Source organism: Micromonospora inositola (assembly GCF_900090285.1).
Taxonomy (GTDB): Bacteria; Actinomycetota; Actinomycetes; order Mycobacteriales; family Micromonosporaceae; genus Micromonospora; species Micromonospora inositola.
The window spans coordinates 4883503-4938811 of the sequence record NZ_LT607754.1 but is presented as its reverse complement, the minus strand read 5'-3'; the positions used below and the strand labels follow the sequence as shown (position 1 = coordinate 4938811).

The window sequence follows — 55309 nt, the reverse complement described above, 5'->3', positions numbered from 1 at the left end:
GCCGTAGCGGAACGCCTCCTCGTAGGCGAAGAGCATCGGCAGCATCGTCTTGCCGCCCGGCCCGCCCGCGGTCAGCACGTAGACCAGGCCGAACGAGTTGAAGTTCCAGATGAAGTCCAGCGAGGTGATCGCGACGATCACCGGCGCGAGGGCGGGCAGCGTGACGTTGCGGAACCGGTGCCAGGTGCCGGCGCCGTCCACCGCGGCCGCCTCGTGCAGCTCGCGCGGCACGCCCTGCAACCCCGCCAGCAGTACGACGGTGGTCTGCGGCATGCCGGCCCAGACGCCCACGATGATCACGGCCGGCAGGGCGGTGCTGAAGTCGCCGAGCCAGTTGGTGCGCATTCCGTCCGCGCCGACCCGGTGGAAGAACTCGTTGAGCAGGCCGGCGTCCGGGTGGTAGACCAGCTTCCACAGGATGCCGACCACCACCGGGGGCATGGCCCAGGGCACCACGGCGAGCACCCGGGCCGCGCCCCGGAAGCGCAGCTGCTGGTTGAGCAGCAGGGCCAGCCCGAGGGCGAGCAGGAACTGCAGCACCGTCACGCCGACCGCCCAGAGCAGGCCGATCTTGAACGAGTTCCAGAACAGCTCGTCGCCGAGCAGCTCCCGGTAGTTGGCCAGCCCGGTGAAGCTCACCTCGACGTGGCGGCCGGCGCGGGCGTCGGTGAAGCCGAGGTAGATGCCGCGCAGCAGCGGAAACACCGACAGCACCACGATCGGCAGCAGCGACGGGAGCAGCAGCAGGTAGATGCCCATCCGGTCGGATCGGGACCGGGCCGGGCGCGGGCCGCTGCCGGTGCGGTCGACGTCCGGCCGTTCGGCCACGGTCGTCATGCGGTCACCTCCGGGGTACGCGGCGCGGGCAGGTTCGGGTCGGTCATGTCATCCGCGGCGCTGGAAGCGCGGACGGCGAGGCTCGGCGGGACCTGCTCGCGGCGCGGCGGCAGGCTCGGGTCGGCGATGCGTTGCAGCAGCAGCTCGGCGGCGCGGTGACCGCGCTCGGCGGAGCCGAGGGAGACGCTGGACAACTGCGGGAACATCATCCGGGCCAGCTCGGTGTCGTCCATGCCGACCACCGCCACGTCCCCGGGGACCCGGTGGCCGGCGGCGAGCAGGGCGTGCAGCGCCCCGACGGCGATCAGGTCGTTGGCGCAGACCAGCGCGTCGGGTCGGGCCCGGGCGAGCAGGCGCTCGGTGGCGGCACGGCCGGCGGCGTACCGGAAGTCGCCGACCTCGACCAGGCGCTCGTCGAGGTCGATGCGGTGCCCGGCGAGGGCGACCCGGAAGCCGGCGTCGCGGGCGGCGCCGGGAACGGTGTCGAGCGGGCCGTTGACGAAGCCGATCCGCCGGCGTCCGGCGGCGACCAGGTGGTCGACCGCCAACCCCACCCCGGCGCGCGAGTCGGTGCGGACGTTGTCGACCGGCGCGTCGGCGCCCAGCTGGCCGACCACCACCACCGGCACCGGGCTGTCGACCAGGGCCGCGAGGTGGTCGTCGGTGACCCGGATCGGCGAGACGATCATCCCGTCGACGTAGCGGTGGGCGAGCCGGCGCAACAGCGCGGTCTCGTTGGCGATCTGACCGCCGGTGGCGTGCACCAGCAGCTGCCGGCCGGAGGCGGCGACCACCGACTCGATGGCGCGCATCATCTCGACGTACACCGGGTTGCCGATGTCCTCGACGGCGAGCGCGATCAGGCCGGTGCGCTGCGACTGGAGCGAGCGGGCGATGGCGTTGGGCACGTACCCGACCTCGGCCGCGGCCGCCCGGACCTTGCGGATGGTCTCCGGGCTGCCGCCGACCCCGTTGAGCACCCGCGAGGCGGAGGCGATGGAGACGCCGGCGCGGGCGGCGACGGTGTGCACGGTGGGCCGGCCGTCGGCCGACTCCTGTAAACGTTTACGACCCACGCCCCGACACCTCCCGCTGATTGCTGTAAACGTTTCCGGGAGTCTGCGCCTGAGCCGACGGTCAGGTCAAGGGCTCGTTACGAAAACGTTTCCAACCACGCTCAACCGGCTTCGACGGCGAGTCGGCCCAGGCGCTGCGGCTCGGCGATCACCTCGATCGCCGTGATCTTGTCGTGGCTGATCTCGAAGGTCATCACCGTGACGAGACGTCCATGGGGTTTCACCAGGAGCGCCGGGGCGCCGTCGACGAGCCCGACCTGGGCATGCTCGGCCCGGTGCGAGAACAACAACGCCTGTCGGGCGACGGCACCGGCACCGCGCAGGCGTATCGGGCTCCCCGAGGGCGCCGCGAAGCCGTCTGCGCTGACGCTGACCTCAGGGTGGAGCAGGTTGAGCAGCGCCGCGAAGTCGCCGTCGCGCGAGGCGACGAGGAACGCATCGACGGCCTTCCGCTGCCGGGCTGGATCGCTGTCGGGTATCTCGGCGGCCCGCACCCGGTGACGTGCGCGACTGGCGAGCATCTTCGTCGCGTCGGTCGAGCGTCCGACGATCGGTGCGATCTCGCGGTAGGGCACGGCGAAAATGTCGTGCAGGACGAACGCCAAGCGTTCCGCGGGCGTCAACGTGTCCAGCACGACCAGCAGGGCGAGCCCGACCGAGTCGGCCAGCACCGCCTCCTGCTCCGGGTCCGGGCCGTCGACGGGGCACGGTGCGGCGTGGGAAACCTCCCGACGTGCCGTACGCGACCGCAGCATGTCCAGGCACACGCGCGCCACCACGGTGGTGAGCCAGGCGCCGGCATTCTGGACTTCGCTGGTGTCCGCCCGGGCCGTCCGCACCCACGCCTCCTGGACCGCGTCGTCGGCTTCGCTTCGCGAGCCGAGCATGCGGTAGGCCACCGCCTGCAGGTGACCTCGGTGCGCCTCGAATTCGTCCACCGTTACCCTTCCGCCGCGCTCTTCGTCCTACCACTGACGGTTGCGAGCAGGAACAGGTAACAGGGAGGGGCGCCATGGCACCGCTGGTTTCCACGATCGAGATCGCACGTCCGCCGGAGGAGGTCTTCGCCTACGCCACCGATCCGTCGCGTTTCGCCGAGTGGCAGCACGATGTGGTGCGGGTGCACCTTCTCGACGGCTCACGGTTCACCACCACCCGGAGGATCAGGGGTGCCGAGCGCACGATGAGCCAGCAGATCAACCGGAACGATCCGCCGCACAGCTGGGCCGCCCGGGGCATCGACGGGCCCATCCGTCCGCACGCCACTGTCACTGTGGAGCCGATCGAGGACGGCACCCGGTCCCGAGTGACGTTCACGCTCGACTTCGAGGGCCACGGGATCGGTGTGCCGCTGGTGCCGCTGGTGCGCCGGCAGGCGCGGCAGGAGGCACCGACCAGCTACCAGAACCTCAAGAGACTCCTCGAGAACAGCCGCTAGCCCGGGTTCACCGGGTCGCTGGCTGCCACTGGTAGGACCAGGGCGGCCCGGAGCCGGTGACCGCCAAGCGCACGTACAGGCCGTCGCCCACGGCGTCGATGTCGCCCGGAGGCAACTCGGCCGGCGGTTCGCCGTGCTCGTCCAGTTCGACGGTGGCGGTCCGTCCGTCGGCCGGTCCGCCCACGATCGGCACATCAGCTACGTCTCGCATACGTGCAGCATCGCGGTCCGGCAACGGCCTGCACCCGGAACACCGAAGTTCGGTCCCTTCGGCTCGCGACGGGCGGACAGGGATTGATTCCTGCCACTCACCCCCTAGCGCCTTGCGTATCGATGGCAATATCCTCCGTCTCACACGCGGCATCTGAAGTTCCTTTTCATGCTGATCCTCGCCCGGCCGCGAAGGAGACGACAGTGCACTTCAACCATCCCGAGCTGGACCGCCGTACGCTGCTGCGAGCCGGACTCGGCGCCGCCGCGGTCGCGGTCGTCGGAAGCGAACTCGCCTTCCCGGCCGCGGCGCATGCCGCACCGGGGGCGGACCTCGACTGGATCATCAGCTGCGACGAGTGGGGGGCCCGCCCGCCGGCGGACCCGCTGTCGATCAGCGCGATCGCCACCAACAAGATCATCGTGCACCACATGGCGTTCCCGAACAGCACCGACTACTCGGAGGAACACGCCAAGCAGCTCGCCCGCGACTGCCAGGACCTGCACCTGGACGTCAACCACTGGTCGGACACCGGGCAGCACTTCACGGTCAGCCGCGGCGGTCACGTTCTCGAGGGCCGGCACGGCAGCCTGGAGCGGCTGCAGGCCGGCGACCGGCAGATGATCTCGGCGCACTGCCCGGGCGAGAACGGCCGGGCCATCGGCATCGAGAACGAGGGCACCTACGTCACCGAGACCCCGCCGCAGGAGCTGCTCGATTCGCTGGTCAAGCTCTGCACCACCGTCTGCGAGCAGTACGGCCTGCACGCCCACGACATCTTCGGCCACTGGGACTTCCGGGCCACCCAGTGCCCGGGCGCCATGTTCTACCGCGAGTTCCCCACCCTGCGCCGGCGTGTCTTCGCCAAGCTCGGCACCGACCTGGCCGACGTGCCGGCCCGCCGCTGGCCGGACATCTGGCGCTTCGTCGGCGGCCCGGTCGTCCGCGTCGCGCAGTACCTGCTCGCCTTCCGCGGCTACCCCGTCCCGGTCAACGGCGTCTTCGACGCTGCCACCGTGGTGGCCGTGCAGGACTGGCAGTACCAGAACAACATCCCGGTCGACGTCGACGCCACGCTCACCGCGCCGACCTGGGAGACCCTCGCGCCGGAGCTGGACAAGGACGCCACCGGCATCCCGGTCAGCGCGGTGCAGTTCATGCTCAACTCCAAGGGCTACGCCGACGTCGCGATCACCGGCGAGTTCGACCACGTGACCAAGAAGGCCCTCAAGGACCTCCAGGAGCTGCACGGCCTGGACGCGAACGGCAAGGTCAGCACCACCACCTGGTGTGCCCTGGTGGGTGGTGTGGTGCGTCAGTCGTTCCAGCAGAACTGACGACGCGCCGCGGAGAAGCGGTGGGGGTGGCAACGGCGCCACCCCCACCGCGCGCTCGTACGGCGCGCGACTCACCCGTCGCGCGTCGTTGTCCATGTCGTACGTGGCTGCGACGATGGCCCTCGTCAAAGACGACGAAGGAGGGCCTCATGGCGTCTCGACTCAACCCGTACCTCAGCTTCCGCGACAACGCGCGGCAGGCGATGGAGTTCTACCAGAACGTGTTCGGCGGCAACCTGACGCTGAACACGTTCGGCGAGTTCGGCAACCCGGATCCGACCGTGGCCGACAAGGTCATGCACGCCATGTTGGAGACCGACCGCGGCTTCACGCTGATGGCCTCCGACACCCCGCCGGAGATGGAATACCAGCCGGGCAACAACATCGCGATCAGCCTCAGCGGGGACGACGCCGACGAGCTGCGTGGGTACTGGAAGCAGCTCTCGGAGAGTGGCACCGTCTCAATGCCGCTCGAGAAGCAGATGTGGGGCGACGAGTTCGGCATGTGCGCGGACCGGTTCGGCATCGACTGGATGGTCAACATCGCCGGGACCCAGGCCTGACCCGCCCCGCCCAGGGGAGGGCACCCGAACGGCGGTGTCCACGATGGTCCTGCCGGCGTTAGCGTACGCAGCATTCGCACCGACGCGGACACCCGGCCGGAGAGGACCAGATTCATGGACGGCAGCATCCCCTCGCACCGTCGACGCCTGACCCGGCTGGTCGCCGCGGCCGCCATCGTGGCGGCCAGCCTGGGGCTGGTCGCCCCGCCGGCGTACGCGGAGGCCGGGCCCAAGGTCGCTGTGATGACCCGCAACCTCTACCTGGGCGGGGACCTCACGCCGTCGATCGCCGCACCGACCCTGCCGGCGTTCCTGGCTGCCAACGCGGCCCTGCTGGGCCATGTGGACCTGGTCGACTTCCCCGCCCGGGCGGCGCTGATCGCCGAGGAGATCCGCGAGCGCAAGCCCGATCTGGTCGGTCTGCAGGAGGTGGCGCTCTGGCGTACCGGGCCGCTCGGCGACCCGGCCCCGGCCACCACGGTCCGGTATGACTACCTGGCGCTGCTGGTGACCGAGCTGAACGCGTCCGGTCACCGGTACGACGTGGCCGTGGTGCGCGACGAGGCGGATCTGGAGGCCCCGGCCGGCACGCCGTACCAGCTCGACGTCCGGCTCACCATGCGGGACGTGGTGCTGGTACGGCACGGCGGCCGGGTGAAGGTGGCCGCCACCTCGTCGGGCAACTACGTCAACAACCTGGTCTTTCCGCTCGCCGCGACCGGTGGCACCGCCACCAGCACGCGCGGCTGGACGGCGGTGGACGCGGTAGTGGGCGGCCGGGCGTTCCGGTTCGTCAACACCCACCTGGAGGCGTTCCACCCCGGCGTACGGCTGCTGCAGGCACAGGAACTGCTGCGCGGGCCGCTACAGGTGCCCGGGCGGCTGATCCTGGTCGGTGATCTCAACAGCGGGCCCGAGCTGCCCGACCCGAACAACCGGCTCGCCTACTTCGCACTGGTGGCCGGTGGGATGGTCGACACCTGGCCGATCCTGCACCCCGGCGACCCGGGCTACACCGCGGGGCTGGGCGACGACCTGACCGAGCCGGCCGACGACGTCGAGCACCGGATCGACATGGTCATGGTCCGCGGCACGGTGGTGCCGGTGGCCAGCGAGGTGTTCGGGACGCAGCGGCGGACCCCCGGCGGCCGGTGGGCGTCGGACCATCTGGGTCACCAGGCGGTGCTGGCGCTTCCGTGACCGGCCCGAAACCTCGACATCCGCACGTGGTGAACGACTGCTGTTCCGGGCGGCCGGACCCGGCGGTCATCGCCGAGAGGGATCGGGCGCGCCGGGGGGTGGCACGCATACGATCATCAGGTGGCCGGCGCCGATGACATCATCCGCGACGAGCGGTCGCGCCCGGCGGGGCGATGAGCGGCGGCACGGTGCCGATCGGACCGGCGCTGGTCGCCGCCCTGCTCGGGCTCACCCTCGCCGGTGCCGCGGTGCTCCGGCTGAGCGGCCTGGGCCGGGCCCGCGCGATTCTGGGGGCGGCCGCCCGGGCCACCGTCCAGCTCGGCGTCGTCTCGCTGGTCATCGTCGCCGTGCTGCGCCAGTGGTGGAGCACGGGCGCGTTCATCCTCCTCATGTACGCGGTCGCCAGCGTCACCGCGCGCCGGCGGATCGGGGCCGGCTGCCCGGCTTGGATCGCCCCGCTGGCCATCGCGGCCGGGGTGCTGCCGAGTCTCGGCGTACTGCTGGCCAGCCGGGCGCTGCCCGCGACGCCGCTTGTGCTGCTGCCGACCGCGGGCATCCTGATCGGCGGGGCGATGACCGCGACGAGCCTGGCCGCCCGGCGCGCCCTCGACGAGCTGCGCACCCGGCACGGCGAGTACGAGGCGGGACTGGCCCTGGGGCTGCTCCCCCGCGACGCCGCGCTGGAGATCTGCCGGCCGGCCGCCGGGCAGGCGCTGATCCCGGCGCTGGACCAGACCCGCACGGTCGGGCTGGTGACGTTGCCGGGGGCGTTCGTCGGGGTGCTGCTCGGCGGGGCGGGACCGGTCCAGGCCGGGGCGACCCAGCTGCTGATCCTGCTGACCCTGCTGGCGGTGGAGGCCGTGGCGATCGCGCTCGCCGTCGAGCTGCTCGTCCGCGCCCGGGCCCGCGCCGAGCCCTGACGGACGCCGCCCACGACCCGGGCGGCCGGGTGTACCGGCGCGGCAAAGGGGTACCGGCGCGGGGTGACCGGGCAAGGGCCGCGTGCGCGATGACCAGGGTCCGTAACCTGCGGGTACGGCCCGACCTGCTGTACGTGGCGAGCGGGTGGAGCACCCTGGTCACCGACGTGCGGGGCCGGATCACCGGCACCGACCCGCAGGGCTTCTTCGCCCGCAACACCCGGGTGCTCAGCGTCGAGCGGATCACCGTCGACGGCCGCGAGCCGGTCGCGTTCAGCACGGCGAACGTGCAGGGACACGCCCAGCTCTCGTACGCCGAGCTGGGTGACGGTGAGGCGCTGCCGTCGCGGGCGGCGTACCTGCTGACGGAACGGTTCGTGGGCGACGGGCTGCGCACCCGGATCACCGTGGTCAGTTACGCCGGGCAGCCGCTGCGGCTGGCGGTGGAGCTCCACCTCGGCGCCGACTTCGCGGACACCGGCGAGGCGGAGCAGGGCCGCCGGGTGCAGGTCGGCGGCGTCGGCGCGAGCTGGGACGCCGCGGCCGGGGAGCTGCGGCTGAGCTACCTGCGCGACGACATCGACCGCGCGGTCGCCGTCCGGGTACGCGCCGACGGCGTCCCCGTCCGGTACGCCGACGGCGCTTTCGCCCTCGAGGTGGCGGTTCCGCCGCGCGGCAGCGTACGGGTGGATGTGGTCGTGGAGCCGGTCTTCGACGGTGAGCGGCTGGTCGCGCCGCCGGCGACGTTCACCGAGCCCGACGACGCCGCCGGGTCGGCGCGCGCCCGGCTGGCCGGCGAGCTGACCCGGCTGAGCAGCAGCAACTTCGACGTCACGGCCGCCTGGCGGTGTGCGGTCGACGACCTGTCGGTGCTGCCGCTCGGGGAGCCGGCCGGCCCGACGGCGCCGATCGCGGGGCTGCCGATCTACCAGGAGATCTTCGGGCGGGACACGATGACCGCCTCCTGGCAGGCGCTGCTGGCCGGGCCGACGATGCTGGCAGACAGCCTCCGGCTCAACGCCCGCCACCTCGGGCGGCGGATCGACGAATGGCGTGACGAGGAGCCCGGCAAGCCGCTGCACGAGGCCCGCCGGGGACCGGTCTCCGTGCTGGGGCTGGACCCGTTCACCGGCTACTACGGCGACTGGTCGACGGCACCGGACTTCCTGGTCTTCCTCGGGCAGTACCTCGCCTGGACCGGCGACCTGGACACGGTACGGGAGCTGCTGCCGACGGCGCGGCGCGCCCTGGGCTGGATCGAGCGGTACGGCGACATCGACGGCGACGGCTTCCTCGAGTACCACTGCCGCTCCCGGGCGGGGCTGAAGAACCAGGGATGGAAGGACTCGGACACCGCCGTCGTGGACGAGCGCGGACGGGTGGTGCCCAACCCGATCGCGACCAGCGAGCTGCAGGCCTACTGGTACGCCGCGCTGCGGCACGCCGCCGTGGTGTTCAGCGCGGCCGGCCACCCGGCTCAAGGGGCCGCCCTGCTGGCCCGGGCCCACCGGCTGCGCCGCCGCTTCCACCGCGCGTACTGGCTGCCCGAGTGGGGCTGCTACGCGATGGCGCTGGGGCCGGACAAGCGGCCGGTACGCTCGGTCAACTCCAACGACGGGCACCTGCTCACCACCGGCATCGTGCCGGCGCGGGTCGCCCTGCTGGTCGCCGGTCGGCTGTTCGCGCCGGACATGTTCAGCGGCTGGGGCGTGCGGACGATGTCTGCCGCGCACCCGGCGTACAACCCGTTCAGCTACCACCGGGGCAGCGTCTGGCCGGTGGAGGCGGGCACGATCGGCCTCGGGCTGGCCCGGTACGGCTGCTGGTCGCACCTGCACCGGCTGGCCGAGGGGATGTTCGCCGCGGCGGCGCTGTTCGAGGAGCACCGCCTACCCGAGGTGCTCAGCGGCCTGCCCCGCGACGCCGCCCACCCGCACCCCGGCGTGTACCCGAACTCGTGTTCCCCGCAGGCCTGGTCGGCCAGTTCGATCATCGCGCTGGTGCAGGCGCTGCTGGCGCTGCGCCCGGCCGCGCCGCTGCGGACGATCTTCGTGGATCCGCACCTGCCCGAGTGGCTGCCCGACCTCAGGTTGGAGGGCGTGCAGGTCGGTGGGGCCACCGTCGACCTGACGGTGCGGCGCCGCCGCGGCGGGCGGACGTCGATCAGCGCGCGCGGGGATCGGCTGGCGGTGGTCCGCCGCCCCACGCTGCAGGCGGTCTCCACCCGCCGCCGGCGGTGACCGGCCCGGCGTCATCACCCGGAGGTGTAGTGCAGCCGGGACGGGGAATCCCGCGGCGCCTGGGGGGAGACGGGAGTGCTGCCATGGAAAGTCGCGCGAAGGCCATGGGCCACGGGATCCATCCCATCCTGATCGTGTTTCCGCTGGGCCTGCTCGCCACCTCGGTGATCTTCGACATCCTCTACCTGATCACCGATCGGACGGGTTTCCAGATCTCGGCCGCGTACACGATCGGCGCCGGCATCATCGGCGGCCTGGTCGCCGCGGTGTTCGGCCTGATCGACTGGCGGGCCATTCCCGCCGGTACGCGCGCCAAGCGGGTCGGCGCGGCGCACGGTCTCGGCAACGTCGTGGTCCTGGTGCTGTTCGCGGTGAGCTGGCTGCTGCGGCGGTCCGAGGAGAACTGGGACCCTAACGCTCTCGCGCTGATCTGCAGCTTCGCGGGCATCGTCCTGGCCGGAGTCACCGGCTGGCTCGGCGGTGAACTGGTCGAGCGGCTCGGGGTCAGCGTGAGCGACGAGGCGGGCGTCAACGCGCCGAGTTCGCTGTCGCGCCGGTCCGCGGGCCGGCCCCGCGCCCGCGGGGTCTGATCGGGTCACGCGGGTTGGCCGCTACGCCGGGATGCGGGCGCGCAGGGCCGGGATGAACCAGTCGAGCGCAGGCGCCAGGCTGTCCGGGGCAGTCCAGCCGTTGATGATTGAGAGCAGCTGAAGGTACCGCTCCCGGCGCGGGTCGTTCGCGGTCTCCAGCAGCATCAACAGCCGGCGGCGCAGGTCGACGTCGTCGGGACGACCGGAGATGTGCGCGTATCGCGCCGTGATCGCCCCGACGACCGGATCGGCCTCCGGCGAGGCCGGGTCGATGCCGGCCGCCAGGGCTGGGCCGACCCGATCACGGACCACCGCCGCGGCGTCGGGGCGCACGACCGTGTCGGCACGCCGGGCACGGTCGGCCGCGTGCTGCTCAGCCATGCGTCGCATGCTCGCGCGAAAATTCGGGTCCTGGGACAGTTCGGCCAGCTCCACCCACGCCTCGACCTGCTCGGCCTCGGGATTGTCGGGCAGCTCGGGAGTCATCGAGCGCATGATCCCCACGAATCCCGCATCGCCGTCCAGGCCGCCGAAGACGGCATCGAGGAAATCGCCGATCAGGCGTCGGCGTTCATCCTCGGAGAGCTTGGCCAGCTTGTGCATGAGTTCCATCTCCTCGGGGGTCGACCCGCGCCTGGCCACCGCCGTCAGCACCGCGCGCCGGAGCCGCAGCGTGCGGATCTGCACCGCCAGTGCCTCGGCATGCGCTGCGGCGACGTCGGGGAGCGAGCTCTCCCGGTCCAGGACCTTCCGGATGGTGGTCAGGTCGAGTCCCAGGTCACGCAGTGTCCGCACGAGGTCCAAGCGGGCGACGGCTTCGATGCCGTAGCGGCGGTAGCCGGCCGGGCTGCGGCCGGTCGGCGGCACGATCCCACGGTCGGAGTAGAACCGGATGGCCTTGACCGTCAGCCCGGTCCGCCGGGCCAGCTCACCGATCGAGTAGAGCGCGTCGCCGTCCATGCCCCTACCCTCGCGCCTCCCCCTACTGGAGACTCAAGCCGGTCGGGTCGGCGTGACCGCGTGGCCCTGAACCCCGCGGTGTGGGACCGCCCGTCGGAGCTTGATCAGCCCAGCCCGATCTGCTTCATGAAGGTGGTCAGGTCGTAGAAGAGGTTCTCCTCGAGGATCTTTCCGTCGACCCAGCGGGCGACCGTGCAGAAGTCCACGTCGAAGGGCTTGCCGGTGGGCCGGGCCAGCGGACCACCACGTCGTCGTGGTGGCGGCTGTTGAACGTCTCGATGTCCTTGGCGATCCAGGCATCGTCGAGCGTCTGCATGAGTTCCGCTTTCGCGTCTTGTGGTGGTGTTTACTGCCGGCGGCCCTTCCTCCCGCACACCGACCGGTACGGCCCGAACGGCGGTATCCACGATAGTCATCGTGGCGTTACCGTACGCAGGCTTGCCATCGACGCGGAGGATCCGAGGGAGAGGACGGGGCGCATGGACGGCAGAGCACGCTCCTACCGGCTGACCCGACTGGTCGCTGCCGCCGCCCTCGTGGCGGCCAGCCTGGGACTTCTCGCACCGCCGGCGCACGCCGAGGCCGGTCCCAAGGTCACGGTCATGACCCGCAACCTCTACCTGGGCGGCGACCTCACCCCGTCGATGACCGCGACGACGCTGCCGGCGTTCCTGGCCGCGAACGCGGCCCTGCTCAGCCACGTCGACCTGGTGAACTTCCCCGCCCGGGCGAAGCTGATCGCCGACGAGATCCGGGATCGCAAGCCCGACCTGGTCGGCCTGCAGGAGGTGGCGCTCTGGCGCACCGGGCCGATCGGCGATCCGGCACCGGCCACCACGGTCCGCTACGACTACCTGGCGCTGCTGATGTCCGAACTGGCCGTCTCCGGCCACCCGTACGACGTGGCGGTGGTGCAGAACGAGGCGGACCTGGAGGCCCCGGCGGGCGCGCCGCACGACGTGGACGCCCGGCTCACCATGCGCGACGTGATCCTGGTGCGGCACGGCGGCCGGGTGGAGGTGACCGACACGTCGTCGGGGAACTTCATGCACAACCTGGTCACCCCGCTCCCGGCGGTCGGTGGCAGCGCCACCAGCACCCGTGGCTGGACGGCGGTGGACGTGGTGCAGGGCAGCCGGACCTACCGGTTCGTGAACACCCACCTGGAGGCGTTCCACTCCGGTATCCGGGTGCTGCAGGCGCAGGAGCTGCTGCAGGGCCCGCTGCACGTGACCGGCCGGGTGATCCTGGTCGGGGATCTCAACACCGGGCCGGAACTGCCCGATCCGAACAACCGGCTCGCGTACTTCACGCTGGTCAGCGGCGGCATGGCCGACAGTTGGCCGATCCTGCACCCGGGCGACCCCGGGTACACCTCCGGGCTGGGCGACGACCTGAACGAGCCGGCCGGCGACGTCGAGCACCGCATCGACATGGTCATGTTCAAGGGCGCGGTGGTCCCGGTGAGCAGCGAGGTCTTCGGCAACGAGCGGCAGACCCCCGACGGCCGGTGGGCGTCGGACCACCTGGGGCACGCCGCCGTGCTCGCGCTGCCGTGACCGGTCACCGATGCCACTGGCGTCGGGATATCGGCAGGTCACAGCGCTGACGTCGGAAGCTCATGCGAACATGTGTTCGTGTCGGGCGACGCCACCATCCTGCACGCCGACCTGGACGCGTTCTACGCGTCGGTCGAGCAGCGGGACGACCCTCGGCTGCGCGGCCGGCCGGTGATCGTCGGCGGTGGCGTGGTGCTGGCGGCCAGCTACGAGGCGAAGGCGCGGGGCGTACGCAGCGCGATGGGTGGGCGGCAGGCGCTGCGGCTCTGCCCGGAGGCGATCGTGGTGCCGCCGCGGATGGCCGCGTACACGGCGGCGAGCCGGGCGGTGTTCGAGATCTTCCGAGGGACCACTCCCCTGGTCGAGGGGCTCTCCATCGACGAGGCGTTCCTCGACGTGGGCGGGCTGCGCCGGCTGGTCGGCCCGCCGGCCGACATCGCCGCACGGCTGCGCCGCGACGTGCGCGAGGGGGTCGGCCTGCCGATCACCGTCGGGGTGGCCCGGACAAAGTTCCTGGCGAAGGTGGCCAGCGGAGTGGCGAAGCCGGACGGCCTGCTGGTCGTCGCGCCGGACCGGGAGTTGGAGTTCCTGCACCCGCTGCCCGTGGAGCGGCTCTGGGGCGTCGGTCCGGTCACCGCCGGCAAGCTGCGCGAGCGGCGCATCCTGACCGTCGGCCAGGTGGCCCGCCTCGGTGAGGCGACCCTGGTGTCGCTGCTCGGCGCGGGCGCCGGCCGGCACCTGCACGCCCTGGCCCACAACCGCGACCCCCGCCCGGTGCAGGTCGGTCGACGCCGGTCCTCGATGGGCGCCCAGCACGCGCTGAGCCGGGAGCCGCACTCCCCCGACGAACTCGACGCCGTCCTGGCCGGGCTGGTCGACCGGGTGACCCGACGGATGCGTTCCGCCGAGCGGACCGGCCGCACGGTCATGCTGCGGCTGCGGTTCGCCGACTACACCCGGGCGACCCGCTCGCACACCCTGGGCAAGGCGACCGCGCAGACCGGGCCGCTGCTGGCGGCGGCCCGGGCGCTGCTGCGTACGGCGCTGCCGGAGCTCGAGGCCCGGGGCGTCACGCTGATCGGGGTGTCCGTCGGCAACCTCGACGAAGGGCACGAGCAGCCGCCGCTGCCGTTCGACCGTGATCCGGGCGCCGACCTGGACGCCGCGGTGGACGCGGTCCGGGACCGGTTCGGCTCGGCGGCCCTCACCCGGGCGGTGCTGCTAGGCCGGGATCCCGGCCTGGAGATGCCCCGTCTGCCGGACTGACCGCCCCGACCGGGCGTTGTAGGGTCCACGCGTGTCGATGTTCCGCAGCCCCCAGGTCATCCTGTTCAGCGAGGACGTCACCCGGGCGGCGGCCTTCTACGCGAAGCTCGGGTTCACCGAGACCTTCCGGGTGCCCGCCGAGGGCGAGCCGATCCACGTCGACCTCACCCTCGAGGGCTACCGGATCGGCATCGCCTCCGTCGCCTCGACCCGCGACGACCACGGCCTGGACCCCGTCCCGTCCGGTCAGCGCGCGGCGGTCATCCTCTGGACCGACGACACCGCCGCCGCGTACGCGAAGGTGACCGCCGACGGCGCGCCCGCCCTCGCGGCGCCGCACATCTGGCTCGACCGGTTGCTGATCGCCTGGACCGCCGACCCGGACGGCAACCCGATCCAGCTCGTCCAACACCTCCCGGCCGGATAACCGGTCGTGGCACCGCCCGACGACGGCGCACAATCGCCCATCATGAGTACGCGGCTGCGGGCGATCGCCCGCGACACCCTGGACGTCCTCGACGCCGGCCGCTACGCGAACAGCCGCGGTGAGACAGTCGACCTCGCGGACCGGGTACGCGCCGCCGTCGCCGGCACCCGCCTGCACCTGCCCGACGACCGGCTGCCCACCCCGCCGGCCAGCGGTCACCCGCCCGCCGTCGAGGTGACCCGGGAGAGCACCCTGGTCGCCGCCCGGCGGCTCGCCGAGGACGGCGAGGTCGCCGCGCTGGTCTTCGCCTCGGCGAAGAACCCGGGCGGTGGTTTCCGCACCGGGGCGCAGGCCCAGGAGGAGAGCCTGGCCCGCGCCTCCGCGTTGTTCCCGTGCCTCACCGCCGTCGGCGAGTTCTACGAGTTCCACCGCGAACAGCGGGACCTGCTCTACAGCGACCGGGTCATCCACTCGCCCCGGGTGCCGGTCTTCCGCGACGACAGGGGACGGCTCCTCGATGCCGCCCATGAGGTGTCGTTCCTGACCGCCGCCGCCCCCAACGCGGGGGCGGTGCTGCGCAACCAGGCCGCCGACGTCGAGCGGGTGGCGCCGGTGCTGCGTACCCGGGCGCGCCGGGTCCTCGCGGTCGCCGCCGCGCACGGCCACCGGCGGCTGGTGCTCGGCGCGTGGGGTTGCGGGGTGTTCCGCAACGACCCGGACACCGTGGCGGAGGCGTTCGCGCTCGCCCTCGCCGACGCGGCCGCCTGGTTCGACCAGGTGACCTTCGCGGTGCTCGACCGGGCCGACGGCCCGATCCATGCCGCCTTCGCCGCCCGCTTCGGCGCCGCGCCGACCGAGCTCAGGGACCGGTGACCTCGTTGTGCGGCCGCGGCCGGCCCGGTTCGCTCGGCATCCGGGTGATCGGCGGCAGAATCAGGGCGACGAGGGCGACGACCGCGATGACCGTGAACGGCACGGTGTAGTGCTTGCCGCTGGCCTCGTAGAGCAGGGCCGTGACCAGCGGGCCTGTCACTCCCCCGATGCTCCAGGCCACGATCATCGCGCCGTACACGGCACCTGCGTTCGGTGTGCCGAAATAGTCGGCGGCGGTTGCCGGCATCGTCCCGAAGCCTCCGCCGTACGCGAGGTAGATCAGCGCGGCGAGTACCGCGAAGAGCGCGATCGCCGTGGCGTGCGGCAGGATGAAGAAGCAGATCGCCTGCAACACGAGCATCCCGATGAACGCTTGCATCCGGCCGGTGCGGTCGGACAGCCACGCCCAGACCACCCGGCCGGCGCCGTTGAACAGTCCGAGGATGCCGACCAGCGTGGCGGCGGTCGCCGCGCTCGCTCCGGTGATGGCCTGGGCAGCGTCGGACGCCTGGGAGATCAGCGCGATCCCGCAGGCGACGTTGAGGGCGAGGATCCCGGTGAGCAGATACCACTGCGGCGTACGCAGCGCCTCGCCGAGGGTGTAGACGCGGGTACCCGCAACGGCGCGGCCGCCGACCGTCGGGGTGAATCCGGGCACCTGGTAGCCGGATGGCGGGTTCCGGAAGAAGGACGCCCCGAGCAGGATCGCGATCAGGTAGGCGATGCCCAGGGGCAGGAACACGCTCGGCTTGTGGCTGGTGCCGTTGAGCAGGGATTTCGCCACCGGCGCGACGATCACCGCGCCGAACCCGAACCCGGCGACGGCGATGCCGGTGATCAGGCCACGCCGGTCCGGAAACCATTTGGCGAGCATCGCGATCGGGGTGATGTAGGCGGCCCCCAACCCGATCCCGCCCATCACGCCGTAGGTGAGCACCAGCAGCCAGAGCTGGTCGGACGACGACGTGAGCGACGCCAGCATGTTGCCGACCGCGTAGAGCACCCCGCCGCCCAGGGCGACCGGTCGTGGCCCGCGACGGTCCTGGATCCGGCCGCCGATCAGGCTGCCGATGAAGATCGTCCCGATCGCCACCTCGAACGGCAGCACCGCCTCTGCCTTGCTCCACCCGAACTCCTGCTGAAGCGGCTTGTTGAACACGCTCCACGCGTACACCGCGCCGAGCGCGAGTTGGACGAGCACTGCGGCGACGACGAGGCCCCATCGGCCCCGCGTCGGTGTGGATCTTCCCGGATCACTCGCTGTGTGGGCCATGAGCTGAATCCCCCGTTTATCGGCTCACGGGCTGGCGCCGGTGCCTGAGTTACTCCCGTTTCCCGGCCGGCGACCGGCCCCCGTTGTCACGCCGCTCTCGTTGCGGCACGACCGTGTATTTCGGATCACGCGCCGACGCCATGCCCGCTTCGAAGACGCCGAACCGGGTAGCGACGGACGACGCCAGCAGGGCAGCGCCGGAGATTGCCGACGCGACCCGGCTGCGTCGGCCGAGCAGCGCCCCGACGACGCCGGCGGCGAGCAGCGCCCGTCCCGCCCGTACCAGTCGGCCGCTGCGACCGACTCGATAGGGCTCGCTGGTCAGTCCCATCCGCTCCAATCGGTGGCCGCCGACCAGTTCGACGGCGGCGGCGGCCAGGGCGAGCCGCCGGACCGGGGCGGTTTCCGCGGCCGGCGCCGCGATCAGCCCGACCCCGGACGCGGCGGCGAGCGCGCTGCCGGCGAAGACGACCGGCAGCTGCGGGTAGGCGTCGTGCCAGGACGGTACGGCGGTGTCGGCGAGCAGCACCCCGGTGTAGGTGGCCAGCGCCGGCGCGGCAGCCGCGGCGACCAGGTTGGCGACGTTGCCGACCGGCGGCGCCACCCGGCGGGCGAGCCCGAGCACGCCGCGACGCGGTAACAGCGGCGCGAGTTCGGCCGCCGCGGCCACGCCGGCGGCCGGCCCGAACGCGGCGAGGATCCAGGTGCCCACCGACATCGGCGAGGTCAGCTTGGCCACCCGCAGCATGTGATGGAACCGGGTCGGCCGCCCGAGGTCGTGGACCAGGAAGTACGTGCTGGCACCGATTCCTCCGAGGGCCGTCCAGCGCCCCACCCGGCGCAGCCCGGGCCGCCCGGTCAGCTGGGCGCCCGCGGCGACCAACGCGCTGCCGGCGGCGAGGCCACCGGTGAAGAGGTAGGCCGCGATGTCGTGCTTCCACACCGGCGCCTTGAGGATCGGCCGGCCGTAGTAGGAGGTGAAACCGACGGGCGGCACGGTGAGTTGTTCGCCGCCCCCGCGCCGGCCGCTCGCCGGACCCGGGCCGGGCTGGCGAGGAGGGTGTCCATCGTCGGGCTGGTCGAGGCCGGCCTGGAACTTTCGGAACCGGGCGCCGACCGGCTCGCCCGGCCCGTCGGGGGTGGCGTCGGTCATGGCCGCCCGCCGATGAACGCGACCGCCACCGCGCCGGCCATCGTCAACGCCGCCAGGCCGGCCCGCCGCCACATGGCCGGCAGGTCGCGGGTGGTCACGATCGGGTCCGGCGGCAGGCCGTAGACCTCGGGCTCGTCGAGGAGCAGGAAGAACGCCCCGTCGCCGCCGACGCCGTCGTTGGGGTCCTCGCCGTAGAGCCGCGCCTCCGGCACGCCCTCGGCGTGCAGCCGCTCGACCCGCGCCTGGGCGCGTTCGCGCAACTCGTCGAGCGGCCCGTACTGGATCGACTCGGTCGGGCACGCCTGGGCGCAGGCCGGGGTCTTCCCCGCGCCGATCCGGTCGTAGCACAGCGTGCACTTCCAGGCCCGACCGTCGCTCTTGCGCTGGTCGATCACCCCGTACGGGCAGGCGGAGATGCAGTAGCCGCAGCCGTTGCAGATGTCCTCCTGCACCACCACGGTGCCGAACTCGGTGCGAAACAGCGACCCCGTCGGGCAGACGTCCAGGCAGGCGGCGTGGGTGCAGTGCTTGCAGACGTCGGACATCATCAGCCAGCGGAAGTCGGTGCGTTCCTCGACGCCGCTGGACCGGCCAGGCGGCTCGGAGCCGGGCATGCCGAGGAGTTCCGGTCCGCCGGCCATCCGGGCTGCGGCGGCGGGGGCGGGTGATGGCTCCAGACCGGGCCTGGTTCCGGTGTCGGTGGCGGTGTCAGCGGCGATCGCCGCCGTGGCCGGGCTGACCGGCGGCCCGGCCGGGGTGCCTTCGAACGCCGGGGTCGCCCAGCCGACCGAACGCGGCTGCTCGATGAAGGCGACGTGCCGCCACGAGTTGGCGGTGAGCGCCCCGGTGTTGTCGTACGACATGCCCAGCAGGTCGAACCCGCTCTCGGGGACCAGGTTCCATTCCTTGCAGGCCACCTCGCAGGCCTTGCACCCGATGCAGACGCTGGTGTCGGTGAAGAACCCCATCCGCGGTGGGGCGTCTTCGTACCCGGCGTCGGGCGCCGGGTCCACCGGGCCGTACAGGCTGTTGGCGTGGACCATCGATCAGGCCTCCTGGTCGCCGCCGCCGGCGACGGTCTTGGTCGTGACGATCGGCGGGTAGTGCGGGGCAAGCTCCCCCGACCGCCGCCGGTAGTCGGCGACGAGGTCCAGCAACTCCCGGCCCCGCGGCCGCCGACCGGGCCGGATGTCGCAGGTGCCGACCTTGCTCTCCTGGATCAGCACATTGGGGTCGAGCGTGATCCCGAACAGGTCGTTGGCCGAGTCGCCCCGGCTGAGGCCCTCATATCCCCAGTGGTACGGCAGCCAGATCTGATGGATGATCCGGTCGTCGACCCGCAGCGGGGTGAGCCGGTCGGTCACCGTGACGCGCGCCTCGATGGCCGCGCGCGTGCTGACGACATGGGCCCAGCCCAGGTGAGTCAGCCCCCGTTCGACCGCCAGCTCCGGCGACACCTCGACGAACATCTCCGGCTGCAGTTCGGCGAGGTGTTTCACGGTTCGGCTCATGCCGCCCGCCGTGTGGTGCTCGGTGAGCCGGCTGACCGTGAAGACGTACGGGAAGACCTCGCTGTGCGGCTCCGGCGGGCTCGGGTTGAGCACATTGATCGGGTGCGTGTAGACCTTGCGGGTCGGGTTGGCCTGCTGGCTGTAGAGCGGGTTGCGCACCGGCGACTCGGCCGGCTCGTAGTGGGTGGGCATCGGCCCGTCGAGCACCCCGGTCGGCGCGTACAGCCAGCCTTTGCCGTCGCCCTGCATGATGAACGCGTCGTCGCCGGCGATCCCCTCGATGCCCGCGGCGCCCTCCGGCGGCCGATAGGACGGCGGCTTCTTCCTTTCGAAGTCCGGCACGTCGTAGCCTGTCCACTCGCCCTTCTCCGGGTCCCACCAGACGTACTTCTTCCGCTCGCTCCACGGTCTGCCGCCCGGGTCGGCCGAGGCGCGGTTGTAGAGGATCCGGCGGTTGGCCGGCCAGGCCCAGCCCCACTCCGGGGCCACCCAGGTCTGCTCGGAGCCGGGCTTGCGGCGGGCGGCCTGGTTGACCCCGTCGGCGAACACCCCGCAGTAGATCCAGCACCCGCCGACCGTGGAGCCGTCGTCTTTCAGCTCGGTGAACATCGACAACGGCCGGCCGGTGGCCACCTCGTAGCCGTTGATCTCCTTCAACACCGCCTCGGCGCTCGGCTCCGCCTTGTCGCCGTGCGTCGGGTAGTCCCAGGCGAGGTCGAGCAGCGCCCGATCGCGCGGCCGGGTCGAGTCCGCCAGCCGTTCCCGGATCATGCGTCCGAGGTGGTAGAAGAACCACAGCTCGGAGCGCGCGTCGCCCGGCGGGTCGAGGGCCTTCTCCCGCCACTGCAGCAGCCGCTGGGTCTGGGTGAAGGTGCCCTCCTTCTCCACATGCGACGCGGCGGGCAGGAAGAAGACCTCGGTGCGGCACTGGTCGGTCACGATCTCGCCGGTCTCGATCTCCGGGGCGTTCTTCCAGAACGTCGCGCTCTCGATCAGGAACAGGTCGCGGACCACCAACCAGTCCAGGTTGGCCATGCCCAGCCGCTGGGCCCTGCCGTGCGCCGAGCCGACCGCCGGGTTCTGACCGAGCAGGAAGTAGCCCTTGACCTTGCCGTCGATCATGTTCAGCACCTGCTGGTACGTCCCGTGGTCGCCGGTCATCCGGGGCAGGTAGCCGTAGCAGAAGTCGTTCTCCGGCGTCGCCGCGTCACCCCAGTACGCCTTGAGCAGGCTGGCCGCGAAGGCCCGCGAGTTGCCCCAGAAGCCCTTCTGCCCGGGGTGCCGGATGCTGTCCACCCACTCGTCGAACGTCGGGTGGTCGGCGTGGTGCGGCATCGGCAGATAGCCGGGCAGCAGGTTGAACAACGTCGGGATGTCCGTCGAGCCCTGGATGCTGGCGTGCCCACGCAGCGCCAGGATGCCCCCACCCGGTCGGCCCACGTTGCCCAGCAGCAGTTGGATGATCGCCCCCGTGCGGATGTACTGCACGCCCACGGTGTGCTGCGTCCAGCCCACCGAATAGACGAGCATGCTGGTCCGGTCCCGGCCGGAGTTCTCCGTCCAGGCGCGCGCCAGCTCCAGGAACTTCTCCTGCGGGATGCCGCACACCCGCTCCACCATCTCCGGCGTGTACCGGGCGTAGTGGCGCTTGAGGATCTGGTAGACGCATCGCGGATGCCGCAGCGTCTCGTCCCGCTCGACCTTCCCGCCGAGCGGTGCACCGTGCGACTCGTGCTCCAACCCGGCCGCGGTTTCCCGCTGGGTCTCGGTGTCGCGCACCGCGCCGTTGCGCTCGTGCCCTTCGTACTGCCAGCTCGTCTGGTCGTAACTGGCGTTGTCTCGCTTGAAGCCGGAGAAGATCCCGTCCAGATCCTCGGTGTCCCGGTAGTCCTCGGTGAGGATCGTCGCCGCGTTGGTGTAGGCGACCACGTAGTCACGGAAGTCGAGCTCGTTCTCCAGGATGTACCGGACCACCCCGCCGAGCAGGGCGATGTCCGTGCCGGCCCGGATCGGCACATACGTGTCGGCCAGCGCGCTGGTCCGGGTGAACCGCGGGTCGACGTGGAAGACCTTGGCGCCGCGCTTCTTCGCCTCCATCACCCACTGGAACCCGACCGGGTGGGCCTCGGCCATGTTGGAGCCCTGGATGATGACGCAGTCCGAGTTGATCAGGTCCTGCTGGAAGTCGGTGGCGCCGCCGCGACCGAAGCTGGTCCCCAGACCGGGGACGGTGGCGGAGTGTCAAATCCGGGCCTGGTTCTCGATCTGGAGTGCCCCCATCGCGGTGAACAGCTTCTTGATGAGGTAGTTCTCCTCGTTGTCCAGCGTCGCCCCGCCCAGGCTGGAGATGCCCAGCGTCCGGTTCAGCGGGCGGCCCTGGTCGTCGACGTCCTCCCAGGTCTCGTCGCGGGCCGCCAGCACCCGATCGGCGATCATGTTCATCGCCGTGTCGAGGTCCAGCTCCTCCCAATCGGTGCCGTACGGGCGGCGGTAGAGCACCTTCTGCTGGCGCAGCTCGCTGGTCACGTAGTTCTTGCTCGCCGAGCCCTTCGGGCACAGCCGGCCCCGGGAGATGGGGCTGTCCGGGTCGCCCTCGATCTGGGTGACCTGCCCGTCCTTGACGTACACCCGCTGTCCGCAGCCCACGGCGCAGTAGGGGCAGACCGAGCGGGCCACCGAATCAGCGGTCTCCGTGCGGGCGGTCAGCGACATGGAGCGCGCGGACTTGGCCGCGACACCGCGGCCGAGCGGGTCGGTGCCGGTGAGCTGGCGGTAGACCGGCCAGCCCTCGATCCACGTGCGCAGCCCCATATCCGCACCTTCCCGGCGAAACGGATAAAAACGCGAACGGTTCGACAATAAGCGAGTTGCCGGCCGGGCGCAGCGCGATGGGCGGCCGGCCGCCCGGTAGTTTCGCTCGCCGCCGGGACGGGGAGAGAGGCGGGCATGAACTGGGCCCGTCGCGCCGTACCCGTCGTCTCCGCCGCCGTCGCGGCCCTCGCCGCGCGCGACCTGCTGCAACGCGACCACGCGTTGCTGCGCAACTTCCCGGTCATCGGGCGGGCCCGCTACCTGCTGGAGGCCATCGGTCCGGAGCTGCGGCAGTACATCGTGGCCGGCAACAACGAGGAGCGGCCGTTCACCCGGGACCAGCGACGGTGGATCTACGCCTCGGCGAAGAAGGAGAACAACTACTTCGGCTTCGGCACGGACAACGACATCGAGTACACGCCCGGGTATCCGATCATCAAGCACCGGACATTCGGCCGGGCGGTGCCGCCGTCGACGCCGACCGCCGGGCACGAGGTGGAGCTGCCCTGCGCCAAGGTGCTCGGCGGGCCGCGGGGCCGGGCGAAGGCGTTCCGGCCGGCATCGGTGGTCAACATCTCCGGGATGAGCTTCGGTTCGCTGTCCGGGCGGGCGGTGGAGGCGCTCAACAAGGGCGCCGCGCTGGCGGGCTGCCTGCAGAACACCGGCGAGGGCGGGCTGTCGCCGTACCACCGCAACGGCGGTGACCTGGTGTTCCAGCTCGGCACCGCGTACTTCGGGTGCCGGGACGAGCGGGGGCGGTTCAGCCTGGACCGGCTCAAGGACCTGGTGGCCGGCGCGCCCGTGCGGGCGTTGGAGATCAAGCTGAGCCAGGGGGCGAAGCCGAGCCTCGGCGGGCTGCTGCCCGGGGCGAAGGTGTCGGCGGAGATCGCCGCGACCCGGGGCATCCCGCAGGGTCAGGACTGCGTCAGCCCGTCCCGGCACGCCGAGTTCTCCGACTGCGACAGCCTGCTCGACTGGGTGGAACTGCTCGCGGCCGAGACCGGCCTGCCGGTCGGCATCAAGTCCGCCGTCGGCGACCTGAGCTTCTGGGACGAGCTGACCGCGCTCATGCGGGACACCGGCCGGGGCGTGGACTTCGTGAACGTCGACGGCGGCGAGGGCGGCACCGGCGCCGCGCCGCTGATCTTCACCGACTCGGTGTCGCTGCCGTTCCAGCAGGGCTTCTCCCGGGTCTACCGGACGTTCGCCGAGAAGGATCTGCACGAGCGGACCGTGTTCGTGGGCGGCGGCAAGCTGGGGCTGCCGGACAACGCGATCGTCGCGTTCGCGCTCGGCTGCGACATGGTCAACGTCGGCCGGGAGGCGATGCTGGCGATCGGCTGCATCCAGGCGCAGAAGTGCCACACCGACACCTGCCCGACCGGCGTCGCCACCCAGAACCCCTGGCTGGCCCGGGGCCTCGACCCGACGCTGAAATCCGTGCGCGCGGCCAACTACCTCCGTACCTTGCGCCGGGACCTGGTCAAGGTCGCGGAGGCCTGCGGGGTCGAGCACCCGGGCCTGATCGACACCGACGCGGTGGAGATCCTCGACGGCCGGACCGCCTCCACGCCGCTGCGCGAGGTGTACGGCTACCGGCCCGGGTGGGGGCTGCCGTCGGCGGCCGACCGCGCGGAGATCGTCCGGCTGATGACCGCCGAGGCGCCCCGCGGCGGCAGCGCCCCGCCGTCTCCGACCGCGGTCGGCTGACCCTTCACTCCTCGATCGCCCCGCCGACCGCGCGCAGATGCGCGCGGAAGGTCAGGGCCGGATCCTCGGCCCGCCCGGCCAGGTAGGCGGCGAAGCGCACCTGGTCGCGCAGCGGGACGCCGGCGCGGATGCGCTCGGCCTGCCGCCGCTCGGCGTCCCGGATCGACTCGGCGAGGGTGAGCAGCTCGCCGACGCTCCGCGCGGGCACGAAGAGCACGCCGTCGTCGTCGCCCAGGGCGACGTCCGCCGCGTCCACCGTCCACTCCCCCACCACCGCCGAGGTCAACGCCTGCGGCGGACGGTCGTCGAGGCGCTGCGGACCGGTGGGGACCGCGCCGAGGCTGAACACCGGCAGCCCGGCCGCGCGGATGTCGGCGGTGTCCCGGTGCAGGCCCCAGATCACCACGCCGGCCAGGCCGGCGGCCTGCGCCTCCAGCACCACCAGGTCGCCGACGCAGCTCTCGTCGGTGCGGCCGGCGTTGTCGACGACCAGCACGTCGCCGGGGGCCGCCCGGTCGATCGCCTCCAGGAAGATGTCGACGCTGCCGACGTGCCGGGTCGGCGCGACCCGGCCGGCCAGTCGCACACCGGGCAGGACGGGCCGTACGGCGGCGGGCGCGCAGCGGACCGGAACCGCCGCCCGCAGGCAGGCGTCGGCCACGTGCGCGGTGGTCAACGACGCGAACCGCCGGCGCAGGTCTTGCGGGTCGAGGCTCATCGCCCGACCGTAGCCAGCCCGACCCGACCCGGTGGCGGGCCACTTTCACACTCGTGGACTGCGGGGGCCCTGCCATCGCCCGTGGGCCCGACGGATCGACCGCCGGTGCCGCCGGGCCCAGGGCGCCCGGGTGTGCCGGCGCGGGCGTGTCAGGTGTCCCCGCGCGGGCGGTCGCACCTCCGCCTCGCCCGCGCCGGCCGCCCGCCGCACCATCCGGTTGGCGTCGTCCGGTTCGTACCCGGTCGCCCGGAGCAGTTCACTGTCCGCCGTCCGCAGGTCGGTGATCAGCGCATCGCCGAAGGACTTCACCCCCTCGGCCCAGGCCCGGCCGGCGAGCTCGGCGCTCTCCCGGACGAGCTGGCGGGTGCGCTCCGGATCCACGTCCGCCTGGTGGTCCCGGCGCATCTGCCGTAGCGCGTCGCTGAGCCGGGCGACGGCCACCGGCAGCGACGGCGGGATCGGCTCGTCGTACTGCAGCGCGGTGGCGGACCGGCGGGCCACGGACCGGGCGTACAGGATCAGCCGTTCCAGGTGTTCCGCGCCGCGGGCGTACCGGTGGTACTGCGCCCGGCGGTGCCAGCGGGCCGGCGCGAGGGTGACCACCTCACCGGCGCCGCTGAGCGCCTCGTTGAGCCGCCCGACGTCGGCGTCCACCCCGCGGAGCTGGTCCAGGGCGCGGATCGCCGCGTCGGCGTCCCGGGTGGTCAGGGCCCGCGCCACCGCGTCCAACTGGTCGGTGACGGCGGCGAAGATCGGCGCTGCCGCCCGGTCCAGCACCCGCAGCGGGTTGATCGGCAGCAGCAGGGCCACCACCAGGATGCCGACCACGCCGCCGACCAGGGCGTCGAAGATCCGGGGCACCTCCAGGCCGGGCTGCATCGGGGCGAGGGTGGAGATCAGGACGGCCGTACCGCCGGCCTGGCCGACCAGGGCGCCGCCCCGGCCGGCGACCAGCAGCGCGGTGGCGATCGCCAGGGCGACGACCAGGCCGGTCTGCCAGGGCCCGGAGCCGAGCAGGAAGCGCAGCAGGTCCCCGACGACGATGCCGAGTCCCACGCCGCCGAGCAGCTCGAACGTCCGGCGGGCCCGCTGGCCGATGGCGGTGGCGATCGTGCCGACCGCCGCCGCCGGGGCGAAGACGTGCGCGCCGGGGCCCAGCACATTCTGGGCGATCAGCGCCGCCAGCGCGGCGGCCACCCCCGCCTGCACGGCGACCACGATGGTGACCTCCAGCTGACGCAGCCGGATCCGACCGCCCTGCTCGCCCTGCCGCAGGGCCCGGGCCGCCACGCGGCCGCCCCGCTCGACGGCCTCGTCGAGCGGCGACCGGACGGAGTCGGCGGAGCGGTCGGCCATAGCGGCGGTTACCCGGCCGGAGGCGGGTGAATCGCCCCCGCCCGGGCGATCCGTGCCTCAGCCCGTCAACCCGACACCTACTGCGCCGGCCGGGCTCGGGTCAGCGGCGGAACGTGCGGTCGAGCAGGTCGAACATGGCGGTCCAGTGCCGCTCCGTCGCCTGCTCGTGGTACGCGGCCGTGTCCGCCATCGTGAAGCCGTGCTGGGCGCCCGCGTACAGCTCGGAGCGGTAGGTGACCCCGGCCGCCTCGAGGGCCTTCTCCAGCGTGGCGATCTGCTCGGCCGTCATCGACTGGTCCTGGTCGGCATGGGCGAAGTACACCTCGCCGGTGACCGACCCGACGCCGAGGTGCGGGCTGTCCGGGGAGTCGGTGACGACCCGGCCGGCGTGGAAGCTGGCCAGCGCCGCGATCCGGTCCGGGTACGCCGCCATGACGCGCAACGCGTTCGTGCCGCCCATGCAGTACCCGGTGATGGCGACCGGCCCCGGCGCGACGTCGTCGCGGGCGGCGAGGAAGTCCAGGTAGGCGCCGGCGTCCCGGGTGATCACCTCGGGGGTCAGCGCCGCGATCTGCGGCATCAGCTGCCCGAAGAGCGCAGCCCGCCGCTCGGGGTCGCCGAGGCCGGAGAGGTCGAACAGCGGGGCCCGGCCGGCCCGGTAGAACAGGTTGGGCACCAGCACGAGGTAGCCCTGGGAGGCGATCCGCTCGGCCATCTCGATCAGCCGCGGCCGCAGCCCGAACGCGTCCATGAAGACCAGCACGGCCGGGAAGGGGCCGTCCCCGTCCGGCCGGACGAGGCACGCGTCGGCGACACCGTCGCGGGTTGGCACGTCCACAGTCCTCGTTTCCACCCGGAGCCTCCTCGCCGTCGCCGTCGTCGCACCGCCGGACACGCTACCCGCCGCGCTGCGGTGCCACGATGATCAGGGTCGCCTGCCGCCTCCCTGGCGCACGGCGATGCCCACTGGACCCGGACCCATGGCGCGCTGGCCGGGTCGTGTCCCGGGAGGCCGACGCGGAGCCCACCTCGGACCTGTGGCGGGGCCTTCCGGTCGGCCCGGCGCTGCGGCATGCTGGGTCGATGGGAGAGGTGCGACCGATGCCCAGCTTCGGTGACCTGTACGGCGATCTGCGCGGCGAGGATCGGACGATGCGGGTCAGCTACCACCCGGACCGCGGGGCGGTGGTGCTGTCCCTGTGGAGCGGCACGGTCTGCCGGGGCTCGTTCCGGATGCCCGCCGACGACGTGGGCCGGTTCCTCACGCTGCTCACCGAGATCCAGCGGTCGATCGCACCCCCGGCCGCCCCGCAGCCCACCCGCCCGGCCGGCGATGGCCCGGCCGCCGTCGCGGGCTGGCCGGTGGCAACCGCACCCTCCGTCGACAAGACCGGCGACATCTCCGGTACGACCCACCGCACGGTCCTGCCGATCCTGCCGACACCCCGGGTCGCCTGACCGGGCCTTCAGGGCTGCCGACGAGGTCCGACCGAGGTCCTGGGCTCGTGAGACAAATTTCGACAAGATTTGCTGGTGATAAAATTCCGGCATGTCAACGGCCCCCTGGCAGGCGGTGACCGCCCTCGTCGACCAGGTACGACGGGCGCTGTATGACTACGTCCGCAGCCAGGACCACCCGGTGACGCGGGACGAGGCCGCGGACGCCCAGCACATCTCGCGCAACCTGGCGGCCTTCCACCTCGACAAGCTGGTCGCCGCCGGCCTGCTGCAGGCCCGGTACGAGGCGCCGACCGACCAGCCGCGTGGCCGCGGCCGAACGCCGAAGGTGTACGAGGCGGTGCCGGGCTGCATCGCACTGACCATCCCGGAGCGCCGCTACGACCTGATGGGCGAGATCCTCGCCCAAGCCGTCGCCGAAGATCCCACCGATGCGAGGTCGGCGGCCCTACGGCTGGCAGAGCACCGGGGCGTGGCCATTGGTCGTCAGGTCGGCGGTGGCGGGCCGGTGGCGGCCGTCCTGGCCGAACTCGGCTTCGAACCGGCCGACGACGAAGCGCTGATCCGGCTGCGGAACTGCCCTTTCCACGAACTCGCCGCCCGGCAGACGGAGCTGGTGTGCGGCCTGAACCACGCCTTCATCGCAGGTCTGCTCGACGGGCTCGGCCGGGCGGACCTCCGCGCGCGGCTGGCGCCCAGTCCCGGCGCCTGCTGCGTACAGATTCATCCGGCCCGACCCACGGCGCCAGCGGGCGCTGAAGAGCCGCCTGCGCCCGGCGATGCGCAAGCTCGGCAGAGGTGACGATCGCCTCCGGTCGGACGAAGGTCGAGGCGGCACCCGCCGCTCAGCTCAGGAGATCGCTCAGCGGCACCCGCGGGTCGGAAAGCTTGGCCAGGTCGACGGCCCTGCCGCCGTGGCCGGCCCGCACCAGCGCCTGGATCTGGTCGGTCACGTCCCACACGTTGGCGTTCATGCCCGCCAGTACCCGGCCGTCGGAGACCCAGAACGCCAGGAATTCCGGCGCCCCGCCGTCCGCCCTCGTCGGATCGCCGCGGAACACCACCCGGTCGTGACCCTGCGGGGCCACCCACCCCGAATACTCCATCCCCAGGTCGTACTGGTCGGAGAAGAAGTACGGCAAGCGGGCGTACTCGACCTGCTGGCCCAGCATGGACCGGGCCGCGGCCGGGCCGCCGTTGAGCGCGTTCGCCCAGTGCTCCACCCGGATGTTCCGGCCGAGCAGCGGGTGGTAGGCGTTGGCCACGTCACCCGCGGCGTAGATGTGCGGGTCGGAGGTGCGCAGCGTGGCGTCGGTGACGACGCCGTTGTCGACCTTCAGGCCCGCCGCCTCCGCCAACCGCACGTCGGGGTGGATGCCCACGCCGACGACGACGGTGTCGGCGGCCAGTTGGGTGCCGTCGGCCAGCAGCACCGACGACACCCGCCCGGTACCGCGTAGTTGTCGGACCTCGGCGCCGAAGTGGAAGGTGACGCCGTGGCGGCGGTGCAGGTCGGCGAAAACCCGGGCGACCTCATCGCCGAGGACCCGCTGCAACGGCAGGTCGGCGGTTTCCACCACGGTCACGGCGGCGCCGCGCTGACGGGCGGCGGCGGCGATCTCCAGACCGATCCAGCCGGCACCGATCACCACGAGTCGGGCCTGGTCGGTGAGGGCTTCGGCGATGCCATCGAAGTCCGCCAACGTGCGCAGGTACCGCACGCCGTCCAGGTCGGCGCCGGGAACATCCAGGCGGCGGGGCGTCGAGCCGGTCGCCAGCAGCAGCTTGTCGTACGCGTGCCGTTCGCCATCGGCCAGGGTGACCTGCCGGGCGGCACGGTCGATGCCGGTGACCCGGGTGGCGGTACGCAGCTCGACGTTGTTCGTCTCGTACCAGCCGGCGTCGTGCACGTACACGTCGCGGCGCTGGGTGGTCCCCAGCAGCAGGCCCTTGGACAGCGGCGGCCGCTCGTAGGGCCGTTCGGGCTCCGCACCGAGCAGTAGCACTCGGCCGTCGAAGCCGGCCTCACGCAGTGTCTGGGCTGCCTTGGCGCCCGCGAGGCCGGCCCCGACGATGGCGAATGTGCGCCCGTTTTCCATGCCGCGTCTCCGAATCGTGTCAGTGGGCTCCGGTGAGGGAGAAGAACTCGGCGCGGGAGCGGGCGTCGTCACGCAGCGCCCCGAGCAGGGTGGATGTCACGGTGGTGGCACCCGCAGCGCGTACGCCGCGCAACGTCATGCACAGATGCTCCGCCTCGATGACGACACCGACGCCCTTGGGAGCCAGTTCGAGGGCCAGCCAGTCCGCCACCTGCTTGGTCAACCGCTCCTGCACCTGCGGACGGTGGGCGAAGAGTTCCACGACGCGGGCGAGTTTGGACAGTCCGAGGATCCGGTCGCCCGGCAGGTAGCCGACATGGGCGACACCGATGAACGGCAGCAGGTGGTGTTCGCACACCGACCGGATCGGGATGGACCGGGCCAGCACCAGTTCGTCGTAGCCCTCGTCGTTGTGAAAGGTGGTCAGATTGAACGGGCGCGCGGTGAGCAGCTCGTCGTACGCCCGCGCCATCCGGCGCGGCGTGTCACGCAGGCTGTCGGAGTCCAGGTCGATGCCGAGTGCGGCCAGAAACCGGGCGGCGGCCTGTTCGGCGGCGACCAGATCGCGCGCCGGCTGTTGGTCGACGCGACGTGGGGCTGGTGCGATGGTCACGTCAGCTGCCCCCACGGTTCCACGTCGATCCTCCATTTTCACCAATGACCGTTGCTCATAATCCATGCTGGCCCCTCCGGCCGGGAATTTCAATAGCACAAGCTCGTGAAAATGCCGCCGCATCCCGCGGGTGGCGCGGCGGTCGGGGTCAGCGGGTCGCGACGGAAACGCCGGGCGAGGTGGGTGCGCCCAGGAGTTACCGGATCGGGTGTCGGTGGCGGTACGGACAGCGATCTTTTGGCATCACGGACTACCGTCGAATCCTCGCACCACGGAAAGGAGGGACGATGATTCCCTTCGCAGGACGCACCACTCATCAGGGCCACCGTCGGTCACGCACCACTCTCGGGATGGCGATCCTCGTGGCCACCGGCAGCCTGGTCATCCCGGCCGGCTCAGCGTCGGCAGGCGCCCGCGCCACGACAGAGGTCAGGACGGCTCCGGCCGCCGCCCGGACTCTCGTCGCGACAACGGCTCAGCCGGTTCTGCGGCAGGGTTCGCGCGGCACGGCGGTGACCAACCTTCAGCGCCGGCTCGCCGCGCTGCACTACGACGTGGGCACCATCGACGGGATCTTCGGACCCTCGACGTACCACGGGGTCGTCGCCTTCCAGAAGGTGAACAACCTGGCCCGGGACGGGATCGTGGGGCCGAACACGTGGGCGGCCCTCGCCCGACCGCTGGTCCCGAAGCCGAAATACACGCACTCGGGCTACTCGGTCGAGGCGAACCTGACCAAGCAGGTCGTGTACCTGGCGCGCCAGGGGTCCGTGGTACGCATCCTGGACGCTTCCAGCGGCAAGGCCAGCACCCCGACGCCGACCGGCAACTTCAAGATCCAGCGCCGCATCGACGGCTGGCGGCAGAGTTCGCTCGGCCTGCTGTGGCGGCCGAACTACTTCTACTACGGGTACGCGGTGCACGGCGCCACGTCCGTCCCGACCTACCCGGCCAGCCACGGCTGCGTCCGGGTGCCCATACCGGCCATGAACCGGTTGTGGTCGATCATCGGCGTCGGCATGCCGGTGCACATCTACCGCTGACTCCGCCAGGACAGTGGCCCCCGGTCATCCCCGGGGGCCACTGTCATGCGGCATTTCCAGGCGGCTGCCTCCGCCACGCCGGTGCCGCCCCGGTCAGAACGTGCCGCCCCGGTCAGAACGTGCCGCCCCGCCCCACCTGCGCGGTCACCCGGTCACGCAGCTCGGCGAGCCCCGGGCTGACCGTGGCGGTGAGCGGGGTCGGGTCGGCCAGCCGGCGCGCCGCGTCGGGTAGCCAGGCGAGGTCCGCGTCGAACCGGCGGCGCGCGGCGCGCACCTCACCGGCCGGGTCGGCGGCCTCGAGGCGACGCCCGCCGCGCATGACCGGTACGAGCAGCGGCTCGCGGCCCCCCGGTGGCGGTTCGTCGCGCAGCCCCACCACGTCGCCACTGGCCCCGGCGGGGTCACGAAAGACCTGCTTGGGGCCGGGCAGGGTGGCCTTACCGGGCGACAGCTTGAGCACCGGCCGGTCGCCGAAGGCGACCAGTTTGTAGGCGCTGTCGAGGGACGGCGCGTCGAAGGAGACACCCATCCGGGTACCGACGCCGTAGGCGTCGATCGGCGCGCCCTGGGCGACGAGGGCCGCGATGACATCCTCGTCGAGGCTGCCGCTGGCCACGATCTGCGCCTGGCTGAGCCCGGCGCCGTCGAGAATCGCGCGGGCCTGCCCGGCCAGCGCGGCGAGATCGCCCGAGTCGAGCCGGACGCCGACCGGCCCGGTCAGCCCCAGCTCGGTGATGACGTCGACGGCGGCCCGCACGCCGGCGGGCGTGTCATAGGTGTCGACGAGGAACACCGGGTTGGTGGGAAAGTCGGCGGCGAACGCGCGGAACGCGGCCCGCTCGTCGGGGAACGCCTCGACGTACGAGTGGGCCATCGTCCCGGACGGTCGCAGGCCGTAGCGCCGGGCGGCCTCGACATCGCTGGTGGCGGCGAAGCCGGCGATGGCCGACGCCCGCGCCACCCCCGCTCCGGCCTCGATCCCGTGGGTACGGCGGAAGGCGAAGTCGACCAGCTCCGCGCCCCCGGCGGCGAGCCGGCAGCGGGCAGCCTTGCTGGCCACCGTGGTGTGGAAGGTGAGCAGGTTCAGCATGCCGGTCTCCACCAGCTGTGCCTCGGCGATCGGCGCGGTCACCTCCAGCAACGGCTCGTCGGCGAAGACCAGGCGGCCCTCCGGCACGGCCCACACGTCCCCGGTGAACCGCAGCCCGGCGAGCGCCGCCAGGGTCGGCTGGTCGAGGCCGACGACGTCGCGCAGATAGCCCAGCTCCTCGTCGTCGAACGCGAAGCCCTCCAGGAACGCCAGCGCCTCGGCCAGCCCGGCGGCGACCAGGAACCCGCGTTGGCCTGGCAGGCGGCGGACGAACAGGCTGAACGTGGCCTGGTCCACCATGCCGCGACGCAGGTAGCTGGCCGCCATCCGCAGCTCGTACAGGTCGGTCCGCAACCCGGTCATGCCACCTCCACCCGCCCTCCGCTGGCAGCGGGCCGGCGGAGTCGACGCGGTGCCGGCCCGGGCAGCGGCTGTGGAGGCCGGGATCGCCGGCGGTCGGAGGCCTTGGGACAGCATCCGTTGCCGGACAGGAGCGGGTTCACGCTCCCACTGTGTTCGATCCGGCGGCCGAGCGGGTCGGATATCGACCACGTCGTCGAAGGTCCCTGAGGCGGTGGCGAAGCGGTTTGACTGCGGTCGGTACGGGAAGGCCGGACCCCGCACCGGGGACCGAGACGTTCACCGGGCGAAGACCGCGGCAATCCGAGAGCGTTCTGAGGAGGAAACAGGCGCATGCGGGCCATCACGCTGCACGACCTCGGAGCGCCACCGGCGCTCGCCGACGACCAGCCCCAACCCGGCCCCCGCCCGGGTGAGGTGCTGGTGCGGGTGCGCGCGTCCTCGGTCAACGGGATCGACAGGAAGGCGGCGGCCGGAATGCTCAAGGGAAGGATGGAATACCGGTTCCCGGTCGTGCTCGGCAAGGACTTCGCCGGCACCGTCGAGGCGGTCGGCGACGGGCCCACCCGATTCGGCCTCGGCGACCCCGTGTTCGGGGTGGTCATGCGGCCGTACCTGGGAGACGGCGCGTGGGCCGATTTCCTGGCGGTCGGCGACCAGCACGGGATCGCCTGGGTTCCCGACGGCCTGGACCTGCCCACCGCGGGCGCGCTCGGGCTGGCCGGCACCACGGCGGTCGACGCCCTGAACGCCGTCGCCCCCAGGCCGGGCGACACCGTCCTGATCGCCGGCGCGACCGGCGGCGTGGGAGCGCTCGCGATCCAGTACGCCGCGGCGGCCGGGGCCCGCGTCATCGCCACCGCCCGCCCCGGTTCCGCAACCGACTTCGTACGACAGTTGGGCGCCACCGAGGTGGTGGACTACACCGGGGACCTCAGCGGCCAGGTCCGGGCGGTCGCGCCGGACGGCGTGCGCGCGGTGGTGCACCTGGCCGGCGACGGCGCGCAACTGGCGGCGCTGCTCACCCCCGACGGGCGTCTCGCCTCCACCATCGGCTTCGGCCCGGACCAGCACCCGGCCGCCACCTCGATCATGGCCAGCCCGGAGCCGGCGACCCTCGACCGGATCGCCGACGACGCCGCGGCCGGTCGGCTACGGGTACCGATCACCGGGCGCTACGACCTGGCGGACGTGCCCCGGGCGCTCACCGACTTCTCCGGCGCGCTCGGCAAGCTCGGGATCACCGTCTCCTGAACGGGCACGTCCCGTTTGGGGTGGCGGTGCGCGGGAAGACGCCGCTATCCGTCCGAGAGAAAGGCCCTGAGGTGGACGACAACGAGTTCATCGGCTTGGTGGCGAAGCGCTCAGGAATGTCATCGGAGCAGGCGGCCGCCATCACGCGGGCCACGCTGACGACCCTGGCCGAGCGGATCGACGGGGGCGAGGCGCGTGATCTCGCCGGCCAGCTTCCCGAGGGACTGCGGGCGCACGCGTTCGCCTCCGGCGAGACCGCGGAGCGATTCGGACTCGACGTGTTCGTGCAACGGGTCAGCGGACGCGCCGACGTGCCGGTGACACAGGCGAAGGACGGCGTGACCGCGGTGTTCGACGTGCTCCGCGAGGCCCTCACCCCCGACGGGTACGACGACGTCGTGTCCCAACTCCCGGCGGAGTTCGCCGAGGTCGCCGACCCGACCGCGCCTTTCGTGCAGCGCACCCGCGGATAGCGGCACCGCCGTTGCCGCGGTTGGAGGGACGACGTGACCGACTATCCGAAGGCGATCGCCCCGGTCGACCGCATCGAGCCCGTGCCCCGCCGGATCCGCGCGTTCCTCGCCGGCGAGCAGGTGCTGGACACCACCGATGCGCGGTACGTGTGGGAGTGGCCGTTCTACCCCCAGTACTACATCCCGATCGCCGACGTGAACCGTGACTTCCTCATCAAGGAGGGGCGCACTGAGTCGTCCCGGCGCGGCACCGCTCGGATGTACGGGCTGCTGGTGGGCGAGACGGCCCGCGATGCGTGCGGGCGATGGTACGGAGACGACGCGCTGCCCGGGTTGCCGGACACGATCCGGTTCGACTGGGCCGCCATGGACGGCTGGTTCGAGGAGGACGAGGAGATCTTCGTACACCCCCGCAACCCGTACGCCCGGGTGGACGCGCTACGGTCCACCCGCACCGTACGGGTCGAACTCGACGGCACCGTGCTGGCCGATTCGACGTCGCCCGTGCTGGCCTTCGAGACCGGGCTGCCGACGCGCTACTACCTGAACCGCACCGACGTGAACTTCCGGCACCTCGTACCGTCGGCGACGACGACCGCCTGCCCGTACAAGGGCCGCACCAGCGGCTACTGGTCCGTGCGGGTCGACGACACGGTCCACCCGGACCTGGCCTGGTCTTACGCCTTCCCCACCGGGGCGCTCCTGCCGATCGCCGGCCTGATCGCCTTCTACAACGAGAAGGTCGATCTGATCGTCGACGGGGAGCGCCTCACCCGACCGAAGACGCACTTCTCCTGAAGGACGTGAACGTACAGTGCAACCACGGGAGGCCGCGATGACCGCCAGTTGGGACGAGCAGGCTGATCCGCTCCGTCGACCGCCCGAAGCCGACGCCCAGGAGCAACAGCAGGACGAAGTCGTGGTCGGCCCGCCGGACACGGTGTCGGTCGCCGTACCGGAGGCGTCCGAGGCCGACTTGGCGGAGCAGGGCGTCCTGGTGCCACCGAGTGACCAGGAAGACCTGTCCACGTCGGTGTCGAGTGACGCCAACCCGGCCGACGCCCTCGAACAGAACCAGGAGATCCCCGTTCCCGACGAGGAGCGCCGGGACTGAGCGACAGCCGGCCGGAGCGCTGCGGTCAGGCCGGACCACTCCGCCAGGGGGGACGTCAACGGTCCGGGCTGTCGGCGGCAGCCATGACCCGCAGCGCGTTGGGGTCCAGGCCGATCCGGATCGGGGTCTCGCCGTACAGCTCGCCGTCGACCTCGACGCGCGCCGGCGGGTCGGTCTCCAGCCAGAGCTGGCGAACGGCGAGGAACGGATCTTCGCCGAGCGTACGACGGTGCCCGGTCGACGCGTTGCGGGCCGTGTCGCGCAGCAGCCCGCGGCGGGTCGGGCCGCCCACCGGGTACGCGACCAGGAGCCGGTCGTCGGCGTTCGCGTCCGCGGTGATCGGCCGGCCGGCGTGGAAGCCGCCGTTGGCGACGTACAGCTGGTGGCTGACGAACTCGTGCTCGCGCCCCTCGGCGCGCACGGTGGCGTGCAGCGGCCGGCGCCGGGCGAGCAGCGCCAGGGCTGTGATCGGGTACGCGAGCCGACCGGCGGCCCGCTTGAGCCGCGGCGGCGCCTTGCGCATCACGTCGGCGGAGAGGCCGACGCCGACGTGGTTGGTGAACCGCATGTTCCCGACGAGCCCGAGGTCGACGTCGATCACCTTGCCGTCCGTGAGGACCGCGACCGCGGCGTCCAGGTCGAGCGGGATGCCCACCGTACGGGCGAAGTTGTTGGTGGTGCCCAGCGGCAGCAGGCCGAGCGCGATGTCGCGGTGGGCGAGCAGGCGCGCGGCGGTGCCGATCGTGCCGTCGCCACCGCCCGCGACCAGCAGGTCCGGCCCGAGTTCGGCGGCGGCGGCGAGGCTCTGCTCGAGCTCGTCGGGCCGGTCGACCGGGTACGTGCCGAGCAGCGTGAAGCCGGCCGCCGTCAACCGCGACCGCGCGCCCTCGTAGAGCCGGCGACCCCGCCGGGAGTGGGCGTTGACGACGAGCGCCGCCCGCCGCTCCCGCCGGATGGCCGCGCCGAGCTCCTGTTTTGTCCGCACAGGACCAGACCCTATCGGCGCGGCCGGCATATCAACCACTCTTTGAATGACCTGGACATTCGGCAGCCGGCCGGCTCCGACTGGTATCTGCCACGAAAATGCGATGGCCAATTCGTTCTTCGTTGCACAGCGACCTGCGAACACCACGCCGAGACATTGCCCACTACATCGAACTGCATTACTATATCAACCGTCTCAACGCAGGACGCGGCCATAGACGCGGAACGCCCCACAACACGTGTCCAGCGAGGCGCCGTGAGATAACCCGCCCCAGCTCGATTCTGTCCACACCGGACGACCGATGCGTCAACACCCACCCGCGGCCATTTTTCACCGAACCGCAATGAACCACCACCAGGGTCAGGGCGCCGATTGATCGGCATCACTGGGGAACTGCCCCGAAATGGGCAGGGGAACCGGAAGGGATGGGGGATGAGGGGGATCCCGACCGCGTCCCTGGTCATCGGCATTGCCTCCTCGCCGGCCGAACGTAGACAGCTCGCACAACTGCTCGGGGGTGAAGGGTGCAGGAGACTCATCTCTCGTTTGATGACACCGGAACGGACGAACCCCCAATGCCCAGGCGCCGCGCGGGTCACGCCGGCCGCCCGTCTGGACACTATGATCTAGCGGAGAGGACGATCAAGAACGCCACGTAAGCAACTTGTCACTAACGGTTGGCTGGCTGACGGCAGGCTTGACAATTATTGTCACGACCAAGACGAAGCTGGGCAGAAATTGCCCACCGTTTCCGGGTGGGTGCGGTGGCCAAGGACGACGAGAGCACTGTGCCGGGCGGGTCCGATCCGGCCGAGGCACTGTTCCCGCTGTTGATCGCGGTGACGCCGTCGCCGGCCGAACGGATCCGGATCGCGGAGCGCCTCGACGGCATCGCGCCACTGCTGCTGGTCGCCGACCTCGACGAGCTGCGCAGGCTGATCGCGGCCCCCCAGCAGCTTCCCCGGACGTCGTCCGCGCCGGCGCCCGCCGCCGTGCCCGCGGCAGCCGACACCCTGCTGATCGACTCGGCCCGGTCCACCGCCCGCTGTCGGGACCGCGAGATCGACCTGACCCGACTCGAGCACGACCTGCTGACCTGCCTGACCACCGCGCCGGTCCGGGTCTGGAGCTATGCCGAGCTGCACCGGTCGGTCTGGCGTGACGAGGGACTACAGCGCAAGGCCGACGTGCAGTCCCTGGTGAAGCGGCTACGGCGCAAGCTCAACGAGCTCGGCACCGGGGTCACCATCGACGCGGTGCGCGGTGTCGGGTTCCGGCTGACCGACCACCAGCGGCCGAACGTCAGTGGTGCGTGACGCCTGCCTGACTTGGGCAACTTGCGTCCCGGGCCTTGCCGAACCCCTTGAACAGGCGCGTCCACCAGCGGAGGATCCGGTCGTGCAGCCAACCACGGTCGTCAACCTGAAGGGCCACCGCGACGACCCGGCGTACGCCGACGTGGTCTACGTCGGGCGCGCCATGTATCGCGGCGGCTGGCATCTCCCGGCCTCTCCCCTGTCCAGCCCGTACCGTCCCGGCCCGGACGGCGGCCGGGAAGAGGTCGTCGAAAAGTACCGCGCGTACCTGCTCGACCGCCCGGAACTCGTCGCCCTCCTCCCCGGTCTGCGCGGGCGCAGGCTCGGCTGCTGGTGCGTGCCGGAGCGCTGTCACGCTGAGGTGATCGCGGAACTCGCCGACTCCCTACCGTCGAGTCCCGGCTGACCGACGGGCGACGATGCCGCCCGCGACGCTGAACGTCCCGCGTGATCCACAAGGCCCAGCCGGGACGTCCTGGGTCAGGCGGGCGGCAAGTGCTTGCGCATGTGAACGGCGTAGCGGCCGTTGATGTTTTCGCGTTCGGTCGCCACATAACCCAGGCGCTCGTAGAAGGCGATATTGGAGGTCGTCTTCTCATTGGTGTAGAGACGCAGCGTCGAAAAGCCGAGGGCACGGGCCTGATCCTCAGCGAAGGCCAACAGGCAACGGCCCAGGCCGCGGCCCTGGGCTGTGGGGCTGACCGCTACGTTTTCGATGAGCAGGACGCCGTCCTCGGCGACGAGCACGATGAGGCCCTCGACTGGGTCGAGGACCCATACCTGGCCCGCCCCGATGAGCTCGGCATAGTTGGCCACCATCGGGAGCGGCTGCGCGCCGATCACTTCGATCCAAGGCGCGTAGGCAGCGTGGACTACATCCTCAACGGCGGTGTGGTCGGCCACAACGGCAGGACGGATCATCAAGCATTGATCCCCTGTTTCGGAGGCCGACGCACGCGCGCCGTCGACCCACAGTGGAAGGATCTCCAGGTTCAGCGCGTCGAAGATCCACGGGACACGCCCTAGTTGCAACGTCGGAACATGTGGAACGCAGCCTACAGCCGGTACTTCTCCGCCACCGCCGCGAACTTCGGCCCGTGTTGCCTTTCCTTGCGGTTTCCGTACCGCAGCAGTGCGGACGCCTCGTCCCGCATACCCCAGCGCGCGGTCACCTCGGCCTTCTCCCACAGCGGGTACGGCGGCTGAGATTGCGGATCATGAACCCATCGAATGACCCGCCGACCTTTCCGGTCGAAAATAGACCCGCGCCAGCAGCTGCGCGATCTTGTCTTTACTTCACGATCACGACACGCCCGTCACACCGGACTTCGAGGCAGACCCTAGGTACCTGGTGCCGAGGCGTGACCGATGAGCATCAGAGTGGGTCGAGGCGGGCCTTGAGCAGGCAGAACTCATTGCCTTCGGGGTCGGTCAGGACATGCCACTGCTCCTCCCCTGTCTGGCCGATGTCGGCCGGGCGCGCACCAAGCTTCAGAAGGCGTTCGAGCTCGGCGTCCTGATCGCGGTCGGTGGCGTTGACGTCGATGTGCAGCCGGGATTTCCCCTTCTCCGGCTCATCCCTGCGACTGAGGATGATCGTCGGCTGCGGACCACCGAACCCTTCGCGCGGCCCGATCTCCACCGAGCCGTCGTCCTCGCGATCGAGCACGACGAAGTCCAGGACCTCGCACCAGAACCGCGCCAGCACCTCAGGGTCGCGGCAACCGAGCACGAGCTCACTGACACGACATGCCATAACGAAACCTGCTCTCAGCCTGGGAACCGCCGGGGAGGCCACACGCGAACATCATGGGCTCCCAGCAGTGAAAACAATCCCGCGACCGTACCGGACGAGGCGAGCACGGGCGAAATGATTTCAGGGCCGAGCGTGTCCGGGCAGCCGGGCAAGGCCGTTGGCCATGCAGTAGGGAAGCTGACTTTGAGACACGACCTAACCGACTTTCGTGGCGGTAGGTTTCACCCCCCCGTCAGGCCGGGGGCCGACCGGGGCACGGCGATCGGTGTCCCGGCGCCAGATGCGGGTATGCAGGGCCCGAGGGCTTGCCCAGATCGTCGAGGAGGACACGATGAGGCAGGAAAACCTGACGCAGATGAAGACAGGCGAGGTTGCCAAGCGCGCCCGCAAGGCCGGGGTCGACAACGTCGACCGGATGAACAAGCAGGAGATGATTGCTGCGATAGGCCGGAACGAATCCGGTCGCAGCGGCGGTGGCGGACACGCACCGCGGCCTCCGGGCACCAGTCCCCAGCAGTGGAAGAACGTGCCCGGCAACCAGAGTTGACGCCCTGACCGCGTCAGAGACGGTGCAGCCAGGTTTGCTGGCGCAGCCGTCAACGTGGTGGCCGCCCATTGGCGGTCACCACCTCTTTCGATGTCCGGCTTCCCATCTCACCCGTACGACGAATCACGGTCGCTACTGAGAACGAGCGGAGCAGCCCGATGAGGCGGTGATCCAGCGGCTGGAGCGGGCCCCTCACACGCCGGGAGTGAGCCAGGCGAGCACCTCTGCGGTGTGCTCACCGAGCCGGGGCGGTGGCCGGTGGTAGACGGCGGCCGCACCGGAGAGCGTGATCGGGTGGGCGACCTGCCGGGCTGGTTGCGACCGGTCCGGCCCGTCGATGTCCACGAACGGCGTCAGCAGCAGTTCCGCGGCGAGGCTGAAGGCTCCGGCGAGGTAAGGAGCATGGTCGCGTACGGCCCGGCGAGAACCCGGCTGAAATCGGCGACGAGCACCCCGTCAAGAGATCCAGTCATGCGGGCCACTGGCCGCAGCAGCACGGCGGGCACGTCCAGTTCCTCGCTGACGTCGACGACGTGGTCGACCCGATCTGCCCAGCCCGCCACCGAAAGCCGGCCGGTCTGGTCGAGCAGCAGCCCGCGGGCGCCGTGCATCAGCTCGTAGAGGCGCCCCGCAGCGGGCTTCCATTGCTCAGCTGTTCAGTGGGAAGCCGAGGTTCACGCCGCCGTGGGACGGATCGAGCCACCTGCTGGTGACCACCTTGCCGCGGGTGAAAAAGTGCACGCCGTGCGGCCCGTACGCGTGCGAGTCACCGAAGAGCGAGTCCTTCCATCCCCCGAAGGAGTAGTACGAGACCGGAACCGGGATCGCCACGTTGACACCGACCATGCCGATCTCGATCTCATTCTGGTATCGCCGCGCGGCGCCGCCGTCATTGGTGAAGATGGCGGTGCCGTTGCCATACCGGTTGGCGTTCACCAGTTCCACCGCCGCGTCGTAGCTGGACACCCGCACCACGGAGAGCACCGGACCGAAGATCTCGTCGGTGTAGATGGACATGTCCTCGCCGACGTGGTCGAAGAGGGTTGGCCCGAGCCAGAAGCCCGCGTCATCACCGTCGATCGAATGACTGCGTCCGTCGACCACCAGCTTCGCCCCCGCTGACCGGCCGGCGTCCAGATATGACAGCACCTTGTCGCGGTGCGCCCCGGTGACCAGCGGTCCCATCTCGCAGCTTGGGCGACGACCGTCGCCGACACGCAGTCCGGCGATCCGCTCGCTGATCTTGCCGACCAGCTCGTCACCAACCGGGTCCACCGCCACGACGACGGAGATCGCCATGCAGCGCTCACCGGCCGAGCCGAAGCCAGCCGAAACGGCGGCGTCCGCGGCAAGGTCGAGGTCGGCGTCGGGAAGTACGACCATGTGGTTCTTCGCGCCGCCGAGGGCCTGCACCCGCTTGCCGTGACGCGTTCCCGTCTCGTAGACGTGACGGGCGATCGGAGTGGAGCCGACGAACGAGATCGCCTTGACGTCCGGATGCTCGAGAATCCGGTCGACCGCCTCCCGGTCGCCGTGCACGACGTTGAGGACACCGTCCGGTAGCCCGGCCTCCGCGAACAGCTGCGCCAGGAAGTTCGATGCGGACGGGTCCTTCTCGCTCGGCTTCAGCACCACCGTGTTGCCACACGCGATGGCGTTGGGCAGGAACCACAGCGGCACCATCGCCGGGAAGTTGAACGGGGAGATCACCCCGACGACGCCGAGCGGCTGCCGGATGGAGTACACGTCCACCTTGGTGGAGGCGTTCTCGCTGAACCCGCCCTTGAGCAGGTGCGGGATTCCGCAGGCGAACTCCACGGCCTCCAGCGCACGCTGGATCTCCCCCGCGGCATCGGAGAGCACCTTCCCGTGCTCGGCGGTGATGATCTCGGCGAGCTCGGACTTCCGGGCGTTGAGCAGTTCGCGGACGGCGAACATCACGTTCGCGCGTTGGGTCAGGGACGCGTTGCGCCAGCGGGAGAAGGCTTCGCGGGCGGCGGTGACCGCCTCGTCGACGTCCGGGGCGGTGGCGAAATCGACCTGCCCGGTGACCTGACCCGTCGCGGGATCGTAGACGTCACCCGAGCGCTGCGCGATGCCGGTCCATGCCTTGCCGCCGATCCAGTGAGTGATCCTCATGCCGGCACCGCCTCGATAGCCTCGGCGAGGATGCCCAGCGCCTCCTCGGCCTCGTCCTCGGTGAGCGTCATCGGCGGCGCCAACCGGATCACGTTGCCGTGCAGCCCGCCCTTGCCGACCAACAGTCCGCGTCTGCGCGTTTCCTCCAACAGGGCGGTTGCTGCCGCCGGGTTGGGTTCGCTGGCCGGGCCGACGAACTCGAGGGCGATCATGAGACCCTTGCCGCGTACGTCGCCGACCATCGGATGCCTTGCGGCGACCGAACGAAGGCCGTGGATCAGGCGACTGCCCAGTTTTGCGGCGTTCGCCTGAAGGTCGTGGTCCAGCAGATAGTTCAGGGCGGCAAGGGCCCCAGCCGTGGAGATCGGGTTGCCACCGAACGTGGAGATCGAGTTCGCCTGCAGGGAGTCCATGAGTTCCGCGCGCGCGACGACACCACCGATCGCCAGACCGTTGCCGAGTCCTTTGGCGAAGGTCATCGCGTCCGGCACCACATCATGCGCCTGGATGCCCCAGAAGTGCTCGCCCGTACGGCCCCAACCGGTCTGAACCTCGTCGGAGATGAACAGGATGCCGTACTCGTCGAGCACCCTCTTGAACTCGCGGAACAGGCCGTCCGGCGGGGAGGCGAACCCGCCCACGCCCTGAATCGGCTCGGCGATCATGCACGCCACGTCTCCGGCGGTCGTTGTCTCGATCACCTCGCGCAGGTCGGCGACGCACGCCTTGACGTAGTCGGCGTCCGACAGGTCCTTGAAGGGGCTGCGGTACCGGTAGCCACCGTGCACCCAGCTCACCTTTATCGGGCTGAGCGCGCTGGCCGACCAGCCGCGGATGCCGGTGATCGCGACGGTGGCGAACGCGCGGCCATGGTAGGAGTTGCGCAGGGCGAGCACCTGCCCGCTGCGGCGGTGCTGCGTGGCGAGCATCAGGGCGGTCTCGTTGGCTTCCGTGCCCGAGTTCGTGAAGAACACCCTGGCGTCCGGGATCCCGGACAGCCGCGCGATCTTCTCGGCGAGCTCGACCTGCGACTCGATCAGGTACAGCGTGGAGGAGTGCAGCACGCCGGTGTCGATCTGTGAGCGGACGGCATCGCTGATTTCGGCCACGTCGTAGCCGACCGAGTTGGTGAGGATGCCGCCGAAGAAGTCGAGGTACGTCCGGCCCTCGCGATCGGTCACCCGGCGACCCTGCGCGCTGGCGATCTCGATCGGCTCGTCGTAATAGAGGGCCAGCCACTTCGGCATCACGGACCGGTGTCGATGCAGCAACTCCCGATGCGCCATCGCGTCCTCCGTATCTCGTACCTGAGCCGAGTGTCGCGAGACTTCGGTGTTCGCCGCCACCGACAACCTGTACGGGTCGGCATCAATGGCACTACGTTGTGTGCAGCCGTCGCACGGGAGGCCGCATGTACCCCACGGTCGCAGAAGCGGTAGCGCTGCCCGTGATCCGGCGCGGCAGGCCACGCGTCGTCGCCGGGTCCGCCGGCATGCAGGGGCCCGTCCGCTGGGTCCATGTGGCGGAGGTCGCCGACATCGCTCACCTGCTGCGCGGCGGCGAGCTCGTGCTGACCACCGGCATCGCGCTGCCCGACGAGGAAACGGCACTGACGACGTACGTGGACGACCTGGCCGCGGTCGGCGCAGCGGGGCTCGTGGTGGAGCTGGTCCGGCGCTGGAGCGACCACGTGCCGGACGCGCTCGTGGCGGCTGCGGAACGACACAGGCTTCCATTGATCACGCTGGCGCGGGAGACCCAGTTCGTGTCCGTCACGGAGGCGGTCGTGGCGTTGATCGTGAACGCGCAGCTCGCCGAGCTGCGGGCGGCTGAGCAGGTGCACGAGACGTTCACCGCGCTCACGGTCGCCGGGGCGGAGCCGGCCGAGGTGTTGCGCGAGGTCGCGAGGATCTCCGGGCTGCCGGTCGTTCTGGAGACGCTGGGGCACGACGTGCTCGCGTACGACGCGGCCGGGCAGGACCCGATCGAGTTGCTGACCGACTGGGGGCAGCGGTCCCGGTCCGTGGCGGTGTCCCAACGGACCGCCTACGACGAGGAAGCCGGCTGGCTGATCACCGCGGTCGGCGCGCAGGGCGCCGACTGGGGACGGTTGGTTCTGCTCTCGCCGGCCCCTCCCCCGCACCGTCACGTGGTGGTCGCGGAGCGGGCCGCGTCGGCACTGGCGGTGCACCGGCTCGTGGCGCGGGATCGGGAGAGTCTGGAGCGGCAGACGCACCGGATGTTGCTCGCGCAGCTGCTCGGCCAGGCATTGCCACCTCCTGATCTGGCGGCACGGGCGGCCGCGTTGGGCGTTGCGCTGGAACGGCGGCAACTGGTCGGGGTGGCGATCCGGCCGGGGAGCATGACCCCGCGCGCCCCCGCACTGGCGACGCAGGAGGTGTTGCGGGACCTCGCGGAGGCCACGGCGTTGGCCGCGCGGCGGGTGAGCGTGGCAGCGTTGGTGGGCGTCGTGGACGAGACGAGCGTGCGCGCGTTGTTGTCGTTGCCCGCGCAGGCGGGAGTCGACGCGGTCCTGCGGCGCCTGGCCAGAGAGGTGCACCGGTCGGCCGCCGGTGCTGTGGTGGTGGCAGTCGGGACGACCGTGTCGCACGTGTCCGACGTGCGGCGCAGTCTGGGGGAGGCTGCTCACGTCGCCGGTGCGGCGCTACGCTCCTCCGGCACCCAGCTCTACCACCGCCTGGATGACGTGCGGCTGCGCGGCCTGCTGCACCTGCTGCGCGAGGACGAGCGCGTTCGGGCGTTCGCCCACCGGGAGCTCGGGCCCCTGTTGGCCCGCGATGACAGCCAGGGCAGCCGGCTGGTGGAGCTGCTGCGCTGCTACTGCGAGCAGGGCGGGAACAAGTCGGCGGCAGCCGGGGCGGCGCATTTGTCGCGAACCGCGTACTACCAGCAGCTGTCGCGGGTCGAGCAGGTGCTCGGGGTGTCGCTGGAGGATCCAGAGTCGATGCTGTCGCTGTACGTGGCGCTCCTCGTACGCGAACTCGACGAGGCGTGATCGCATCGCCGTTGACACCTCGGGGCGGCGCAACCGACACAGTGTGCCGTGATCAAGGCAAGCGTGAACAGTTTGCCACTGCCCGTGGTGACGTGGCGACACCCACGATTCCGAGATGGAGATCGAGCTTGTCCGCCCCCACCCGCAGCACGCGCGCCGGTTGGCCGGCCACTGTTGCGGCAGCGTAACAGTGAGGTGAGCGATGGCCGTTGAACCCCTCCCCCCCACCGAAACCACCGCGGTCGCGCCGGGCACCCAGATCACCCATCCGGACGGCCGAGTCGAGCTGCGGGACTTCTCCACGATCGCCGACAGCCCTTACTTCAACGAAGAACTCGCCCCGGTGCCCATCGAGAAGCGCACCTGGACCACGTACAACTTCGCGGCGCTGTGGATCGGCATGGCGCACAACATCCCGACCTATCTGCTCGCCGCCGGCCTGATCCAGCTCGGCATGAACTGGGTGCAGGCGTTCCTCACGATCACGCTGGGCAATCTGCTCGTCCTGATCCCGATGCTGCTGAACAGCCATGCGGGCACGAAGTACGGCATCCCGTTCCCGGTCTTCGCCCGCGCGTTCTACGGAGTCCGCGGCGCCAACCTCGCGGCCCTGCTCCGCGCCTTCATCGCGTGCGGCTGGTTCGGCATCCAGACCTGGATCGGCGGCGAGGCGATCTACGCGATCGCCGGCAAACTGCTGGGCTCCTGGTGGGTCGACGCGGCGACGGTCATGGACCACCCGTGGACGCTGTGGGCGTCGTTCTTCCTGTTCTGGGTGATCGAGATGGCGATCATCTGGCGGGGCATGGACACCCTGCGGCGCTTCGAGAACTGGGCGGCGCCGTTCGTCATCGTGGTCGCCGTCGCCCTGCTGATCTGGGTCATGGTCCAGGCGGGCGGGCTCGGCCCGATCCTGTCCCAGCCGTCGAAGCTGGGCTGGGGCGTCGACTTCTGGAAGCTGTTCGCGCCGGCACTGATGGGGATGATCGCCTTCTGGGCGACCCTCTCGCTGAACATCCCCGACTTCACCCGATTCGGTGGCAGCCAGCGGCAGCAGGCGTACGGCCAGATTCTCGGGCTGCCCACCACGATGTCGTTCTTCGCCATCCTGTCCATCATGATCACCTCGGGCACGGCCGTGATCTACGGCGAGGCGATCTGGGATCCCATCCAGCTGGCCGCGAAGTTCGAGAACCCGCTGGTCGTCGCGCTCGGCCTGTTCACCGTCGTGGTGGCCACGCTGTCGGTGAACGTCGCGGCGAACACGGTCAGCCCGGCGTACGACTTCTCCAACGCCGCGCCACGACTGGTCAGCTTCCGTACCGGAGGCCTGATTACCGGCGTGCTCGGCATCCTGATCCAGCCGTGGCGCCTGGTGCAGGACCCCAACATCTACATCTTCGTCTGGCTCGGGTTCTACGGCGGCCTGCTCGGCGCGGTCGCCGGCGTGCTCATCGCCGGGTACTGGGTCCGCAACCGCACCAGCCTCCAGTTGCCCGCCCTCTACCGCCCCGAGGGCAGGTACTGGTTCTCCGGCGGCTGGAACTGGGCCGGGATCGTCGCCACCGTCGTCGGCGCGGTCCTCGCGGTGGGCGGCGCCTACTCCGCACCCGGCAAGGGGCCGTTCCCGGAGGGCGGTCTCATCCCGTTCCTCAAGCCGCTCTACGACTACAGCTGGGTGGTCGGTCTGATCGGCGGGTTCCTCGTCTACCTGGCGCTGTCGATGCCGAGCGCCAGCCACGCGAAGGGGGAAGACAGATGAGCAACATCATCCGAGCCGGGCTGGTGCAGCAGAAGTGGACCGGTGACAAGGATTCCATGATCGCGAACGCGGTCGAGGCGATCCGCAGCGCCGCGTCGCAGGGCGCACAGGTCGTCTGCCTGCAGGAGTTGTTCTACGGCCCGTACTTCTGCCAGGTCCAGGACGCGGACTACTACTCGTACACGGAGGCGATCCCGGACGGGCCGACGACGGCGCTGATGCGCGAGGTCGCCGAGCAGCACGGCGTGGTCCTGATCGTGCCGATGTACGAGCAGGAACAGCCGGGCGTCTACTTCAACACCGCCGCGGTGATCGACGCCGACGGCACCTACCTCGGCAAGCACCGGAAGAACCACATTCCGCAGGTGAAAGGCTTCTGGGAGAAGTTCTACTTCAGGCCGGGAAACCTCGGATATCCGGTGTTCGACACCGCCGTCGGCCGCATCGGCGTCTACATCTGCTACGAGCGGCACTTCCCGGAAGGCTGGCGCGCACTGGGGCTGGCCGGGGCGAGGATCGTCTTCAACCCCTCCGCCACAAGCCGCGGCCTGTCCGAGTACCTCTGGCGACTGGAGCAGCCCGCCGCCGCGGTCGCCAACGAGTACTACGTCGGCACGATCAACCGGGTGGGCGTGGAGCCGTTGGGCGACAACGACTTCTACGGCCAGTCCTACTTCGTCGACCCGCGCGGTCAACTTGTCGGCGACGCCGCGTCGGACACCGAGGAGGAGATCGTGGTCCGCGACCTCGACATGGACAGGCTGGCCGAGGTCCGCGACCTGTGGGCGTTCTACCGCGACCGCCGGCCGGACACGTACGAGTCGCTGGTGAAGCCGTGAGCATCCTCATCCGCAACGGAACAGTCGTCAACGCCACCGGCGCGTACCCGGCCGACGTGCTGGTGGAGGGCGAGCGGATCGCCGCGCTCGCCGCGCCGGACTCCGGTCTGGCCCAGCAGTGGGCGTCCGGCGCCGAGCGCGTGATCGACGCCGCCGGGAAGTACGTCGTGCCCGGCGGCATCGACGGCCACACCCACATGGAGATGCCCTTCGGCGGCACGTTCTCGGCGGACACCTTCGAGACCGGGACGATCGCGGCAGCCTGGGGCGGCACGACGACGATCGTGGACTTCGCCGTACAGGCCAAGGGAACGTCCCTGCTGTCCGCGCTCGACAAATGGCACAGCAAGGCCGACGGCAACTGCGCGATCGACTACGGCTTCCACATGATCGTGTCGGACGTCAACGACACGTCACTGAAGGAGATGGAGTCCTGCATCGACGCGGGCGTGAACACCTTCAAGATGTTCATGGCCTATCCCGGGGTCTTCTACGCAACCGACGGCGAGATCCTGCGGGCAATGCAGAAAGCCCGGGACACCGGATCGATGATCATGATGCATGCGGAGAACGGCATCGCGATCGACCAGCTCGTGGCGCAGGCGCTCGCCAGCCAGCGCACCGATCCGGTGCAGCACGGGCTGACCCGGCCGCCCGAGCTGGAGGGCGAGGCGACCTCCCGGGCGATCGCGCTGGCCAAGGTCACCGGCTCACCGCTGTACATCGTGCACCTGTCCGCCGCGCACGCCCTGGACGCGGTCACCCAGGCCCGCGACACGGGCCAGAACGTGTTCGCGGAGACCTGCCCGCAGTATCTGTTCCTGTCATTGGAGGATCTGGCCAAGCCCGACTTCGAGGGCGCGAAGTACGTCGCCTCTCCCCCGTTGCGACCCCGGGAGCACCAGGCGGAACTGTGGCGAGGCCTGCGCACCAACGACCTGTCGCTGGTGTCCACCGACCACTGCCCCTTCTGCTTCAAGGACCAGAAGGAACTGGGCCGGGGCGACTTCTCCAAGATCCCGAACGGGATGCCGGGCGTCGAGCACCGGATGGACCTGCTCTATCAGGGCGTCGTGAAAGGCGAGATCACTCTGCCGCGCTGGGTGGAGATCAGCTCGACCACGCCCGCCAGGATGTTCGGCCTCTACCCGCGCAAGGGCGTCATCGCGCCGGGCGCGGACGCGGACATCACGGTGTACGACCCGACGGCCCAGCAGACCATATCGGCCAGCACCCACCACATGAACGTGGACTATTCCGCGTACGAGGGCATGGAGCTGACCGGGAAGGTCTCCACCGTGCTGTCCCGCGGTCGGGTCGTGGTCCACGACAACGCCTTCCACGGCGCGGCCGGGCACGGCAGGTTCCTGAAGCGCGATCTCAGTCAATATCTGGTCTGACAAGGAGAAGCCGTGGACTTCGGTGTCGTACTTCAGACCGACCCGCCCGCTCGCGACGTCGTGGCGGGCCTCACCGCCGCCGAGGACAACGGGTTCCGCTACGGGTGGACGTTCGACTCCTGCGTGCTGTGGCAGGAGCCGTTCGTCATCTACTCGCAGGTCCTCGCCGCGACCAAGCACCTGATCGTCGGACCGATGGTGACCAACCCGAGCACCCGCGACTGGTCGGTCACCGCGTCGCTCTTCGCCACGCTCAACGACATGTTCGGCAACCGCACGGTGTGCGGGATCGGCCGCGGCGACTCGGCCCGGCGGGTCATCGGTCAGCCGCCGGCGAGCCTGGCCACGCTGAAAAGGGCCATGCACGTGATCAAGGAGCTGGCCGAAGGCAACGAGGTCGAACACCACGGCACGCCGGTGCGCATCCCGTGGGTGCGTGACGGCAGGCTGGAGATCTGGATGGCCGCCTACGGCCCGAAAGCGCTGCGGCTGGTCGGCGAGCAGGCCGACGGCTTCATCCTGCAGACGGCCGATGCCGACATCGCCCGGTGGACGATCGGCTCGGTACGCGAGGCGGCCACCGCCGCAGGCCGAGATCCCGACTCGATCACGATGTGCGTGGCAGCACCGGCGTACGTGGGCACGGACCTCGGGCACCAGCGGGACCAACTGCGCTGGTTCGGCGGCATGGTCGGCAACCACGTGGCCGACCTGGTCGCCCGCTACGGCGACTCCGGAGTCGTGCCGAAGGCGCTCACCGACTACATCAGGGGCCGCGAGGGCTACGACTATGCACACCACGGCCGCGTCGGCCATCCGTCCACCTCGTTTGTCCCCGACGAGATCGTCGACCGGTTCTGCCTGCTCGGACCCGAGTCGGCCCATATCGACCGGCTGCAGGAACTCAAGGAGATCGGGGTGCACAACTTCGCCCTCTACCTCATGCACGACGACAAGGAGAACACCCTCTCCTCGTATGGCAAGGGGGTAATTTCGCACGTCTAGTCCGGGCGCGCCAACCGTCACCACATCGCCCATCTGCAGCTCGTCCAGCCCCGGGACGTGCCACGCTTTCGACAGTTGGGCGTGACCGCGAACTGCCAGGCCTACTGGGCGCAGACGGAGCCGCTGAGGAGGCCAAGGTGCCCGCCGACGAACTCCGGCATCGGGTCGGGTCGGCCCGGGTGGCCCGGCTGGCCACCGTCGGGGCCGACGGCCGTCCGCACCTGGTGCCGGTGTGCTTCGTCCTGCTCGGCGACGTCGTCTACCACGCGGTCGACGAGAAGCCCAAGCGCCACCGGCGGCTCCGCCGGCTGGAGAACATCCGGGCGACGGGGTCTGCCTGCCTGCTGATCGACGAGTATGACGAGGACTGGTCGTGGCTGTGGTGGGTCCGGCTGGACGGGCACGGCTGGCTGGTGGAGGACCGCGGGGAGGAGGCCGCGGCCCGCGCGGCGCTGGCCGACAAATATCCGCAGTACGTCCAGCGTCCACCGGTCGGGCCGGTGGTCGCGGTGCGGGTGACCCGCTGGTCGGCGTGGTCCGCCTCGGACGCGGGCCCGGCCGGGTGAATGCCAGTCGGGGTGTCAGCGGGTCGGGGCGAGGGCGTCGAGCACCTCGTCGGCCCGTCGCAGCGACGCCTGGGCGTCCGCGCGGGGTGCGCCGATCTCCGGATCGAAGTTGAGGTCGACGAACAGTTCGGTGATGCCGGCTTCGGAAAGCCTGCCGAGATCCGACCGGATCTGCTCGAGCGTGCCGGTGAGCGGCTCGCGCCCGGCCGAACCCGTCGGACGTACCCGGACGGCGCCACGGCAGACGAAGCGCAACGAACGGGGATCGCGCCCGGCGTCCGCCGCGGCGGCCCTGACCGTCGCGACCGCCGCGCCGATGCCCGTCAGGTCCGCCTGGCTGCCGCTGACCCAGCCGTCGGCGAACCGGCCCGCCCGGCGCAGCGCCGCGGGCGCGTGGCCGCCGAGCAGGATCGGCGGGTGCGGCCGCTGCACCGGCTTCGGCTCCAGACGCGTCGGCGGGACCTGGTAGAACTCGCCGCGATGCTCGGCGACGTCGTTCTGCCAGAGGGCGCGAAGGACGGCGAGGAACTCCTCGGCCCGATGGCCGCGCCGATGCTTGCTCGCACCCGTCGCCTGATATTCCTCGTCCGCCCAGCCGAGACCGAGTCCGACGTCGAGCCGTCCGCCGGCGAGGATGTCGAGAGTCGCGGTCTGCTTGGCGAGCACCACCGGGGAGATGAACGGCATGTTGAGCACCGCGACGCCGAGCCGGATCCGCGTGGTGTGGGCCGCCAGGAACGCCAGCGTTGTCAGCGGGTCCTGGACGCTGTGGTACGTCTCGCTCCAGCCGAGGTCGGCGGGCACCAGCAGGCGCTGGAAGGCCCACAGCGAGTGGTATCCGAGCTGCTCGGCACGGCGGGCGACGTGGATCATGTTCTCCGGGGTGGCCCACGAGCCGGAGACGGGTGGCGCGAATCCAACCTCCACCCCGGCACGGTACCCAGTTCTGCGCCCGCCGGGCACTGAAACCGCTATCCCCCGGCCATCGCCCCGAGGATGATGAACGGTTCCTCGCCTGCGACGACCCGCTCAGGCAGTGGTGCGTCGGGCGAGTCGTTGGACAGGTCCTCCTCGCAGGCGTAGAAGCGGACGAACGCGCGGCGCTTGCCGCTGTGGCGGTCGCGGATCGTGCCGAGCAGCATCGGGTATTGCGCCTCGAGGGTGTCCAGCACCAGGCGCTGGGTGACCGGACCGCCCACCTCGAGACGTACCTCGCCGGTGACGTGAGCCAGGTTCTTCAGGTGGGCCGGGAGGACGACCCGGATCACGGCAGCACCTGGGCTTCCACGGACAGCACCGCCGGCAGGTCCCGTACGATCGGCGCCCAGCTGTCGCCTCCGTCGGCCGAGTGGTAGACCTGGCCACCGGTGGTGCCGAAGTAGATCCCGCACGGGTCGAGCGTGTCGACCGCCATCGCGTCGCGGTACACGTTGACGTAGCAGTCGGACTGAGGCAGACCCTTGGTCAACGGCTCCCAGTCCTCGCCACCGGTGCGGCTGCGGTAGACGCGCAGCTTGCCCTCCGGCGGGAAATGCTCGGAGTCGCTCTTGATCGGCACGACGTAGACGGTCTCCGGCTCGTGCGCGTGCACCGCGATCGGGAACCCGAAGTCCGACGGCAGGTTGCCGCTGACCTCACGCCAGTTCGCACCGGCGTCGTCGCTGCGCATGACGTCCCAGTGCTTCTGCATGAACAGGGTGTCCGGCCGGGCCGGGTGCTGGGTGATGTGGTGCACGCAGTGGCCGACCTCGGAGTCCTGGTCGGGGATCTCCCCGGAGCGCAGGCCCTTGTTGATCGGCAGCCAGCTGGCGCCGGCGTCGTCGCTACGGAACGCACCCGCCGCCGAGATGGCGACGTAGATCCGGTCCTTGTTCACCGGGTCCAGGATGATCGTGTGCAGGCACATGCCGCCGGCGCCGGGCTGCCAGGCGGGTCCGGTCGGGTGGGTACGAAGGGCGGTGAGCTCCGTCCACTTCTGACCGCCGTCGGTGGTGACGTAGAGGGCGGCGTCCTCCGCTCCCGCGTACACGGTGTCGGGGTCGTCGCGGGACGGCTCGAGGTGCCAGATGCGCTTGAACTCCCACGGGCGTGGGGTGCCGTCGTACCACAGGTGCTCGCCGACCTCGCCGGAGTAGGCGAAGTCGTTGCCGACCGCGGTCCAGGTCCTGCCGCCGTCGTCCGAGCGCTGGATCAACTGCCCGAACCAGCCGCCGGACTGGGACGCGTAGAGCCGGTTGGGGTCGGCCGGCGACCCGGTGAGGTGGAAGATCTCCCAGCCGCCGAAATGAGGTCCGTCGACCGTCCAGTCGCCGCGCCTGCCGTCCGAGGTCAACGTGAACGCGCCCTTGCGCGTACCTACCAGCACCCGTACGCCGCTCATACCCTCATCCTTCCACTGGTTTCCCTTGGTTGAGACCGTCCACTACGCCGAAACTCATCGGTCTCCGTCAGTCGTACCATCCGGGTACGACGAATCGGCGCCGGGCGGGGCCTGTCGGAGGGGCCGGGTAGCGTCCCGGACATGACCGGCCCTGGCGACGTCCCACCCGAGATCCTCGACCGGCTCCGGCCCGTCTGCCTCGGGCTGCCGGAGGCCTACGAGGAGCCGGCGTGGGTGGGAACGCGCTGGCGGATCCGCAAACGCACGTTCGCCCACGTGCTCACGGTCGACCCCGACCACCAGGCGGCCTACGCCCGAGCCGCCGCGACCGACCAGCCGATCTGCGTGCTGACGTTCCGGTCGCCCGGCGACGAGATCGCCGCGCTGATCGCTGGCGGCCATCCGTTCTTCAAGCCGGACTGGGGCGCCGACGTCGTCGGCATGGTGCTCGACGACGGCGTTGACTGGGACGAGGTCGCCGAGCTGCTCACGGAAAGCTACTGCGTCCTGGCGCCGAAGAGGCTGGCCGCCCTGGTCGACCGGCCGTTCGAGCTCGGATAGCACCCAGGGTCAGGTAACCGGTCGAACGGTGGCGAGGAACAGGGCCAGGGCGACGGCCTGGATGCCGGCCACGGTGACGATCAGGGCGCTGATCGAGTAGTCGTAGAGAGCGCCGGTGAGTAGCCCACCGACCAGGGTTGCCCCGCCCAACCCGGCGGCGAAGATGCCGTACGCGGTGCCGCGCCGAACGGCGGGGACGATGTCGGCGATGGTCGCCCGCATGGTGGATTCCTGGATGCCGAGCACGGCGCCCCAGGCCAGGACCCCGGCGACCGCGGTCGCCGAGGTGGTGGTGAAGACAGCCAGCGGGATCAGGGCGGTCAGGACAGGCACGGCGGCCAGGACCCGGACGCCGACCCGGTCATACAGCCACCCGGAGGCCAGCGCGGCGACCGCGTCGACGCCCATCGCGGCGGCGTACACGACCGGGACCACCGCCACCGGTACGACGTGGCGGGTAGCGAGGTGGAAGCTGAGCACTCCGAAGGTGGCGTAGCCGGCCGTGGTCAGCACCGTGAACGCCAGATAGGTCCAGAACTTGCGGGGCAGCCGGGCGCCCGGTAGCGCGGGCGCCGCGCCTGGTCGAGGGCCCGGTTCGAAGCGACCCGGATCCGGCACGCCGGCGCGCAGCCAGAGCAGCAGGAGCATCCCGGCCACGGCGGGTACGGCCAAGGCGAGAAACGCGGGCCGGTAGTTGTGGGCGGTGGCGGCCAGTACGGCGGCGACCAGCAACGGCCCGGCGACGCCGCCGGTCTGGTCGAGCGCCTCATGGACGGCGAAGCCCTTGCCACGGCCGACGGCCGCGGCCGCGTGGGAGATCATGACATCTCTCGCCGGGCCGCGGATCGCCTTGCCGGCACGCTCCGCGATGAACAGCGCCGCAGCCAGCCACAGCGCGGTGGTCAGCCCGAGCGCGGGCACGGCAACCATGGTCACGGCGTAGCCGACCAGGACAAGGCGCCAGTAGGCCCGGGTACGGTCGGCGAGGGGCCCGGTGGCCAGCCGCCCGGCCAGGGCGAACGCCTCCCCGGCGCCGGTGACCAGCCCGACGAGGGTCGCGGATGCGCCGAAGGTGGCCAGGTAGGGGCCGATGACCGACCGGGCGCCCTCGTACACCACGTCCGACAGCAGGCTGACCACACCGAACGCGGTCACGAACCGCCACGGCGTCCACCTGATGGTGAGCGCGGTGCTTTTCACCCATGCAGTCTGGCCCACCGGCAGGCTGCCCGGGCACGGATCAGCGCGAGGCGCCACACTGACGCCGCCGGCGGAAACCTGGGTAGCCGGGCCACGCAGGCAACCACGGTCGTCAACGGCCGCTACGCGACCTGGGGCTCGGCCGCGCCGGCCGCCGGGCGAGGCAACGTGCACATCGTCGCGGGCCTGTCGGATACACGTCACGCGCGCGACCGTCGAGCGCTCGCGTGCGGGGCGGATCGGGTGATGACGGGCGTACCGCCGGCCGAGCAACCGGCGCCCGCGCGGGATCCCACGGACGGGA

At 71.1% G+C, this 55309-nt stretch carries 56 protein-coding genes and 1 pseudogene (2 of these 57 running past the window's edge); 30 read left to right on the top strand and 27 right to left on the bottom strand.

Translation table 11 applies throughout. From position 1 onward, the window contains the following. The 3 genes from GA0070613_RS23510 to GA0070613_RS23500 all read right to left on the bottom strand — a co-directional run. Nucleotides 1–837 carry the 5' portion of a carbohydrate ABC transporter permease gene (locus tag GA0070613_RS23510; RefSeq protein ID WP_089014272.1) on the bottom strand. Its footprint begins 99 nt before the window's first position, so the window shows 837 of its 936 coding nt (coding positions 1–837); the start codon lies at nucleotides 835–837; the stop codon falls past the left edge of the window. Further along, the gene (locus GA0070613_RS23505; RefSeq protein WP_231929410.1) at nucleotides 834–1913 is read right to left on the bottom strand and encodes a LacI family DNA-binding transcriptional regulator; all 1080 of its coding nucleotides are present in this window, start codon (nucleotides 1911–1913) and stop codon (nucleotides 834–836) included. The genes GA0070613_RS23510 and GA0070613_RS23505 overlap by 4 nt, the downstream gene beginning before the upstream one ends. A 101-nt stretch (nucleotides 1914–2014) precedes the next feature. Further along, nucleotides 2015–2851, bottom strand: coding sequence for a sigma-70 family RNA polymerase sigma factor (locus GA0070613_RS23500; RefSeq protein WP_269459008.1), 837 nt, complete (start codon nucleotides 2849–2851; stop codon nucleotides 2015–2017). Nucleotides 2852–2925: 74 nt separating this feature from the next. On the opposite strand from GA0070613_RS23500, the gene GA0070613_RS23495 reads away from it, so the two are divergent. Continuing rightward, complete coding sequence (locus tag GA0070613_RS23495) at nucleotides 2926–3351, top strand: SRPBCC family protein (protein ID WP_089014270.1); 426 nt, start codon at nucleotides 2926–2928, stop codon at nucleotides 3349–3351. A 7-nt stretch (nucleotides 3352–3358) separates the two neighbouring features. Here the strand turns inward: GA0070613_RS23495 and GA0070613_RS23490 are convergent, their stop codons facing one another. Further along, nucleotides 3359–3562, bottom strand: coding sequence for a hypothetical protein (locus GA0070613_RS23490; protein WP_157746472.1), 204 nt, complete (start codon nucleotides 3560–3562; stop codon nucleotides 3359–3361). A 203-nt stretch (nucleotides 3563–3765) separates the two neighbouring features. Between GA0070613_RS23490 and GA0070613_RS23485 the strand changes: the two genes are divergently transcribed. The 6 genes from GA0070613_RS23485 (at nucleotide 3766) to GA0070613_RS23460 (ending at nucleotide 10412) form a co-directional block, all read left to right on the top strand. After that, on the top strand, nucleotides 3766–4899 hold the full coding sequence (locus tag GA0070613_RS23485; protein ID WP_089014268.1) for a peptidoglycan recognition protein family protein: 1134 nt from the start codon (nucleotides 3766–3768) through the stop codon (nucleotides 4897–4899). 149 nt (nucleotides 4900–5048) lie between these two features. Then, nucleotides 5049–5462 carry a VOC family protein gene (locus GA0070613_RS23480; protein WP_089014267.1) on the top strand — a complete coding sequence of 138 codons (414 nt, stop codon included), beginning with the start codon at nucleotides 5049–5051 and terminating at the stop codon, nucleotides 5460–5462. 114 nt (nucleotides 5463–5576) lie between these two features. After that, nucleotides 5577–6662 (top strand): endonuclease/exonuclease/phosphatase family protein, encoded by a 1086-nt coding sequence (locus GA0070613_RS23475; RefSeq protein ID WP_089014266.1) that lies wholly within the window; start codon nucleotides 5577–5579, stop codon nucleotides 6660–6662. 173 nt (nucleotides 6663–6835) lie between these two features. Beyond that, nucleotides 6836–7582: an ABC transporter permease gene (locus GA0070613_RS23470; protein WP_089014265.1), complete on the top strand. Its 747-nt coding sequence runs from the start codon at nucleotides 6836–6838 to the stop codon at nucleotides 7580–7582. An 89-nt stretch (nucleotides 7583–7671) separates the two neighbouring features. Then, nucleotides 7672–9822, top strand: a complete 2151-nt coding sequence (locus GA0070613_RS23465; protein WP_089014264.1) for an amylo-alpha-1,6-glucosidase — start codon at nucleotides 7672–7674, stop codon at nucleotides 9820–9822. Between the two features lie 83 nt (nucleotides 9823–9905). Continuing rightward, nucleotides 9906–10412, top strand: a complete 507-nt coding sequence (locus GA0070613_RS23460; protein WP_089014263.1) for a DUF2231 domain-containing protein — start codon at nucleotides 9906–9908, stop codon at nucleotides 10410–10412. Nucleotides 10413–10433: 21 nt separating this feature from the next. Here the strand turns inward: GA0070613_RS23460 and GA0070613_RS23455 are convergent, their stop codons facing one another. Together GA0070613_RS23455 and GA0070613_RS33670 are read right to left on the bottom strand one after the other, a co-directional pair. Continuing rightward, a complete protein-coding gene (locus GA0070613_RS23455; RefSeq protein ID WP_089014262.1) occupies nucleotides 10434–11372 on the bottom strand; it encodes a MerR family transcriptional regulator in 939 nt (312 codons plus the stop codon). A 104-nt stretch (nucleotides 11373–11476) separates the two neighbouring features. Then, entirely contained in the window at nucleotides 11477–11578 is a 102-nt protein-coding gene (locus GA0070613_RS33670; protein ID WP_231929409.1) for an ester cyclase, read from the bottom strand. A 273-nt stretch (nucleotides 11579–11851) separates the two neighbouring features. Between GA0070613_RS33670 and GA0070613_RS23445 the strand changes: the two genes are divergently transcribed. The 4 genes from GA0070613_RS23445 to GA0070613_RS23430 all read left to right on the top strand — a co-directional run bounded on the left by GA0070613_RS23445 (nucleotide 11852) and on the right by GA0070613_RS23430 (nucleotide 15497). Beyond that, nucleotides 11852–12931, top strand: a complete 1080-nt coding sequence (locus GA0070613_RS23445) for an endonuclease/exonuclease/phosphatase family protein (protein ID WP_157746471.1) — start codon at nucleotides 11852–11854, stop codon at nucleotides 12929–12931. A gap of 78 nt (nucleotides 12932–13009) precedes the next feature. Further along, a complete protein-coding gene (gene dinB / locus GA0070613_RS23440) occupies nucleotides 13010–14197 on the top strand; it encodes a DNA polymerase IV (protein ID WP_089016142.1) in 1188 nt (395 codons plus the stop codon). Between the two features lie 37 nt (nucleotides 14198–14234). Beyond that, nucleotides 14235–14624 (top strand): VOC family protein, encoded by a 390-nt coding sequence (locus tag GA0070613_RS23435; RefSeq protein WP_231929865.1) that lies wholly within the window; start codon nucleotides 14235–14237, stop codon nucleotides 14622–14624. A gap of 42 nt (nucleotides 14625–14666) precedes the next feature. Then, nucleotides 14667–15497: a TIGR02452 family protein gene (locus tag GA0070613_RS23430; protein ID WP_089014259.1), complete on the top strand. Its 831-nt coding sequence runs from the start codon at nucleotides 14667–14669 to the stop codon at nucleotides 15495–15497. Here the strand turns inward: GA0070613_RS23430 and GA0070613_RS23425 are convergent. From GA0070613_RS23425 to fdh, 4 genes are read right to left on the bottom strand one after another with little or no spacing between them, the layout of a single operon-like run. Continuing rightward, a complete protein-coding gene (locus GA0070613_RS23425; protein ID WP_089014258.1) occupies nucleotides 15484–16770 on the bottom strand; it encodes an L-lactate MFS transporter in 1287 nt (428 codons plus the stop codon). The genes GA0070613_RS23430 and GA0070613_RS23425 overlap by 14 nt on opposite strands. Before the next feature lie 49 nt (nucleotides 16771–16819). After that, nucleotides 16820–17923 (bottom strand): NrfD/PsrC family molybdoenzyme membrane anchor subunit, encoded by a 1104-nt coding sequence (gene nrfD, locus GA0070613_RS23420; protein ID WP_089014257.1) that lies wholly within the window; start codon nucleotides 17921–17923, stop codon nucleotides 16820–16822. Then, the gene (locus tag GA0070613_RS23415) at nucleotides 17920–18966 is read right to left on the bottom strand and encodes a 4Fe-4S dicluster domain-containing protein (protein WP_089014256.1); all 1047 of its coding nucleotides are present in this window, start codon (nucleotides 18964–18966) and stop codon (nucleotides 17920–17922) included. The genes nrfD and GA0070613_RS23415 overlap by 4 nt, the downstream gene beginning before the upstream one ends. A gap of 3 nt (nucleotides 18967–18969) precedes the next feature. Then, nucleotides 18970–22245 (bottom strand): formate dehydrogenase, encoded by a 3276-nt coding sequence (gene fdh / locus GA0070613_RS23410; RefSeq protein WP_269459007.1) that lies wholly within the window; start codon nucleotides 22243–22245, stop codon nucleotides 18970–18972. A 135-nt stretch (nucleotides 22246–22380) separates the two neighbouring features. Here fdh and GA0070613_RS23400 point away from each other — a divergent pair, with 135 nt between their 5' ends. Continuing rightward, nucleotides 22381–23955 (top strand): FMN-binding glutamate synthase family protein, encoded by a 1575-nt coding sequence (locus GA0070613_RS23400; protein ID WP_089014253.1) that lies wholly within the window; start codon nucleotides 22381–22383, stop codon nucleotides 23953–23955. Between the two features lie 4 nt (nucleotides 23956–23959). Here the strand turns inward: GA0070613_RS23400 and GA0070613_RS23395 are convergent, their stop codons facing one another. The 3 genes from GA0070613_RS23395 to GA0070613_RS23385 all read right to left on the bottom strand — a co-directional run bounded on the left by GA0070613_RS23395 (nucleotide 23960) and on the right by GA0070613_RS23385 (nucleotide 26882). Beyond that, on the bottom strand, nucleotides 23960–24673 hold the full coding sequence (locus GA0070613_RS23395) for an RraA family protein (protein WP_089014252.1): 714 nt from the start codon (nucleotides 24671–24673) through the stop codon (nucleotides 23960–23962). A gap of 45 nt (nucleotides 24674–24718) precedes the next feature. Next, nucleotides 24719–26029: an FUSC family protein gene (locus GA0070613_RS23390; RefSeq protein WP_089014251.1), complete on the bottom strand. Its 1311-nt coding sequence runs from the start codon at nucleotides 26027–26029 to the stop codon at nucleotides 24719–24721. Between the two features lie 100 nt (nucleotides 26030–26129). Continuing rightward, nucleotides 26130–26882: a dienelactone hydrolase family protein gene (locus tag GA0070613_RS23385; RefSeq protein ID WP_089014250.1), complete on the bottom strand. Its 753-nt coding sequence runs from the start codon at nucleotides 26880–26882 to the stop codon at nucleotides 26130–26132. A gap of 230 nt (nucleotides 26883–27112) precedes the next feature. Here GA0070613_RS23385 and GA0070613_RS23380 point away from each other — a divergent pair, with 230 nt between their 5' ends. After that, complete coding sequence (locus GA0070613_RS23380; RefSeq protein WP_231929408.1) at nucleotides 27113–27487, top strand: hypothetical protein; 375 nt, start codon at nucleotides 27113–27115, stop codon at nucleotides 27485–27487. Between the two features lie 91 nt (nucleotides 27488–27578). Then, nucleotides 27579–28289 (top strand): helix-turn-helix transcriptional regulator, encoded by a 711-nt coding sequence (locus GA0070613_RS23375; protein ID WP_197698965.1) that lies wholly within the window; start codon nucleotides 27579–27581, stop codon nucleotides 28287–28289. Nucleotides 28290–28332: 43 nt separating this feature from the next. Here GA0070613_RS23375 and GA0070613_RS23370 read toward each other — a convergent pair whose 3' ends face one another. After that, nucleotides 28333–29586, bottom strand: coding sequence for an NAD(P)/FAD-dependent oxidoreductase (locus tag GA0070613_RS23370; protein ID WP_089014248.1), 1254 nt, complete (start codon nucleotides 29584–29586; stop codon nucleotides 28333–28335). Between the two features lie 19 nt (nucleotides 29587–29605). After that, nucleotides 29606–30199: a GTP cyclohydrolase I FolE gene (folE, locus tag GA0070613_RS23365; RefSeq protein WP_231929407.1), complete on the bottom strand. Its 594-nt coding sequence runs from the start codon at nucleotides 30197–30199 to the stop codon at nucleotides 29606–29608. A 350-nt stretch (nucleotides 30200–30549) separates the two neighbouring features. Here folE and GA0070613_RS23360 point away from each other — a divergent pair, with 350 nt between their 5' ends. Further along, a complete protein-coding gene (locus tag GA0070613_RS23360; protein ID WP_172875882.1) occupies nucleotides 30550–31242 on the top strand; it encodes a L,D-transpeptidase family protein in 693 nt (230 codons plus the stop codon). A gap of 112 nt (nucleotides 31243–31354) precedes the next feature. Here GA0070613_RS23360 and GA0070613_RS23355 read toward each other — a convergent pair whose 3' ends face one another. Next, nucleotides 31355–32695 carry a nicotinate phosphoribosyltransferase gene (locus tag GA0070613_RS23355; RefSeq protein WP_089014245.1) on the bottom strand — a complete coding sequence of 447 codons (1341 nt, stop codon included), beginning with the start codon at nucleotides 32693–32695 and terminating at the stop codon, nucleotides 31355–31357. Nucleotides 32696–33025: 330 nt separating this feature from the next. Here GA0070613_RS23355 and GA0070613_RS23350 point away from each other — a divergent pair, with 330 nt between their 5' ends. The 4 genes from GA0070613_RS23350 to GA0070613_RS23335 all read left to right on the top strand — a co-directional run bounded on the left by GA0070613_RS23350 (nucleotide 33026) and on the right by GA0070613_RS23335 (nucleotide 35533). Further along, on the top strand, nucleotides 33026–33946 hold the full coding sequence (locus GA0070613_RS23350) for an NADP-dependent oxidoreductase (RefSeq protein WP_089014244.1): 921 nt from the start codon (nucleotides 33026–33028) through the stop codon (nucleotides 33944–33946). A 71-nt stretch (nucleotides 33947–34017) separates the two neighbouring features. Then, the gene (locus GA0070613_RS23345) at nucleotides 34018–34419 is read left to right on the top strand and encodes a DUF2267 domain-containing protein (RefSeq protein WP_089014243.1); all 402 of its coding nucleotides are present in this window, start codon (nucleotides 34018–34020) and stop codon (nucleotides 34417–34419) included. 33 nt (nucleotides 34420–34452) lie between these two features. Then, nucleotides 34453–35217, top strand: coding sequence for a DUF427 domain-containing protein (locus GA0070613_RS23340; protein WP_089014242.1), 765 nt, complete (start codon nucleotides 34453–34455; stop codon nucleotides 35215–35217). A 37-nt stretch (nucleotides 35218–35254) separates the two neighbouring features. Beyond that, a complete protein-coding gene (locus tag GA0070613_RS23335; RefSeq protein ID WP_089014241.1) occupies nucleotides 35255–35533 on the top strand; it encodes a hypothetical protein in 279 nt (92 codons plus the stop codon). A 55-nt stretch (nucleotides 35534–35588) separates the two neighbouring features. On the opposite strand, the gene GA0070613_RS23330 is transcribed toward GA0070613_RS23335, so the two are convergent. Continuing rightward, complete coding sequence (locus tag GA0070613_RS23330; RefSeq protein ID WP_089014240.1) at nucleotides 35589–36518, bottom strand: diacylglycerol/lipid kinase family protein; 930 nt, start codon at nucleotides 36516–36518, stop codon at nucleotides 35589–35591. 755 nt (nucleotides 36519–37273) lie between these two features. Here GA0070613_RS23330 and GA0070613_RS23320 point away from each other — a divergent pair. Both GA0070613_RS23320 and GA0070613_RS23315 read left to right on the top strand, forming a co-directional pair. Beyond that, on the top strand, nucleotides 37274–37834 hold the full coding sequence (locus tag GA0070613_RS23320; RefSeq protein ID WP_231929405.1) for a winged helix-turn-helix domain-containing protein: 561 nt from the start codon (nucleotides 37274–37276) through the stop codon (nucleotides 37832–37834). An 82-nt stretch (nucleotides 37835–37916) separates the two neighbouring features. Further along, entirely contained in the window at nucleotides 37917–38240 is a 324-nt protein-coding gene (locus GA0070613_RS23315) for a DUF4326 domain-containing protein (protein WP_089014238.1), read from the top strand. A gap of 74 nt (nucleotides 38241–38314) precedes the next feature. On the opposite strand, the gene GA0070613_RS23310 is transcribed toward GA0070613_RS23315, so the two are convergent. After that, a complete protein-coding gene (locus GA0070613_RS23310) occupies nucleotides 38315–38866 on the bottom strand; it encodes a GNAT family N-acetyltransferase (RefSeq protein WP_197698964.1) in 552 nt (183 codons plus the stop codon). Between the two features lie 343 nt (nucleotides 38867–39209). After that, a complete protein-coding gene (locus GA0070613_RS23305) occupies nucleotides 39210–39590 on the bottom strand; it encodes a VOC family protein (RefSeq protein ID WP_089014237.1) in 381 nt (126 codons plus the stop codon). 331 nt (nucleotides 39591–39921) lie between these two features. On the opposite strand from GA0070613_RS23305, the gene GA0070613_RS23300 reads away from it, so the two are divergent. Continuing rightward, nucleotides 39922–40137, top strand: a complete 216-nt coding sequence (locus tag GA0070613_RS23300; RefSeq protein ID WP_157746469.1) for a Rho termination factor N-terminal domain-containing protein — start codon at nucleotides 39922–39924, stop codon at nucleotides 40135–40137. A gap of 192 nt (nucleotides 40138–40329) precedes the next feature. Here the strand turns inward: GA0070613_RS23300 and GA0070613_RS32310 are convergent, their stop codons facing one another. The 4 genes and pseudogenes from GA0070613_RS32310 to GA0070613_RS23285 all read right to left on the bottom strand — a co-directional run bounded on the left by GA0070613_RS32310 (nucleotide 40330) and on the right by GA0070613_RS23285 (nucleotide 43562). Next, nucleotides 40330–40482, bottom strand: coding sequence for a hypothetical protein (locus tag GA0070613_RS32310; RefSeq protein WP_157746468.1), 153 nt, complete (start codon nucleotides 40480–40482; stop codon nucleotides 40330–40332). A gap of 137 nt (nucleotides 40483–40619) precedes the next feature. After that, nucleotides 40620–40766: pseudogene (locus tag GA0070613_RS32305) on the bottom strand (FAD-dependent oxidoreductase); the annotation flags it as partial. Nucleotides 40767–40785: 19 nt separating this feature from the next. Beyond that, nucleotides 40786–42276: a CoA-acylating methylmalonate-semialdehyde dehydrogenase gene (locus GA0070613_RS23290; RefSeq protein ID WP_089014234.1), complete on the bottom strand. Its 1491-nt coding sequence runs from the start codon at nucleotides 42274–42276 to the stop codon at nucleotides 40786–40788. Next, on the bottom strand, nucleotides 42273–43562 hold the full coding sequence (locus GA0070613_RS23285; RefSeq protein WP_089014233.1) for an aspartate aminotransferase family protein: 1290 nt from the start codon (nucleotides 43560–43562) through the stop codon (nucleotides 42273–42275). Before GA0070613_RS23285 ends, GA0070613_RS23290 begins: the two co-directional genes overlap by 4 nt. A 125-nt stretch (nucleotides 43563–43687) precedes the next feature. Here GA0070613_RS23285 and GA0070613_RS23280 point away from each other — a divergent pair, with 125 nt between their 5' ends. The 6 genes from GA0070613_RS23280 (at nucleotide 43688) to GA0070613_RS23255 (ending at nucleotide 50864) form a co-directional block, all read left to right on the top strand. Further along, a complete protein-coding gene (locus tag GA0070613_RS23280) occupies nucleotides 43688–45292 on the top strand; it encodes a PucR family transcriptional regulator (protein WP_089014232.1) in 1605 nt (534 codons plus the stop codon). 202 nt (nucleotides 45293–45494) lie between these two features. Further along, nucleotides 45495–47054, top strand: a complete 1560-nt coding sequence (locus tag GA0070613_RS23275) for an NCS1 family nucleobase:cation symporter-1 (RefSeq protein WP_089014231.1) — start codon at nucleotides 45495–45497, stop codon at nucleotides 47052–47054. Continuing rightward, a complete protein-coding gene (locus tag GA0070613_RS23270; protein WP_089014230.1) occupies nucleotides 47051–47893 on the top strand; it encodes a nitrilase-related carbon-nitrogen hydrolase in 843 nt (280 codons plus the stop codon). The genes GA0070613_RS23275 and GA0070613_RS23270 overlap by 4 nt, the downstream gene beginning before the upstream one ends. Then, complete coding sequence (gene hydA / locus GA0070613_RS23265) at nucleotides 47890–49293, top strand: dihydropyrimidinase (protein ID WP_089014229.1); 1404 nt, start codon at nucleotides 47890–47892, stop codon at nucleotides 49291–49293. Before GA0070613_RS23270 ends, hydA begins: the two co-directional genes overlap by 4 nt. 12 nt (nucleotides 49294–49305) lie before the next feature. Continuing rightward, nucleotides 49306–50298: a TIGR03842 family LLM class F420-dependent oxidoreductase gene (locus tag GA0070613_RS23260; protein WP_089014228.1), complete on the top strand. Its 993-nt coding sequence runs from the start codon at nucleotides 49306–49308 to the stop codon at nucleotides 50296–50298. Nucleotides 50299–50435: 137 nt separating this feature from the next. Further along, entirely contained in the window at nucleotides 50436–50864 is a 429-nt protein-coding gene (locus GA0070613_RS23255; protein WP_089014227.1) for a TIGR03668 family PPOX class F420-dependent oxidoreductase, read from the top strand. Nucleotides 50865–50879: 15 nt separating this feature from the next. Here GA0070613_RS23255 and GA0070613_RS23250 read toward each other — a convergent pair whose 3' ends face one another. Genes GA0070613_RS23250 through GA0070613_RS23240 form a run of 3 tightly spaced genes read right to left on the bottom strand, consistent with a single transcriptional unit; the run spans nucleotide 50880 to nucleotide 53244 of the window. Continuing rightward, nucleotides 50880–51791, bottom strand: a complete 912-nt coding sequence (locus tag GA0070613_RS23250) for a TIGR03619 family F420-dependent LLM class oxidoreductase (protein ID WP_089014226.1) — start codon at nucleotides 51789–51791, stop codon at nucleotides 50880–50882. Between the two features lie 44 nt (nucleotides 51792–51835). Beyond that, the gene (locus tag GA0070613_RS23245; RefSeq protein WP_089014225.1) at nucleotides 51836–52132 is read right to left on the bottom strand and encodes a MoaD/ThiS family protein; all 297 of its coding nucleotides are present in this window, start codon (nucleotides 52130–52132) and stop codon (nucleotides 51836–51838) included. Beyond that, the gene (locus tag GA0070613_RS23240; protein ID WP_089014224.1) at nucleotides 52129–53244 is read right to left on the bottom strand and encodes a WD40/YVTN/BNR-like repeat-containing protein; all 1116 of its coding nucleotides are present in this window, start codon (nucleotides 53242–53244) and stop codon (nucleotides 52129–52131) included. The genes GA0070613_RS23245 and GA0070613_RS23240 overlap by 4 nt, the downstream gene beginning before the upstream one ends. Nucleotides 53245–53385: 141 nt before the next feature. Here GA0070613_RS23240 and GA0070613_RS23235 point away from each other — a divergent pair, with 141 nt between their 5' ends. After that, nucleotides 53386–53805: an MmcQ/YjbR family DNA-binding protein gene (locus tag GA0070613_RS23235; RefSeq protein ID WP_089014223.1), complete on the top strand. Its 420-nt coding sequence runs from the start codon at nucleotides 53386–53388 to the stop codon at nucleotides 53803–53805. Between the two features lie 9 nt (nucleotides 53806–53814). On the opposite strand, the gene GA0070613_RS23230 is transcribed toward GA0070613_RS23235, so the two are convergent. After that, nucleotides 53815–55005: an MFS transporter gene (locus tag GA0070613_RS23230; RefSeq protein WP_089014222.1), complete on the bottom strand. Its 1191-nt coding sequence runs from the start codon at nucleotides 55003–55005 to the stop codon at nucleotides 53815–53817. A gap of 227 nt (nucleotides 55006–55232) precedes the next feature. Here GA0070613_RS23230 and GA0070613_RS23225 point away from each other — a divergent pair, with 227 nt between their 5' ends. Next, on the top strand, nucleotides 55233–55309 hold the start of the coding sequence (locus GA0070613_RS23225; RefSeq protein WP_089014221.1) for an alpha-amylase family glycosyl hydrolase. It continues 613 nt past the right edge of the window; only the first 77 of its 690 coding nucleotides appear in the window; its start codon is at nucleotides 55233–55235; its stop codon lies beyond the right edge, outside the window.

What these genes read in the sequence shown, in the direction of transcription:
- GA0070613_RS23285 (WP_089014233.1), bottom strand. Translation starts at nt 43,562, where the DNA reads ATGGCGCATCGGGAGTTGCTGCATCGACACCGGTCCGTGATGCCGAAG.
- nrfD (WP_089014257.1), bottom strand. Translation starts at nt 17,923, where the DNA reads ATGACCGACGCCACCCCCGACGGGCCGGGCGAGCCGGTCGGCGCCCGG.
- GA0070613_RS23460 (WP_089014263.1), top strand. Translation starts at nt 9,906, where the DNA reads ATGGAAAGTCGCGCGAAGGCCATGGGCCACGGGATCCATCCCATCCTG.
- GA0070613_RS23475 (WP_089014266.1), top strand. Translation starts at nt 5,577, where the DNA reads ATGGACGGCAGCATCCCCTCGCACCGTCGACGCCTGACCCGGCTGGTC.
- GA0070613_RS23395 (WP_089014252.1), bottom strand. Translation starts at nt 24,673, where the DNA reads ATGAGCCTCGACCCGCAAGACCTGCGCCGGCGGTTCGCGTCGTTGACC.
- GA0070613_RS23390 (WP_089014251.1), bottom strand. Translation starts at nt 26,029, where the DNA reads ATGGCCGACCGCTCCGCCGACTCCGTCCGGTCGCCGCTCGACGAGGCC.
- GA0070613_RS23350 (WP_089014244.1), top strand. Translation starts at nt 33,026, where the DNA reads ATGCGGGCCATCACGCTGCACGACCTCGGAGCGCCACCGGCGCTCGCC.
- GA0070613_RS23370 (WP_089014248.1), bottom strand. Translation starts at nt 29,586, where the DNA reads ATGGAAAACGGGCGCACATTCGCCATCGTCGGGGCCGGCCTCGCGGGC.
- GA0070613_RS23480 (WP_089014267.1), top strand. Translation starts at nt 5,049, where the DNA reads ATGGCGTCTCGACTCAACCCGTACCTCAGCTTCCGCGACAACGCGCGG.
- GA0070613_RS23240 (WP_089014224.1), bottom strand. Translation starts at nt 53,244, where the DNA reads ATGAGCGGCGTACGGGTGCTGGTAGGTACGCGCAAGGGCGCGTTCACG.
- GA0070613_RS23415 (WP_089014256.1), bottom strand. Translation starts at nt 18,966, where the DNA reads ATGGTCCACGCCAACAGCCTGTACGGCCCGGTGGACCCGGCGCCCGAC.
- GA0070613_RS23495 (WP_089014270.1), top strand. Translation starts at nt 2,926, where the DNA reads ATGGCACCGCTGGTTTCCACGATCGAGATCGCACGTCCGCCGGAGGAG.
- GA0070613_RS23425 (WP_089014258.1), bottom strand. Translation starts at nt 16,770, where the DNA reads ATGGCCCACACAGCGAGTGATCCGGGAAGATCCACACCGACGCGGGGC.
- GA0070613_RS23430 (WP_089014259.1), top strand. Translation starts at nt 14,667, where the DNA reads ATGAGTACGCGGCTGCGGGCGATCGCCCGCGACACCCTGGACGTCCTC.
- GA0070613_RS23435 (WP_231929865.1), top strand. Translation starts at nt 14,235, where the DNA reads ATGTTCCGCAGCCCCCAGGTCATCCTGTTCAGCGAGGACGTCACCCGG.
- GA0070613_RS23290 (WP_089014234.1), bottom strand. Translation starts at nt 42,276, where the DNA reads ATGAGGATCACTCACTGGATCGGCGGCAAGGCATGGACCGGCATCGCG.
- GA0070613_RS23455 (WP_089014262.1), bottom strand. Translation starts at nt 11,372, where the DNA reads ATGGACGGCGACGCGCTCTACTCGATCGGTGAGCTGGCCCGGCGGACC.
- GA0070613_RS23465 (WP_089014264.1), top strand. Translation starts at nt 7,672, where the DNA reads ATGACCAGGGTCCGTAACCTGCGGGTACGGCCCGACCTGCTGTACGTG.
- GA0070613_RS23270 (WP_089014230.1), top strand. Translation starts at nt 47,051, where the DNA reads ATGAGCAACATCATCCGAGCCGGGCTGGTGCAGCAGAAGTGGACCGGT.
- GA0070613_RS23335 (WP_089014241.1), top strand. Translation starts at nt 35,255, where the DNA reads ATGACCGCCAGTTGGGACGAGCAGGCTGATCCGCTCCGTCGACCGCCC.
- GA0070613_RS23360 (WP_172875882.1), top strand. Translation starts at nt 30,550, where the DNA reads ATGGCGATCCTCGTGGCCACCGGCAGCCTGGTCATCCCGGCCGGCTCA.
- GA0070613_RS23305 (WP_089014237.1), bottom strand. Translation starts at nt 39,590, where the DNA reads ATGGCATGTCGTGTCAGTGAGCTCGTGCTCGGTTGCCGCGACCCTGAG.
- GA0070613_RS23470 (WP_089014265.1), top strand. Translation starts at nt 6,836, where the DNA reads ATGAGCGGCGGCACGGTGCCGATCGGACCGGCGCTGGTCGCCGCCCTG.
- GA0070613_RS23355 (WP_089014245.1), bottom strand. Translation starts at nt 32,695, where the DNA reads ATGACCGGGTTGCGGACCGACCTGTACGAGCTGCGGATGGCGGCCAGC.
- GA0070613_RS23275 (WP_089014231.1), top strand. Translation starts at nt 45,495, where the DNA reads ATGGCCGTTGAACCCCTCCCCCCCACCGAAACCACCGCGGTCGCGCCG.
- GA0070613_RS23300 (WP_157746469.1), top strand. Translation starts at nt 39,922, where the DNA reads ATGAGGCAGGAAAACCTGACGCAGATGAAGACAGGCGAGGTTGCCAAG.
- GA0070613_RS23445 (WP_157746471.1), top strand. Translation starts at nt 11,852, where the DNA reads ATGGACGGCAGAGCACGCTCCTACCGGCTGACCCGACTGGTCGCTGCC.
- GA0070613_RS23400 (WP_089014253.1), top strand. Translation starts at nt 22,381, where the DNA reads ATGAACTGGGCCCGTCGCGCCGTACCCGTCGTCTCCGCCGCCGTCGCG.
- GA0070613_RS23280 (WP_089014232.1), top strand. Translation starts at nt 43,688, where the DNA reads ATGTACCCCACGGTCGCAGAAGCGGTAGCGCTGCCCGTGATCCGGCGC.
- GA0070613_RS23235 (WP_089014223.1), top strand. Translation starts at nt 53,386, where the DNA reads ATGACCGGCCCTGGCGACGTCCCACCCGAGATCCTCGACCGGCTCCGG.
- GA0070613_RS23375 (WP_197698965.1), top strand. Translation starts at nt 27,579, where the DNA reads ATGTCAACGGCCCCCTGGCAGGCGGTGACCGCCCTCGTCGACCAGGTA.
- GA0070613_RS23380 (WP_231929408.1), top strand. Translation starts at nt 27,113, where the DNA reads ATGGGAGAGGTGCGACCGATGCCCAGCTTCGGTGACCTGTACGGCGAT.
- GA0070613_RS23490 (WP_157746472.1), bottom strand. Translation starts at nt 3,562, where the DNA reads ATGCGAGACGTAGCTGATGTGCCGATCGTGGGCGGACCGGCCGACGGA.